The organism is Sulfitobacter sp. TMED3 (genome assembly GCF_002167505.1).
GTDB classification, from domain to species: Bacteria; Pseudomonadota; Alphaproteobacteria; order Rhodobacterales; family Rhodobacteraceae; genus Sulfitobacter; species Sulfitobacter pontiacus.
The window spans coordinates 1-41,989 of sequence record NZ_NHBI01000067.1 but is presented as its reverse complement, the minus strand read 5'-3'; the positions used below and the strand labels follow the sequence as shown (position 1 = coordinate 41,989).

At 61.4% G+C, this 41,989-nt stretch carries 40 protein-coding genes and 1 tRNA gene; 17 read left to right on the top strand and 24 right to left on the bottom strand.

What is annotated here, in order from left to right; genetic code table 11:
• Positions 1–1,190 (bottom strand): DEAD/DEAH box helicase (locus CBB63_RS15545; RefSeq protein ID WP_286699789.1); only part of this gene is annotated, 1,190 nt, incomplete at its 3' end.
• 317 nt (positions 1,191–1,507) lie between these two features.
• Positions 1,508–2,551, bottom strand: coding sequence for an AbrB family transcriptional regulator (locus CBB63_RS15540; protein ID WP_286699788.1), 1,044 nt, complete (start codon positions 2,549–2,551; stop codon positions 1,508–1,510).
• 134 nt (positions 2,552–2,685) lie between these two features.
• Here CBB63_RS15540 and CBB63_RS15535 point away from each other — a divergent pair, with 134 nt between their 5' ends.
• Together CBB63_RS15535 and eno are read left to right on the top strand one after the other, a co-directional pair.
• Positions 2,686–3,555 carry a DMT family transporter gene (locus CBB63_RS15535; protein WP_037944386.1) on the top strand — a complete coding sequence of 290 codons (870 nt, stop codon included), beginning with the start codon at positions 2,686–2,688 and terminating at the stop codon, positions 3,553–3,555.
• Between the two features lie 69 nt (positions 3,556–3,624).
• Positions 3,625–4,902: a phosphopyruvate hydratase gene (eno, locus tag CBB63_RS15530; protein ID WP_009824746.1), complete on the top strand. Its 1,278-nt coding sequence runs from the start codon at positions 3,625–3,627 to the stop codon at positions 4,900–4,902.
• An 89-nt stretch (positions 4,903–4,991) separates the two neighbouring features.
• On the opposite strand, the gene CBB63_RS15525 is transcribed toward eno, so the two are convergent.
• Both CBB63_RS15525 and CBB63_RS15520 read right to left on the bottom strand, forming a co-directional pair.
• On the bottom strand, positions 4,992–5,672 hold the full coding sequence (locus tag CBB63_RS15525) for a hypothetical protein (RefSeq protein ID WP_286699787.1): 681 nt from the start codon (positions 5,670–5,672) through the stop codon (positions 4,992–4,994).
• A gap of 333 nt (positions 5,673–6,005) precedes the next feature.
• Positions 6,006–7,151 carry an anhydro-N-acetylmuramic acid kinase gene (locus CBB63_RS15520; RefSeq protein ID WP_286699786.1) on the bottom strand — a complete coding sequence of 382 codons (1,146 nt, stop codon included), beginning with the start codon at positions 7,149–7,151 and terminating at the stop codon, positions 6,006–6,008.
• 65 nt (positions 7,152–7,216) lie between these two features.
• Between CBB63_RS15520 and tyrS the strand changes: the two genes are divergently transcribed.
• Positions 7,217–8,467: a tyrosine--tRNA ligase gene (gene tyrS, locus CBB63_RS15515; protein WP_286699785.1), complete on the top strand. Its 1,251-nt coding sequence runs from the start codon at positions 7,217–7,219 to the stop codon at positions 8,465–8,467.
• Positions 8,468–8,509: 42 nt separating this feature from the next.
• Here tyrS and CBB63_RS15510 read toward each other — a convergent pair whose 3' ends face one another.
• From CBB63_RS15510 to CBB63_RS15500, 3 genes are all read right to left on the bottom strand, one after another.
• Positions 8,510–10,321, bottom strand: a complete 1,812-nt coding sequence (locus tag CBB63_RS15510; RefSeq protein ID WP_286699784.1) for an ABC-F family ATP-binding cassette domain-containing protein — start codon at positions 10,319–10,321, stop codon at positions 8,510–8,512.
• Positions 10,322–10,405: 84 nt separating this feature from the next.
• Positions 10,406–11,149: a GNAT family N-acetyltransferase gene (locus CBB63_RS15505; RefSeq protein WP_502695956.1), complete on the bottom strand. Its 744-nt coding sequence runs from the start codon at positions 11,147–11,149 to the stop codon at positions 10,406–10,408.
• 15 nt (positions 11,150–11,164) lie between these two features.
• Positions 11,165–11,629: an outer membrane protein assembly factor BamE gene (locus CBB63_RS15500; protein ID WP_286699782.1), complete on the bottom strand. Its 465-nt coding sequence runs from the start codon at positions 11,627–11,629 to the stop codon at positions 11,165–11,167.
• Positions 11,630–11,720: 91 nt separating this feature from the next.
• Between CBB63_RS15500 and CBB63_RS15495 the strand changes: the two genes are divergently transcribed.
• The 8 genes from CBB63_RS15495 to CBB63_RS15460 all read left to right on the top strand — a co-directional run bounded on the left by CBB63_RS15495 (position 11,721) and on the right by CBB63_RS15460 (position 17,475).
• Positions 11,721–12,275 carry a YceD family protein gene (locus tag CBB63_RS15495; protein ID WP_286699781.1) on the top strand — a complete coding sequence of 185 codons (555 nt, stop codon included), beginning with the start codon at positions 11,721–11,723 and terminating at the stop codon, positions 12,273–12,275.
• Positions 12,276–12,470: 195 nt separating this feature from the next.
• The gene (rpmF, locus tag CBB63_RS15490; RefSeq protein ID WP_005853791.1) at positions 12,471–12,677 is read left to right on the top strand and encodes a 50S ribosomal protein L32; all 207 of its coding nucleotides are present in this window, start codon (positions 12,471–12,473) and stop codon (positions 12,675–12,677) included.
• Positions 12,678–12,719: 42 nt separating this feature from the next.
• Complete coding sequence (gene plsX, locus CBB63_RS15485; protein ID WP_286699780.1) at positions 12,720–13,796, top strand: phosphate acyltransferase PlsX; 1,077 nt, start codon at positions 12,720–12,722, stop codon at positions 13,794–13,796.
• Complete coding sequence (locus tag CBB63_RS15480) at positions 13,793–14,764, top strand: beta-ketoacyl-ACP synthase III (RefSeq protein ID WP_286699779.1); 972 nt, start codon at positions 13,793–13,795, stop codon at positions 14,762–14,764. Before plsX ends, CBB63_RS15480 begins: the two co-directional genes overlap by 4 nt.
• A 97-nt stretch (positions 14,765–14,861) precedes the next feature.
• A complete protein-coding gene (gene ihfA, locus CBB63_RS15475) occupies positions 14,862–15,164 on the top strand; it encodes an integration host factor subunit alpha (protein WP_005853794.1) in 303 nt (100 codons plus the stop codon).
• Positions 15,165–15,168: 4 nt separating this feature from the next.
• Positions 15,169–16,185 (top strand): MerR family transcriptional regulator, encoded by a 1,017-nt coding sequence (locus CBB63_RS15470; RefSeq protein WP_286699778.1) that lies wholly within the window; start codon positions 15,169–15,171, stop codon positions 16,183–16,185.
• A gap of 69 nt (positions 16,186–16,254) precedes the next feature.
• Positions 16,255–16,331: transfer RNA gene (locus tag CBB63_RS15465), tRNA-Pro, on the top strand.
• Between the two features lie 64 nt (positions 16,332–16,395).
• Entirely contained in the window at positions 16,396–17,475 is a 1,080-nt protein-coding gene (locus CBB63_RS15460; RefSeq protein ID WP_286699777.1) for a 2'-deoxycytidine 5'-triphosphate deaminase, read from the top strand.
• 351 nt (positions 17,476–17,826) lie between these two features.
• On the opposite strand, the gene scpB is transcribed toward CBB63_RS15460, so the two are convergent.
• The 6 genes from scpB to CBB63_RS15425 all read right to left on the bottom strand — a co-directional run bounded on the left by scpB (position 17,827) and on the right by CBB63_RS15425 (position 24,292).
• Positions 17,827–18,480 carry an SMC-Scp complex subunit ScpB gene (scpB, locus tag CBB63_RS15450; RefSeq protein WP_286699775.1) on the bottom strand — a complete coding sequence of 218 codons (654 nt, stop codon included), beginning with the start codon at positions 18,478–18,480 and terminating at the stop codon, positions 17,827–17,829.
• Position 18,481: 1 nt separating this feature from the next.
• The gene (locus tag CBB63_RS15445; protein ID WP_005853799.1) at positions 18,482–19,267 is read right to left on the bottom strand and encodes a segregation and condensation protein A; all 786 of its coding nucleotides are present in this window, start codon (positions 19,265–19,267) and stop codon (positions 18,482–18,484) included.
• The gene (gene nagZ, locus CBB63_RS15440; RefSeq protein WP_286699774.1) at positions 19,260–20,264 is read right to left on the bottom strand and encodes a beta-N-acetylhexosaminidase; all 1,005 of its coding nucleotides are present in this window, start codon (positions 20,262–20,264) and stop codon (positions 19,260–19,262) included. Before nagZ ends, CBB63_RS15445 begins: the two co-directional genes overlap by 8 nt.
• Positions 20,264–21,268 (bottom strand): SPOR domain-containing protein, encoded by a 1,005-nt coding sequence (locus tag CBB63_RS15435; protein WP_286699773.1) that lies wholly within the window; start codon positions 21,266–21,268, stop codon positions 20,264–20,266. Before CBB63_RS15435 ends, nagZ begins: the two co-directional genes overlap by 1 nt.
• Positions 21,269–21,343: 75 nt before the next feature.
• Positions 21,344–23,086 carry an arginine--tRNA ligase gene (gene argS / locus CBB63_RS15430; RefSeq protein ID WP_286699772.1) on the bottom strand — a complete coding sequence of 581 codons (1,743 nt, stop codon included), beginning with the start codon at positions 23,084–23,086 and terminating at the stop codon, positions 21,344–21,346.
• Between the two features lie 63 nt (positions 23,087–23,149).
• Complete coding sequence (locus tag CBB63_RS15425) at positions 23,150–24,292, bottom strand: deoxyguanosinetriphosphate triphosphohydrolase (protein ID WP_286699771.1); 1,143 nt, start codon at positions 24,290–24,292, stop codon at positions 23,150–23,152.
• Between the two features lie 84 nt (positions 24,293–24,376).
• On the opposite strand from CBB63_RS15425, the gene CBB63_RS15420 reads away from it, so the two are divergent.
• Entirely contained in the window at positions 24,377–24,700 is a 324-nt protein-coding gene (locus CBB63_RS15420; RefSeq protein WP_286699770.1) for a HesB/IscA family protein, read from the top strand.
• A gap of 49 nt (positions 24,701–24,749) precedes the next feature.
• Here the strand turns inward: CBB63_RS15420 and CBB63_RS16430 are convergent, their stop codons facing one another.
• Positions 24,750–25,862, bottom strand: a complete 1,113-nt coding sequence (locus CBB63_RS16430; protein WP_502695954.1) for a DUF6902 family protein — start codon at positions 25,860–25,862, stop codon at positions 24,750–24,752.
• Positions 25,863–25,918: 56 nt separating this feature from the next.
• Entirely contained in the window at positions 25,919–26,149 is a 231-nt protein-coding gene (locus CBB63_RS15415; protein WP_286699769.1) for a DUF6749 domain-containing protein, read from the bottom strand.
• Positions 26,150–26,498: 349 nt separating this feature from the next.
• On the opposite strand from CBB63_RS15415, the gene xth reads away from it, so the two are divergent.
• Positions 26,499–27,281, top strand: a complete 783-nt coding sequence (xth, locus tag CBB63_RS15410; RefSeq protein WP_286699768.1) for an exodeoxyribonuclease III — start codon at positions 26,499–26,501, stop codon at positions 27,279–27,281.
• A gap of 26 nt (positions 27,282–27,307) precedes the next feature.
• Here the strand turns inward: xth and CBB63_RS15405 are convergent, their stop codons facing one another.
• The 4 genes from CBB63_RS15405 to CBB63_RS15390 form a co-directional block, all read right to left on the bottom strand.
• Positions 27,308–27,892, bottom strand: a complete 585-nt coding sequence (locus CBB63_RS15405) for an HNH endonuclease (protein WP_005853809.1) — start codon at positions 27,890–27,892, stop codon at positions 27,308–27,310.
• 213 nt (positions 27,893–28,105) lie between these two features.
• Positions 28,106–28,771, bottom strand: a complete 666-nt coding sequence (locus tag CBB63_RS15400) for an alpha/beta hydrolase (protein WP_005853810.1) — start codon at positions 28,769–28,771, stop codon at positions 28,106–28,108.
• Positions 28,768–29,400, bottom strand: coding sequence for a DNA-3-methyladenine glycosylase family protein (locus tag CBB63_RS15395; RefSeq protein WP_286699767.1), 633 nt, complete (start codon positions 29,398–29,400; stop codon positions 28,768–28,770). Before CBB63_RS15395 ends, CBB63_RS15400 begins: the two co-directional genes overlap by 4 nt.
• A complete protein-coding gene (locus CBB63_RS15390; protein ID WP_286699766.1) occupies positions 29,397–30,155 on the bottom strand; it encodes a precorrin-6A/cobalt-precorrin-6A reductase in 759 nt (252 codons plus the stop codon). The genes CBB63_RS15395 and CBB63_RS15390 overlap by 4 nt, the downstream gene beginning before the upstream one ends.
• A gap of 75 nt (positions 30,156–30,230) precedes the next feature.
• On the opposite strand from CBB63_RS15390, the gene CBB63_RS15385 reads away from it, so the two are divergent.
• Complete coding sequence (locus CBB63_RS15385; RefSeq protein ID WP_037944406.1) at positions 30,231–31,454, top strand: MFS transporter; 1,224 nt, start codon at positions 30,231–30,233, stop codon at positions 31,452–31,454.
• A 2-nt stretch (positions 31,455–31,456) separates the two neighbouring features.
• On the opposite strand, the gene CBB63_RS15380 is transcribed toward CBB63_RS15385, so the two are convergent.
• From CBB63_RS15380 to cysS, 3 genes are all read right to left on the bottom strand, one after another.
• Positions 31,457–32,224, bottom strand: coding sequence for a squalene/phytoene synthase family protein (locus CBB63_RS15380; RefSeq protein WP_286699765.1), 768 nt, complete (start codon positions 32,222–32,224; stop codon positions 31,457–31,459).
• 5 nt (positions 32,225–32,229) lie between these two features.
• Positions 32,230–33,846 (bottom strand): citramalate synthase, encoded by a 1,617-nt coding sequence (gene cimA, locus CBB63_RS15375; protein ID WP_286699764.1) that lies wholly within the window; start codon positions 33,844–33,846, stop codon positions 32,230–32,232.
• A gap of 106 nt (positions 33,847–33,952) precedes the next feature.
• Positions 33,953–35,395, bottom strand: coding sequence for a cysteine--tRNA ligase (gene cysS / locus CBB63_RS15370; protein ID WP_286699763.1), 1,443 nt, complete (start codon positions 35,393–35,395; stop codon positions 33,953–33,955).
• Positions 35,396–35,620: 225 nt separating this feature from the next.
• On the opposite strand from cysS, the gene CBB63_RS15365 reads away from it, so the two are divergent.
• Positions 35,621–36,799 (top strand): pyridoxal phosphate-dependent aminotransferase, encoded by a 1,179-nt coding sequence (locus tag CBB63_RS15365; protein ID WP_286699762.1) that lies wholly within the window; start codon positions 35,621–35,623, stop codon positions 36,797–36,799.
• Positions 36,800–36,950: 151 nt separating this feature from the next.
• On the opposite strand, the gene CBB63_RS15360 is transcribed toward CBB63_RS15365, so the two are convergent.
• Positions 36,951–37,559, bottom strand: a complete 609-nt coding sequence (locus tag CBB63_RS15360) for an outer membrane protein (protein ID WP_037953726.1) — start codon at positions 37,557–37,559, stop codon at positions 36,951–36,953.
• Between the two features lie 371 nt (positions 37,560–37,930).
• Here CBB63_RS15360 and CBB63_RS15355 point away from each other — a divergent pair, with 371 nt between their 5' ends.
• Positions 37,931–39,295, top strand: a complete 1,365-nt coding sequence (locus CBB63_RS15355) for a phospholipase D-like domain-containing protein (protein ID WP_286699761.1) — start codon at positions 37,931–37,933, stop codon at positions 39,293–39,295.
• A gap of 32 nt (positions 39,296–39,327) precedes the next feature.
• Positions 39,328–39,999, top strand: a complete 672-nt coding sequence (locus CBB63_RS15350) for an endonuclease/exonuclease/phosphatase family protein (protein ID WP_502695955.1) — start codon at positions 39,328–39,330, stop codon at positions 39,997–39,999.
• Positions 40,000–40,098: 99 nt separating this feature from the next.
• Here the strand turns inward: CBB63_RS15350 and CBB63_RS15345 are convergent.
• The coding region (locus tag CBB63_RS15345) for an indolepyruvate ferredoxin oxidoreductase family protein (RefSeq protein WP_286699759.1) at positions 40,099–41,989 on the bottom strand (1,891 nt) is incomplete at its 5' end.

Sequence of the window (41,989 nt, the reverse complement as noted above, 5' to 3'; positions counted from 1 at the left end):
CCACCGCGACCACGACCGCGTCCGCCGCGACCCTTTGGCTTGGCGGGGTCGTCAATCGCTTCCCACGGACGGCCGGAGGCCACGGGGATCGAGATTTTCATCGTCTTCTGGATATCTTTCAGCTCGCCCATTTCATCCGGTGCGCAGAAAGCGATCGCCGCCCCGTCTTTGCCCGCGCGCGCGGTCCGGCCGATACGGTGGACATAATTGTCGGGCACATTGGGCAGCTCATAGTTGTAGACGTGCTTCACGTCGGGAATATCCAGACCGCGGGCGGCGACATCCGTTGCCACCAGCACGGTGACCTCGCCTTTCTTGAAGGATTCAATGGCGCGGTCCCGCTGGCCCTGGCTTTTGTTGCCATGGATCGAGGCGGCTTTGAACCCGGCCTTGACCAGATCTTTCATCAGCTTTTCACAGCCGTGTTTGGTCCGCCCGAACACCAGGGCGCGTTCCTCGGTGTGTTTGCCAAGCAGTTCGATCAGCAGGGATTTCTTTTCCGCCTTGGCGATGAAATGCACCTCTTGGGTGATCTTGTCCGCCGCCTTGCCCGGAGGCGAGACTTCGATGCGGATCGGGCTGTTGAGGTAGCTGTTGGCGATCTCGTTCATCAGTTTCGGCATGGTTGCCGAAAAGAGCATGGTCTGACGCTCTTTCGGCAGCACCGCCGCAATCTTGCGCAGATCGTGGATGAAGCCCATGTCGAGCATCTGATCCGCTTCATCCAGCACAAGGAAAGTGGTCTTGTGCAGCAGCACCGCGCGGCGGTCCATCAGGTCCAGCAAGCGCCCGGGTGTGGCCACCAGCAGGTCGACGCCGCGCTCCATCCGTTTGATCTGCGGGTTGATCGACTGGCCGCCGACAATCATCATGGTTTTCAGCTGGGTGCCTTCGCAGAACCCTTTGAGGTTCTCCATGATCTGGTTGGCCAGCTCGCGGGTCGGGGCCAGCACCAGCCCGCGCACGGTGCGCGGCTCGGGCCGGGCTTCGCGTTCCAGCATCTGGGCCACCAGCGGGATACCGAAGGCAGCGGTCTTGCCGGTGCCGGTCTGTGCCAGCCCCATCACGTCGCGGCCATTCATCCCGTGGGGGATCGCCTGTTTCTGGATCGGGGTCGGATCGGTCATGCCCATGTTGGTCAAGGCTTTGACCAGACGGCGCGGCAGGCCCATCATTTCAAAATCGCTCATCGTTTTGTCGTCTTTCCGCGGGATGCGGGGCAAGGCCCCTTCCCGCCATAGCAATCACGCGGGCCCTGTCGATGCAGGGAAACCGCGAGGGACGCAAAGCAGATCGCAGGGGGCAGCCTAGTGCCAACACCCTGTCTGTTGCGCTTGGCCCCACGCGTGATTTTGGGAACATCGGCGGCCTTTTGTTCAGCTATCATAAGACGCGACGATTTTAGGTCGACAGGTCAAGGGCTGGTCTGCTCACGCGGCAGAAGGCATCGCTTGCGCCCCAGATGGGCTGTTTGGGCGGCAAAGTCAACGGTGCTGTGAAAGATAGCCTAGCGCGCGGTGCTGCGCGCCAGCATCAGGGGCAGCACAGCGCTGAGGATGAACAGACGCATCATGTGGCAGGCGGCGACAAAACCCGGGCTGATCCCCAGCACGCTGCCCATGGCGATCATTGTCTCGAACCCACCGGGCGCAAAGGCCACGAGGATATGCGCCAGCGGCATGCCAAGCGCCATAGCGACCGGGATTGCCCCCAGCAGGGCCAACCCCACGGCAAGGCAGGTCACAGCCAGCCCCGCGGCAAGCCCCTTGGTCAGATCGTCAAGCCGCACGCCAGAGAACCGCGTGCCGATCAGGGCGCCGAGCACCACATAGGCGGGCATCACCAGCCACAGGGGCAGCACACCGGGGGCGAGCCCTGTCACATGCGCAAGCGATGACACCAGCATCGGCCCGATCAACATCGGCGCGGGTACCCGGATGCGCCCCAGCAGCACCCCTGCCCCAACGGAGAGCACCGCCATCACCAGCAATGTCACGCCGCCCATAACGGGGCCGTCGGGCACGATGGACCCGCCCAGATCAACCCCCATCGCCAGCGCGACAAAGGGCACCACCAGCGTGAGCGACAACAGCCGCACCGACTGCGTGGTCGAGATACGCACCACATTATCCCCGCCATCGGCCGCCATCGCCAGCACAAAGCTGAGGTGTCCGGGGGCCGAAGCCAGCAGTGCTGCACGACGGTCAAAGCCAAAGAACCGCGCCAGAAGCCAGCGGCTGAGCACCAGCATCGCCCAGACCAGCACGGCCATCACCACAAAAGCCAGCGGCCAGCGCAGCATGGCATCGACCGCATTCTGGTCAAACCCCGCCCCCACCGACAGGCCGATGACGACAAAGCAGATGTTGCGCAGGGGCAGCGACACCCCCATGCGCCCGCCCGCCAGACCGGCCAGCGACACCAGCACCGCAGGCCCCAGCAGCATGTAGATCGGCGCGTTCAGCAGCCAGCCGACAGCCGCCCCTACCGCGCCGATAAGGACGGTGAAAACGGTCGTAAGCGTATCAGACGGGGGGCGCGGCCATTTCATACGCTTGTGCTAGCAGTTGGTCCCTTCCGCCACCAGCCCCGTCACGGGATGCACCGCGAGGCTTGCACATCCCCCGACAAAGGGACATGCATCCTCTGACGGAATTTTAGAACGATTGTATGAAGGAATAGGATATGGACAATCTGCGCGGCGCTTTGATCATGGTGCTGTCGATGTTGGGCTTTGCCATTGAGGACATGTTCATCAAGCTGATCGGGACGGATATCCCGATCGGGCAGATTATCTTTATGCTCGGGACCGGTGGCGCGCTTTGCTATGGCGCGATGGTGGTGATGAAGGGCGAACCGTTGATGGATCGCGCGATGCTGACCCGCCCTATCCTGCTGCGCGCCTTGGGCGAGATTGTCGGCACCTTGGGGTTTGTATCGGCCATTGTGCTGACACCGATTTCTTCTGCCTCGGCCATTTTGCAGGCGACACCGCTGGTGGTGACCCTAGGCGCGGCGCTCTTTCTGGGCGATCCCGTCGGCTGGCGCCGGTGGAGCGCTATTCTGGTTGGTATGCTGGGCGTCTTGCTGGTGATCCGCCCCGGGATGGACAGCTTTCAAGCGCTGTCCCTGCTGGCGGTTCTTGGGGTGCTGGGGCTGTCCTTGCGCGATCTGGCGACGCGGCGGGTGCCGAAATCGACCTCTACGTTCCAGCTGTCGTTCCTTGCGTTTCTGGCGCTGGTCCCTGCGAGCCTGCTTTTCATGCTGGGCACGGGCACGGCTTTTGCGCCGATGTCGGGGGTGCAATGGCTGTTCATGGGGGCCGCGCTGACAACCGGCATGGTCGCCTATTACGGCATCGTCGCGGCCATGCGTATCGGCGAAATCAGCTTTGTCACACCGTTCCGCTATGCGCGCCTGCTGTTCGCGATGGTTGTGGGCATCACGATCTTTGGCGAACGCCCCGATCTGCTGACCTATGTTGGCGCAACCATCATTGTTGCCTCGGGCATCTATACGGTATGGCGTGAGCGAAAGGTCAAAGAACAGGCCTGAACACTTTCCATCCTCCCCCCGGCGCGCTAAACCGCTGCGCAATTGTCATCTGCAAAAGGATAGCCCCTTATGAGCACGATCATCGACATCCACGCCCGCGAAATCATTGACAGCCGGGGCAACCCCACGGTCGAAGTCGATGTGACGCTTGAAGACGGCACAATGGGCCGCGCGGCCGTTCCCTCTGGCGCATCCACCGGTGCCTATGAGGCGGTAGAGCGTCGCGATGGCGACCAAAAGCGCTATATGGGCAAGGGCGTTCTGGAAGCCTGCGCCTCGGTCAATGGCGAGATCGCGGATGCGCTGGTCGGCATCGACGCGACAGAGCAGGTCGAGATTGACGGCACGATGATCGAGCTGGACGGCACCGACAACAAGTCGCGTCTGGGGGCCAACGCCATTCTGGGCGTCTCCCTCGCGACGGCGAAGGCCGCGGCTGATTATTGCTCGCAGCCGCTCTACCGCTATGTGGGCGGCACCTCTGCGCGCATGCTACCCGTGCCGATGATGAACATCATCAACGGGGGCGAGCATGCGGATAACCCGATCGACATTCAGGAATTCATGATCATGCCCGTCGCGGCAGAGAATATCCGCGACGCGGTGCGCATGGGCTCCGAGGTGTTCCACACGCTGAAGAAAGAGCTTTCGGCCGCAGGTCTGTCCACCGGTATCGGCGACGAAGGCGGCTTCGCACCCAACATCAGCTCCACCCGAGATGCACTTGATTTCATTCTGAAATCCATCGAAAAAGCAGGCTATAAGCCGGGCGAGGAAATCTACCTCGCGCTGGATTGTGCGGCAACGGAATACTTCAAGGACGGCAGCTATGTCCTTTCTGGCGAAGGGAAAACCCTGACCAGCGCCGAGAATGTGGATTATCTGGCGGCCCTATGCGCCGATTACCCCATCATCTCTATCGAAGACGGCATGTCCGAAGACGATTGGGATGGCTGGAAACTGCTGACCGACCGTCTGGGTGACAAGATCCAGCTGGTGGGCGACGATCTGTTCGTGACCAACCCCGAACGTCTGGCCGAAGGCATCAAACGCGGTTCTGCCAACTCCATGCTGGTGAAGGTCAACCAGATCGGCACCCTGTCCGAGACGCTGCAAGCGGTCGACATGGCGCATCGTGCGGGCTTTACCAACGTGATGTCCCACCGCTCGGGCGAGACCGAGGACGCGACGATTGCGGATCTTGCTGTTGCGACGAACTGCGGTCAGATCAAGACCGGCTCGCTCGCGCGGTCCGACCGGTTGGCGAAATACAACCAGCTGATCCGGATCGAGGAATCGCTTGGCGTGACAGCGGAATACGCCGGCCGTTCGATCCTGAAAGGTTGATTACAGGGGGCGTCTTGCCTCGCCCGAAGATACGAAAGCGCGCCCGATCAAGGCGCGCTTTTTTTGTGCTTGCGGTGTCGCGTCCAGTGTCAGCTTTGGATCTGGCGCAACAGGCCCGACTTGGTAAAGCCCACACGGATCATATCCGTGTCACTTTTCAGCATCGGCATCTTGATCTGGATCGTCCGCGGCTGCGCGCCAAAGGCGACGTTCATCCGGATGGTGGCCACGAATTTGCCTTGCGTCGACGGGCGCACGTCTTCGATCATACCCACGACCTCGCGGTCGGTGGTCATGACCGTAGCGCCCAATGCCGCCGTGATCGGGACAGAGGCCGCGGCGCGGGTCACATCGCCGCTGACACTGCGCGATACCGCGGCAGTTGCGCTGTCGGTCGTTCCGCTGTTGTCGGTCGTCGTGTCGCCACCGCTGTTGGACCCGCCGGTGCTGCCGACACCCACGCCAACGCCCGCGACGGAACCCCCGCCAACCGAGGCCCCGACACCAGCGCCCACGCCGCCGACAGAGGCACCAGCGCCCGCATCAGCAACCGAGCCGCCACCGACAGAGGCTCCCGCCCCCGCGCCGACGCTGCCTGAACCCACACCAACACCGACATCCGCGGCGGACCCGTGGCCGACGCTGGCCCCTACGCCCGCGCCAATACCGCCCACGCTGGCACCGACGCCAACATCCAGCGCAAAGGCCGACGTGGCGATGAATACCGTTGCAACCGAAGTTGCGGCGTTTTTAAGAAACATACTCGTCATGGTCATTCTCCTTTTGAAAAGGAACGGCGCAAGCAAAGCCCCCACTTTCTGCGCCACCGTTCTGAGGTAGTACAATTCAAGGTAGAACCACCCAGATCCCAAGCAAGGAAACAGACTGTTTACGGAACGCCATTGTGCACGCGGGCAACAGCCCTTTGCCGCGCCAGAAACCCGTGGCGCGTAGCTAACCTATTCGGGAGAAACGAAGAATACGCACGACCATAGCGCGAAATTCTAACAGGCGACTCACGCCGCAACACGTCCTGTCCAGCGAAAAACGCAGGTCACAGCGGTGACGATACGCTGGCGCGAAACCCATCAAAGGGCCTTATTCTAAAAGCTGATCGCCTCTGTCGGCATGCTCACGATGCCGCCCCCGACCGCAGCCCGCACCCCCGTGGTGCCGGGGCAAGAGGTGGGCAGCCCGCGCGCCACCCGCACGGCAAGATATCCGAAGGCCTGCGCCTCCAGCATGTCTCCGTCCAGCCCGATCTCTTCTATCGGCATGACCGGACAATCCAGACTGACGCTGAGCATCTTCATCAACACAGGGTTGTGCCGCCCGCCCCCGGTGACCAGCACACGATCGGGCAAACGCGGACAATGCTGCATCGCTTCGGCCACGCCAGCGGCACACATGGCCGTCAGCGTCGCGGCGGCATCGGCGTCCGACAGTTCGGTCACCAGCGCGACCATCTCGTCAAAATCGTTCCGGTCCAACGACTTGGGGGGCATCCGTGCGAAATAGGGCTCGGCCAGAAACAGTTCAAGCGCGCCGGTCTCTACCTGCCCGCGCGACGCGGTCTTGCCGCCCTCGTCAAAGGGTAGCCCCAGACGCGCCTGCATCAGATCGTTGATGGGCGCATTGGCGGGCCCCGTGTCGAAAGCCAGCAGCGCCCCCTCCGTCTCGGGCAAGGGGATCGCTGGATCCACCCAGGTCAGGTTCCCCACCCCACCAAGGTTCAAAAAGGCCACCGGCCCCGTCAGCCCGGCATAGCGGGCACAGGCGTGGTGAAAGAACGGCGCGAGCGGTGCGCCCTCTCCGCCCAGATGCACATCGGCGCTTCGGAAGTCCCAAACCACGGGCAGCCCCAGATGATCCGCGAGCGCGGCACCGTCGCCCACTTGCAACGTCCCCTGCANGCGCGGCGCATGGGCCAGCGTCTGNCCGTGAAAGCCGATCAGATCCACATCGGTATACGCGCCAAGGGCATCNATATGCGCNGCCTCGACCACCTGCGTCGCCGCCGCCACCTCTGGCCCTGACCATTTGCCGAAACCGGCGGCGATGGTGCGGCGTTCCTCGGCNGAATAACTGCGGTAGCTCGACGTGCCGAAGCCCATGATATCGCGGCCGTCCGTCTCGATCACCGCGACGTCCACCCCGTCGAGCGAGGTGCCGCTCATCGCGCCTGCGGCNCGCAGCGGGCCTGTTTTCGCGATCCGTGTNGGGGTTCTTGCCCCTTGGGCCTTATTCATGGCCTTTTCCTTTGTCTGCTCAGCACCTATAGAGTGCACCACCACCCAAGCTGAGGGCAAGCACCATGACATACCACCCCAAATCCGATTTCATCCGCATCATGATGGAGCGCGGCTTTCTCGCCGATTGTACGGACTATCAGGGCCTTGATGACGCGCTGATCAACGGGGCTGTGCCTGCCTATATCGGCTATGACGCGACAGCGAAATCCCTTCATGTGGGGCATCTGATGAATATCATGGTGCTGCGCTGGTTGCAGAAATGCGGCGGCAAACCGATCACCCTGATGGGCGGCGGCACCACCAAAGTGGGCGACCCGTCCTTCCGGTCGGATGAACGCCCCCTGCTCGACAATGCCGCNATCGACGCCAATATCGCCGGCATGCAGCAGGTGTTCGAGAAATACCTNTCCTACGGTGACGGCGACAGNGANGCGATCATGCTGAACAACGCCGAATGGCTNGACAATCTGAACTACCTCGAATTCCTGCGCGACATCGGGCGGCATTTCAGCGTNAACCGGATGCTGTCGTTCGAAAGNGTNAAATCCCGCCTAGATCGGGAACAGTCGCTNTCCTTCCTCGAATTCAACTACATGATCCTGCAGGCCTATGACTTCCTTGAGCTCAACCGCCGCTATGGCTGNTTGNTGCAGATGGGCGGNTCGGATCAATGGGGTAACATCGTCAACGGNATCGACCTGACCCGCCGNGTGCTGGANCAAGAGATNTNNGGNNTNACCACGCCNNTGCTCACNACCAGCGACGGNCGCAAAATGGGCAAATCCCAGGGCGGCGCNATCTGGCTGAACGGGGACATGCTGTCGCCNTACGAGTTCTGGCAGTTCTGGCGNAANACCACCGATGCGGACACGGGCAAGTTCCTCAAGATCTTCACCGAACTACCGGTCGAGGAATGCGACCGTCTGGGCGCACTGGAAGGCTCCGACATCAACGCGGCCAAGATCATNCTNGCGAACGAGGTCACGACCCTGCTGCACGGTGCCGAAGCNGCAAAGAANGCCGAAGCCACGGCACGCGAAGTGTTCGAAAAAGGCGGCGTCGGNGATGANCTNCCNACNCTGACGCTNANCGCGGCNGATATCGGCGACGGCATNTCTATCGTGCAGTTGATCGTGAAATCCGGTCTGGCCGGTTCGGGCAAAGAGGCAAAACGTCTGATCACCGAAAACGGTGCCCGCTATAATGACGAACCGCTGACAGACGCAGGCCTGATGGTCGATGCCGNCACGCTGGCCACACCGATCAAGCTTAGCGCGGGCAAGAAACGCCACGCGCTGGTACAACTGGGCTAAGCCCCCNACAGTATGNGAGGGGGGCNGGTCGCCCTGCCCCCTTCAGCTTTCGGCTTTTTCTTCCAGCATCAGCCACTCGGCCTCTGCGTCCTGCAGCTTTTCATTCCGCTCGACCAAGGCATCGGTCGCTTTCTGGAATTTCACCGGATTGTCGGAATANAGNNTCGGATCGCTCATCAACTCTTCCAGTTTCGCGATTTCGGCTTCCAGTCGCGCAATCTCGGCGGGCAGCNCCTCAAGCCGNTGCTTTTCGGTAAAGCTCAGTCCCGACTGCTGCGCCGCTTTGGGCTTTTCGGATTTCGCCCCGGGCTTTGATTTGACNNCNACGCTTTGGTCAAAATCATCCTGCTGGCGCTGNGCCAGATAATCCGTCCAACCGCCCGCATAGACNGTCGCCTTGCCGTCACCNTCCATCGCNATGGTGGTCGCGGCAACACGGTCAAGGAAGTCACGNTCNTGGCTGACCAGCAGCACGGTGNCGTCATAGGTCGACAGCAACTCCTGCATCAGATCAAGGGTTTCGACATCCAGATCGTTGGTCGGTTCATCAAGCACCAAGAGGTTGCTGGAGCGCGCCATGATCTTGGCCAGCAGCAATCGCGCCTTTTCACCCCCCGACAAGGACCGCACGGGCGCACGGGCCTGCCCCTCGTCGAACAGGAATTCTTTCAGGTACCCAACCACATGTTTCGGCTGCCCACGCACCAGAATCTGGTCCGCCTTACCCGATACACGCATTTCCGGATCACCGGTCAGACTGTCCCACAGCGACATATCGCCATCAAGCTGCGCGCGCGCCTGGTCGAACAGCGCGATCTCAAGGTTGGTACCCTGTTTGATCTCGCCCCCGTCGGGCTGTTCTTTCCCGATCAGCATATTCAGCAACGTCGTCTTGCCCACACCATTCGGCCCGACCAAGGCGATCCGATCACCCCGCTGGATCGTGATGTCGAAGGGGCGCAGAATCGTCTTGTCGCCAAAGGCCTTGGTGATGCCCATAGCCTCGACCACCTTGCGGCCCGACTTCGGNCCCGCTTCCAGCGCCATGGCNGCGGTGCCCTGACGTTTGATCTGGCTGGCGCGTTCGGCNCGCAGGTCTTGCAGGGCGCGCACACGGCCCTGGTTNCGCTTGCGCCGCGCCGAAATGCCTTCGACAGCCCACCGTGCNTCCGCCTTGATCTTGCGGTTCAGCTTGTGGCGCTGCATGTCCTCTTCTTCCCACATCTGGTCGCGCCAGGCTTCAAACCCGCCAAAGCCGATGTCCTGCCGNCGCACAACACCGCGGTCGACCCANAGCGTCGCACGGGTCAATTCGCGCAGAAACGCCCTATCGTGAGAGATAATCACAAAAGCGGCCCGCGTCGCTTTCAGCTCGTCTTCAAGCCAGCGGATCGCTTCGATATCCAGGTGGTTCGTCGGCTCGTCCAGCAACATCAGCTCGGGCTCGGAGGCCATCAGACGCGCCAATGCCGCGCGGCGACGTTCCCCACCCGACGCGGTGCTGACAGGGCGCGCGGGGTCGAACTTCAACCCCTCTCCGGCNCGTTCGACCTTGTACATCTCNGACGGGTCCAGNCCATGGGCCGCGAAGTCGCCCAAAGTCTCGAATCCGGTCAGATCCGGGTCTTGCTCCATATAGCCCACCGAAACGCCGGGCCCGACGATCACGTCGCCGCTGTCGGCCTCGACCAATCCGGCCATGACCTTCATCAAAGTGGATTTACCTGACCCGTTCCGGCCCACCAGCGCCAGTCGGTCGCCGGATTGAACCACAAGGGACATGTCTTCGAATACNGGATCNCCGCCGAATGTCAGCGAGATCTCGTTAACTTGTAAAAGGGGTGCGCGTGCCATGACAGCCAGCTAGCGCCGCGCCGCGTCAGCGTCAATGACCCCTCTTCCAAATGGNCTAAAATCCTCGCCGAAGGCATGAAACTCTTAGGCGGCACCACGCAGCAGGCGCTTACGCCCCTCGGGGATCGCCGCGATTTCAAGGCCGGTAAANACATGCAGCGTGTTCATCTGGTGGTCGATCACCGCATGATCGCTCACCCAGCCCCCCATCATCAGATAGCTCCGCAGCAGCGGCGGCAGCATTTGTAGCGCGGCTTTNTCGGCCGGTTTATCCAACGTCCGTTCCACAAAGCCCACCGTATCGGGGGCCTTGACCNGCGGCTGCCATTGCANNGGCGCAAGGTGGCGGCTGTGCAAAAGCGCCATGACATCGCNATAGGGTGCCGGATCGGTACCCTTGAAGGAGGTGCAGCCAAAGAGCAACGCGACCNTATGGGCGTCCACAAACTGCGCCAGCGCGGCCCAGGCCATGCGCACGACATCCGGGTCTGTGACCCCCGGGGCCAGACAGAACCGCCCCAGNTCCATCNTCGCGCCGGGGAAATATGCAAGCTTGGTCAGATCGTAGAATTGCGCGGNATAGCTTTGATNCAGCGANNCGCCCTCCATCANCCCGATCCGGTAGCAGCACAGCAGGTCACCGCTGCCTTGATGCCGCACGAGGATATGATGCTTTTGCGCATCAAACCCGTCGATATCGCGCGACTGAACCAGCCCAAAGGCCCGCGCGCGCAAGGCTTGCGCGGCCTCGATATCCTCGGCTGTGGTGGCACAATAGGCNCGGTACGGACCGCGTAAAANCGGCTNNATCNCAGCNCCCTNNGGCACCGTCACGGGCCTGCCCTAGCCAGCCAGCGCCGCGGGGTTGAAGCGGCCAATNTTGCCCAGAAGCTGGCGGATAAAGGATTTATCCGAGATCGGCGAACTGGTGACGCGGCGGTCAAGGGTGACGACATTGCCACGCTCCAGCCCGAAACGTTCGACGTTCTGCACCACACCGTTGCTGTCAAAGCTGACAGCGACAACTTCGCGCTCTGTCTCGCGCGGGGCCATGAACCACATCGCCTGACGGCGCGACCGGACATAGTAATACCCCGAATTGGTCAGCAACCCTGCCGACGCGGGCACGCCCACGGTTNCGGCCACGGTGTCGCGTGTGTCCTGGCCCACGGTGATCTTCTCAAGATCCTCTTGCGGCGGGATATAGCCGTGGTTGGAGTATTGCGGGGAGCAGGCCCCAAGCGTCAGACCAGCAGCGAGAACTGTGGCGGTCAGCAGTGTCTTTTTGACATGGCGGTCGATACGCATTCTTGGTGCCCTCTTGCCCTTGGGGATCATGGCTTTTATCTCGCATACACTAAGCACGCCCCATGGTTCAAGAAACGAAAGTACCCCTAANATGTCTCGCACGCCCCCAAGCCCCACAGCATTGCGCGTCGCAGAGCTGTCGCAGAATGCGCAAACCCCTTTCTCCCTGCGTCCCGACGCCGACAGCTTGCGGATGATCGCAGAAGAACTTGATCTTTCAGCNTTACGTAAACTTTCATTCGAAGGGCACCTCAAGGCGCTTGGTCGCAGTGATTGGGANCTCAAGGCGCGTCTGGGGGCCACTGTGGTGCAGCCCTGCGTGGTGACGCTGGAGCCGGTCCAGACGCGGATNGACGTCGATGTNACACGGCTTTTCGTGCAGGATTACGAAGAACCCGAGGAAGCCGAGGTCGAGATGCCCGAGGATGATCGCACCGAACCGCTTGGNGCGTGGATTGATCCCGCGGCCATCATGATCGAAGCGCTGGCGCTTGAGATTCCCGAATATCCCCGCGCCGACGGGGCCGAACTGGGGCAAGCGGTCTATACCAAACCCGGCGACACCCCGATGACCGACGAAGACGCCCGCCCCTTTGCGGGGCTGGCCGGCCTCAAGAACCAGCTTAAGGACGATACCACCGAATAACCCNGCCGGTTTGGGTGAAAAAAGGGTTGCTTCGGCGGGTTTTCGCAGTATTTTGCGCCCTTCACCCCAATTAAGGTTGGACATCGGATAGGCTTCGGCCTAAACGCACGTCACGCCCAAACCGGGAGTTGATCTGAAACACGGTCGTCTTTGGCAGGAAGCCGATGAACGACCCCGAAGGCAAAGGCACCAGACATGGCTGTCCAACAGAATAAAGTTTCCAAATCGCGTCGCAACAACCGCCGCGCACACGATTCGCTGACTGCAGCGAACCCGAACGAATGCTCCAACTGTGGTGAGCTGAAGCGCCCGCACCACGTTTGCGCAGCATGCGGTCACTATGACGACAACGAAGTTGTTTCTCTGAACGAAGAGATCGACCTCGACGAAGACGCGGCGTAAGCTCGTCACGTCAACCGCAGTTCATAAGAGGCATCGCACCAGATGACGGCCACGTCCGATCAGCCTAGCGCGAGAACTCAGCGCACCCTTATCTCAGTTGATGCGATGGGGGGCGATCAGGGCCCGGCAATCGTTGTTGCCGGGTGCTCTGCGTCCGCGCTAAAGAATCCCGATATCAGCTTTATCCTGCACGGCCCTGCCGAAACGCTGGAACCGCTGGTGGCAAAGCGGCCCGAACTGAAAGGGCGCTGCACCATTCGGGATGCCCAAGGGGTTGTCACAATGGATGACAAGCCCAGTAACGTCGTGCGCAATGGCAAGGGCACATCGATGTGGTCCGCCATCGAATCCGTGCGCGATAACGAAGCCTCGGTCGCGGTCAGCTGCGGGAACACCGGCGCGCTGATGGCGCTGTCGATGATCCGCCTGAAAAAGCTGCCGGGTGTGAACCGCCCTGCCATCGCTGTGCTNTATCCCTCNACCAACCCTCAGGGCTTCAACGTTCTGCTGGATGTGGGTGCGGATGTGCGTGCGGATGCCGATGACCTGCTGCGCTATGCGCTGATGGGCAAATCCTACGNCCGCAACGGNATGGACATCGAACGCCCGCGCATCGGGTTGCTGAACGTCGGCACCGAAGAACACAAAGGCCGGACCGAGCTGAAAGAAGCCCACGAGTTGATTCGCGACGCCGCGGATGACGCGGGTTTTGAATTNGTCGGTTTCGTCGAAGGCGGCGATATCTCGGGNGATGTCGCAGATGTGATCGTCACCGATGGATTTACAGGTAATATTGCGATCAAGACCGGTGAAGGCACCGCGACGCTGATCGGCAATGGCCTGCGCCAAGCGTTCAAGAATTCGATCTGGTCCCGCGCGGCATCGCTGTTGGCCTATACCTCGCTGCGCCGCGTCAGCAAACGGTTTGACCCGCGCCGTGTGAACGGCGGTGTNTTTTTGGGGTTGAACGGCACGGTCGTTAAATCCCACGGTGCCGCTGACGCGACGGGGGTTTCCTCGGCGATCAAACTGGCCGCGCGATTAGCGGAAAGTGAATTTACAAATCGGTTGGCTGCGCGTGTTGCTGCAGCAAAGCCGACGAAAGAGACCGAAGAATGACAAAAAGAGCCGTCGTAATTGGTGCCGGACACTACCTTCCGGAACGCATTGTCGAAAACGCAGAGTTTGAAGGCAAGATCGACACCAGTGACGAATGGATCCGGTCACGCTCTGGCATTGAACGGCGTCACTTTGTCGGCGAAGGCGAAACCACGTCGACCATGGCCACCGCTGCCGCCAAGGCCGCATTGGCCGACGCGGGCAAGACAGCNGCCGATGTGGATGCGGTGATNNTCGCNNCCTCTACCCCCGATCTGACTTTCCCCTCTGCCGCAACGATGGTGCAGGCGCAGCTTGAGATGGAGCGCGGCTTTGCCTTTGATGTACAGGCTGTGTGCGCGGGCTTTGTCTATGCGCTGGCCAATGCCAATGCGCTGATCGTCTCGGGTCAGGCTGACCGCGTGCTGGTCATCGGCTCCGAGACATTCTCGAAAATCATGGACTGGACCGACCGGAGCACCAGCGTGTTGTTCGGTGACGGTGCCGGCGCGATCCTGCTTGAAGCGCAAGACGGCGACGGCACGGCAGCCGACCGCGGTATCCTTTCCACCGATCTGAATTCGGACGGGCGCTACAAAGACTTGCTGTATGTCGACGGTGGCATCAGCACGGGCACGACCGGCTATCTGCGCATGCAGGGGAATCAGGTCTTCCGTCACGCGGTCGAAAAGCTCGCCGCGTCGGCAAACACAGCGATGGACCGTGCCGGCGTCAGCGCCGAGGACGTCGACTGGATCGTCCCGCATCAGGCGAATATCCGTATTATTCAAGGCACTGCCAAAAAGCTGAACCTGTCGATGGATAACGTCGTCGTGACGGTTCAGGACCACGGCAACACCTCTGCCGCGTCGATTCCGCTGGCCCTTTCCGTCGGGCAAGAGCGCGGCCAGATCAAGAAAGGCGACCTGCTGGTCACCGAGGCGATCGGCGGCGGGCTGGCCTGGGGCGCGATCGTTCTGCGCTGGTAAGCGGCTTTTCTTCGCGCGAACAGCACGTTACGCCCCATAGTTGTTGACTTGCGGAAAAATCACAGCCTATGCTGCTTAAAACACATGGGGGGAAGATATGGCCGACAAAACGTTGACCCGGATGGATTTGAGCGAAGCAGTCTTTCGTGAAGTAGGTCTTTCCCGCAATGAAAGCGCACAGCTGGTCGAAGCGGTGCTTGAACATATGTCCGACGCGCTGGTCAAAGGCGAACAGGTCAAGATTTCATCTTTCGGCACTTTCTCGGTGCGCGACAAGTCGGCCCGCGTCGGCCGGAACCCCAAAACCGGCGAAGAGGTCCCGATTAACCCGCGCCGCGTGCTCACATTCCGCCCGTCCCATCTGATGAAGGACCGGGTTGCAGACGGGAACAAGCGATAACCTAATGCCCAAGTCTCCGGACGCATTCAGAACCATCTCCGAAGTTGCAGAATGGCTTGAAATTCAGGCGCATGTCCTGCGTTTCTGGGAAAGCAAGTTCACGCAAGTCAAACCGATCAAACGAGCAGGCGGGCGGCGATATTATCGCCCCAACGATATGCTGCTGCTTGGCGGTATCAAACGCTTGCTGCATGAAGACGGGCTGACGATCAAAGGCGTCCAGAAGGTATTGCGCGAAGAAGGCATGGGCCATGTCGCGGCCCTGTCCGCGCCTCTTGACGGGGTCACGCAGGATGATCTGGATGCCGGTGGCGACACCATCGACATGCCCCCCGCGCCGATGCAAGAAGACGCAGAACAGACCCACGAGGGTGTTGTTCTCCCGTTCGAGCAACGCGGGAGCAAAGCGGCCAAGCCAGCCCCTGTCGAAGCGCCCGAAACACCAGCCGAAGCCGCTTCCGCGCCCGAGGTGTCGGCAGAGGATACCCCCCCCCTGCCTGCCGACGAACCGACCCTCGACGCGACAGAGGCAGAGCCGGAGCCGGAGGAGACAACCGTCGCCCCCGCCGATACCTCTGCGGAGGACGGTGCCACCCTGCCCGGCTTCCTGCGCCACCCGATGACCGACGCACCGGTGCCGCCAAGCGATAACACGCCGGACGAAGCCCCTGCCGCTGCGCAAACTCGCGCCCCGGATCAGGACTCGCCCGCACTGCCCATCGACAGCGCGCCAGAGGCAGCGCCGGAAGACAGCACTGCCGAAACGCTGGAGGCCGAAGCGCCAGAGGTCAACGAGGCACCGGAAGACCCTGTTGTTGCAGGTCCCAAGCCGCGTATCATCGATCTGCCGCCTCTGACGGCAGAAGAAGACTTCCCCGCCAAACCCTCTGTGCTTTCTGCTGCATTGCTGTGCCGCGATCTGCCCGAGGATTCGGCCCGCGATATCGCGCCTTTGCTGAGCCGTTTGGGCGAACTGCGNGATTCCATTCGGGCCGATGTGGTCCGCNGCACAAAAGTCTAAGCCGCGCGTGCGATTTGCGACAATTCCCCCTTGCACGCACGGTTTTATCAGGTATGAAACGCCTCATGTCGGGCTATGGCGCAGCCTGGTAGCGCGTCCGTCTGGGGGACGGAAGGTCGCAGGTTCGAGTCCTGCTAGCCCGACCAACCGACATAAAACAAACGCCCGTACCCTGATGGGTGCGGGTGTTTGCATTTGAAAGGCCCGGATATGATCGGCGTAGTTCCCAACCAGCATATCACCGACATGATCGCTTCGGGTCAGATCATCGGCACACCGCCTGTCGACAGCGCCCAGATCCAGCCTGCGAGCCTAGATCTTCGTCTNGGAACAGTGGCTTACCGCGTGCGNGCGTCTTTTCTTGCNGGGCATGGGGCCAAGGTCGCCGACCGTCTGGAAGAGTTCGAGATGCACCGCGTCGACCTGACGAATGGGGCGGTGCTGGAAAAGGGCTGCGTCTACGTTGTCCCGCTGATGGAAAGCCTCGCNCTGCCCCAAGGCACCTCNGCGGCGGCGAATGCCAAAAGCTCCACNGGGCGGCTGGACCTGCTCACGCGCACCATCACCGANGGCGGGACCGANTTTGATCGCATCGCGCCGGGCTATACCGGCCCGCTTTACGCAGAGATTTGTCCGCGCTCTTTCTCGGTGCTCGTACGTCCGGGCATGCGGCTGAACCAGATCCGTTTTTCCACCGGTGCCGCCACGCTTGACGATGCCGCGCTGCGCGCATTGCACGCCGACAGCCCGCTGGTGGATGGCGAGGCCGTGATCGATGATGGTCTGGGATTCTCGGTCGATCTGCGCTTGCCTGACACCACGCTGGTCGGCTACCGCGCCAAGCCGCATACGGGTGTGATCGATCTGGACAAGATCGGCCATTATGACCCTGCGCAATACTGGGAAGAGGTCCACAGCGACAACGGTCAGATCATCCTCGACCCCGGTGCGTTCTACATTCTGGTCAGCCGCGAAGCCGTGACCATCCCGCCCGAATACGCCGCAGAAATGGCCCCTTATCTGGCGATGGTGGGCGAATTCCGGGTGCATTACGCGGGTTTCTTTGACCCCGGTTTCGGCCATGCCTCTGCAGGGGGTGCGGGATCACGGGGCGTACTTGAAGTGCGCTGCCACGAGGCCCCTTTTGTGCTGGANCATGGTCAGGTNGTCGGACGGTTGGTCTATGANAAAATGACCGACGTNCCGACCCANCTNTACGGGTCGGGCATCGCGTCGAACTATCAGGGTCAGGGTCTCAAGCTCAGCAAGCATTTCAGCGCGCCGCGCTAAGCTTCGCAGCGCCTGATCACGCGGGTTAGAAACGCGTCAGCTTGCGCATGTTCTTGACCATATTGCGCGCCTGTTTGCCNTGCTCGCGNCTNCTTNTGTCACGACGGGCCANTTCCTCGGCGCTTGGTTGGACAGGATTGCCGTCACGGTCCACCGACGCCCGACGCCCCTTGCCCAGCTTTGACGCCTGATCAAAGCCGATATCAACGCCTTTGTTGATCAAACGCCCCATCACGCGACGCATNATCATATTAATTATCTGGTTCATGTCCTGACCTCTTTACCGCGCGTTAAACTGTGTCTGAGGCNAATATANCACCTATTGCGGCGATTTTCAGGCCACCTGCGGGATTAATCCTCGAACAGCTCGCTCTGGCCCTCGGTCGCTTCTGGGTCTTCCTCGCTGTCGACACCGGGCATCTCGCCAAAGGCGGGGCGGCTTTCNAGCAATCCGGCAGAGCGNAGCTCTTTCAACCCCGGCAGGTCGCGGGGGCTTTCCAGACCGAAGTGGGCCAGAAANTCCTGTGTCACGACAAAGGTCACCGGACGACCGGGGGTCATCTTGCGGCGGCCAAAGCGAATCCAGTCCAGCTCAAGCAGCTGATCCAGCGTGCCGCGCGATACGGATACGCCGCGGATCTCTTCGATCTCGGCGCGGGTGGCGGGCTGGTGGTAGGCGATGATCGCCAAGGTCTCGATCGCGGCGCGCGACAGTTTGCGCGTCTCGACCGTTTCGTGNTGCATGAGATACCCCAGATCCGCCGCCGTNCGCATGGCGTANGCATCCCCGATGCGGCACAGCTCGACTCCGCGGCCGGTGTAGCGTTTGCGCAGATGCACCATCGCTTCGGCAGGGTCACAGCCNTGCGGCANACGNGCCGCGATCTCNCGCAGGGTCATCGGCTCTGCGGTGGCGAAAAGGATCGCTTCGATCATGCGCTCCTGTTCGGCCAANGGCGGGGCCTCGAACAGGCTTTCNTCTGTTTGTTCAACGGGTTCGGCCACGTCAGATATCCTTCTTGCGCAACTGGATCGGGGCAAACACGCCCTCTTGGCGAATTTCCAGATGCCCTTCCTTTACCAATTCAAGCGATGCCGCAAACGTCGATGCCGTGGCCGAGCGGCGCATTGCCGGTTCTTCGCCCCATCCGTCGGGCATGTAGCTGGTCAGGTCAGACCAGTCGCCAGAAAAGCCAATCAAGCCACGCATGCGCTCCAGCGCCTGCTCCATCGTAAAGACCTTGTCACGGTCCATCACGAAGGGGCGGAAATCGTCACGGGTGCGAATACGCGCGTAGCCCTGCATCAAATCCAGCAAGGTTGCGGTATAGGTCACGCGGCGGGTCTGGCGCATTTCCTGGGTCTGGCCGCGGGCAAAGAAGTCGCGCCCCAATTGGTCACGGGCCATCAGCTGGGCCGCCACGTCGCGCATCGCTTGCAGACGTTCCAGCTGGAACGCCAGATGCGCGGCCAGTTCCTCGCCCGAGGGGCCATCGTCCTGCGGATCAGGCGGCAGCAGCAGGCGGGATTTCAAAAACGCGAGCCACGCAGCCATGACCAGATAATCCGCCGCAAGCTCAAGCCGCAGCGCCTTGGCCTTGTCTACGAACATCAGATATTGGCGTGCCAGCTGCAGCACCGAGATTTTGCGCAGGTCGACCTTCTGGGTGCGGCTAAGGGTCAGCAACAGGTCCAACGGGCCCTCGAACCCGTCGACATCCACGATCAGCGCCTCGGCCGCGAGCCGTTCAGCAACTTTCGTTTGCCCGTCTTCCAACTGCGTTTCAGCCATATACCGTCCCGCCCAAAAGCCTGTCGAGCTTTGCAGTCAGGGCAGGAATGTCAACATTATCAGGCGTCCGGCGCATGCCAAGCGCACGCACGGCCCGTGTTTGCGCGGCCTCGGACATCTCTCCGGCAGCATCGGCAACGAGGGTGCGATCCTCAAGTGTGGCGTTGCAATACAGCACCACATCACAGCCTGCGGCCAACGCTCCGGCGGCGATGGCATCCACCTCGCCCGCCAGTGCTTTCATCGAGATATCATCCGTCATGATCAGGTTGTCAAAGCCGATATCCTCACGGATCAGCTGCATCATCACCGGCGACAGCGTGGCAGGGCGCGGATCAATTGCGTCATAGACCAGATGCGCCGTCATCCCCATCGGCAGGTCGTTCAACGCCTTGAACGGGGCGAAATCATGGGTGTCCAACGCGGCACGCGGCGCATCAACCTGCGGCAAGTCAAAATGACTATCCATCGTGGCGCGCCCATGTCCGGGCATATGTTTGACCACAGGCAAGACGCCCCCCGCCAACATGCCGTCAGCCGCCGCACGGCCCAAAGTCGCCACGGCATCGGGCGTCGTGCCATAACAGCGGTTGCGCAGGAATGTGTGGGTTTGCGCCCCGGCGACATCGACCATCGGCGCGCAATTGCTGTCGATGCCCACGCGGTGCAGCTCGTCCGCGATCAGTCGAAAGCGCAGATACATCGCCTCTGCCGCGTTGGGGCCGGCTGCCTGCACGAAGTCCAGCGGTGCCGTCCAGTCGCGCCAATGCGGTGCGCGCAAACGCTGCACCCGCCCGCCTTCTTGATCCACGGTGATAACAGCCTCGTGGCCCGCCGCCTCGCGCAGTTCATCACACAGCGCGCGGACCTGATCCGGCGTGTCTATATTGCGCGCAAAGAGAATGAACCCAAAGGGCTTTACGGCGTGAAACAACGCCTTTTCCTGCGCCGTCAGCCGAAGCCCCGACGCGTCCAGTATCGTCGCCCCGTATCGCATCAGCGTGTAACGACGGGAATGCAGTCGGTGTTTTCAGCAACCAGCGCCGAACAGAAGCGCCGCGCATCCGCGATGTCCGAGAACCCATGCGCGCGCAGACGGTAGAAGGTACGCCCACCACTGCTGGCCTCTTGGATGATGCGGTCCTTGCCTTCCATATAGGCCCCGAAACGCGCGTTCAGACGGACCCATTGCGCCCGTGCGATCTGCGGTGAATCGAAAGCGCCAAGCTGCACCAGACGCGTCCCGGTGGGCAGGCTATCGGGCGAAAGTTCTTTCACTTCGGCGGCGGCAACCGGTGCCGGTTCAAACGATGCTTTGGTCGCTACGGCACGGCCACCGGGGCGCGTTTGAGGGCGCAAGGAGGCGCGCACGCCCGGCTCTTCGCCCATGGCAACGGCCACCGCGTTCGACACCGCCATCTCAAGCGGGTCGACATCCATCGTGGCACTTGCGTTAATCGGCTCTGGCAGGGCGGTGCCGTCTTCTTCGTCTTCCAGTGGTTCCACCCCATCGGTGAGAGAGGCGACAAGATCGTCCACATCGCCGTTTTTCAACACCTCTGCCACGTCAGCCGCAGGCGAAGATTGCGTTGGTGCCTGTTGCGCAGGTGCAACCATCGCGACGGGAATGGGCTGGTCTTCTTCTTCCAGATCCAGTGGCTTCGGGGCCAAAATCAGCTGTTCCGCGAATTGGTTCGCCGTCCCTTCAGAGGCCACAGCATTGACCGACAGACCCTGATTGTCCGCCAGTTGGCCGCCCGGATTTTCGGGCCGCACGCGCATATCGCCTTGGGCCGCACGCACCACTGGAATGCCGGTAACATCGCGCACCAGCAGCTTGTAGCCCCAGACCCCGATGCCGACGATCAAGGTGATGGAAAGCGCCGCACCCGCGAAATTTGCAAACTTGGTCAAGGGCTTGGCCGCAACTTGCGGTGCCATCCCTGCGTCATGTTCAAAGGAGTACCCCCCACCCTGGGAGGAGGACGTGTAATCTGCCATTTCTGCCTCACTGCCCGCGTCAGATATCACCCGCGCGGGTCTGTTTTTTGAACCTGCCTGACCAGCAATGGTGCGTTATCGCATCTCTTCCGCTGGCTTGACCCCAAGAATACCAAGACCTGACGCAATTACAATCGCTGCGGCTTGGGCCAGCGCGATTTTTGACTGGGACAGGGCCGCATCATCCTGCAGGAAACGCAGTTCAGGCACGTCGTTGCCGCGGTTCCACAGGCCGTGGAAATCGCCCGCCAGCTCGTAGAGATAAAAGGCGATCCGGTGCGGTTCGTTGCTGCGCGCCGCGGTCTCTACCATCCGGGGCCATTCGGCCAGNTTTTGCGCCAGTTTCAGCTCTGCTTCGTGGTCAAGCTGGCTNAGGTCGGCACGCTGCAAGGTTTCCATATCNGTGTCGACACCCGCCTCTGCNGCCTTGCGCAGGACAGAATGCACACGCGCATGGGCATATTGCACGTAGAACACCGGATTCTCGCGCGACTGTTCCAGCACCTTGGCAAAGTCAAAGTCCAGCATCGCGTCATTCTTGCGGGTCAGCATGACAAAACGCGTCACATCAGGGCCCACCTGATCAACCACATCGCGCAGGGTGACGAATGTCCCTGCCCGTTTGGACATCTTGAATTCCTTGCCGTTCTTGAACAGCTTGACCAGCTGCGTCAGCTTGATATCGAGCGGCACCGCCCCCTCGGACAGCGCCGAAACAGCGGCTTTCATCCGTTTGACATAGCCGCCGTGATCCGCGCCAAAGACGTCGATCAGCATGTCAAAGCCACGCTGCACCTTGTCGTAGTGATACGCGATATCGGGCGCGAAATANGTCCAGCCGCCGTCGGACTTCATNACCGGACGGTCAACGTCATCNCCATGGGCGGTGGATTTGAACAGGGTCTGCTCGCGCGGCTCCCAGTCCTCGGGCTTCTTGCCTTTTGGCGGCTCAAGCACGCCCTCATAGATCAGCCCCTTGGCTTTNANGTCATCAATCGCGGATTCGATCCGGCCCGTGCCATAAAGCGACTTTTCGGAATAAAACACATCCATCTNCACCCCGAGAGAGGCNAGATCATCGCGGATCAGCTTCATCATCTCGTCGGTGGCAAAGTTGCGCACCTCTTCAAGCCAGACGGATTCATCGGCGTCGATATAGGCGTCGCCCACCTTGTCTTTCAGCGCGGCCCCCACATCGATCAGATAGTCGCCGGGGTATGTGCCTTCGGGAAAGGCGACCTCTTGGCCATGCGCCTCNAGATAGCGCAGATAGACAGAGCGCGCCAAAACATCGACCTGCGCGCCGCCGTCATTNATGTAATATTCACGCGTGACATCGAANCCCGCGAAATCCAGCAAGGACGCCAGCGCATCGCCAAAGACCGCACCGCGGGTGTGCCCCACATGCAGCGGCCCCGTCGGGTTGGCCGAGACATATTCGACGTTGACCCGCTTGCCCTGCCCCAGATCGCCNCGGCCAAAGTCTGTGCCCTGCCCCAGAACGGCACCGACAACGCCCTGCCAGACCGCAGCACTCAGCCGCAGGTTCAAGAACCCCGGGCCCGCCACATCCGCCGCNGTGATCCGTGGATCCTCNNCCAGCTTTTCCGCCAGTTTCTCGGCGATATCGCGCGGTTTCATACGGGCCGGTTTCGCCAGCACCATCGCGGCATTGGTCGCCATATCCCCATGCGCCGCATCGCGCGGCGGCTCTACGGTGATGGCGTCAAAGCTCAGCCCCTCGGGCAGAAACCCGTCGGCAACCAGCGTATCAAGGGTGGACAGCACGAGGCTGCGGATATCGGCAAATAGGTTCATAACGGGGTTCCTTCGACTTGGCCCCGTGTATCACCTGAATATGCGCCCATAATCAAGGGCGGTTCAGCCTTTAACGATCAACCGCTCATGTTCCTGCAAGGCAAAGCGATCTGTCATCCCCGAGATATAGTCGCTGACNATCCGCGCAAGCGCCGTATCGCCGTCCGCGTCCTCTACATCCTTGCGCCATTGCTTGGGCAATTGGTCCGTATGCGCGCAGAAATAGGGGAACAGATCCTCGACCACCTGCGTCACCTGCTTGCGCATGATCACCACGGATGGCGCGCGATACATGCGGTCGAANAGAAAGGCGCGNATGACCTTGAGATCCTGGAAAACCGGATCGGAGAACTGGATCAACGTGCGCCCGGCCATNCGAATATCGGTGGCGGTTTCGGGCTTCATCTCGGCCAGACGGTGCCGCGCGACGCTGATCACGTCCTCCACCAGCACCCCAAAGAAACGCCGCAGTGCCTCGTGACGGCGGCGATAGTAGTTCAGCCCGGGATACAGCCTGTCCACTTCGGCGAAATTCTGCTTCAGGATCGGCAGTTCGGCCAGCTCGTCCGTCGAGAATAGCTCGGCCCGCAGACCGTCATGCAGGTCGTGGTGGTTATAGGCCACATCATCGGCAATCGCCGCCACCTGCGCCTCGGCACTGGCGAATGTCTCCAGCTCAAGATCATGCTGACGCTCATAGGCCGCAAGCGCCCACGGCAGCTCTCCCGTCACCGGCCCGTTATGTTTGGCCAACCCCTCCAGCGTGTCCCAAGTCAGGTTCAGCCCGTCGAAATCCGCGTAGTGCCGCTCCAGATGGGTGACGATGCGGATGGCTTGGGCGTTGTGGTCNAACCCGCCATAGGGGGCCATCAAGGCTTCCAGCGCGTCCTCGCCCGTGTGACCAAAGGGCGGATGCCCCAGATCATGGGCCAGGGCGACCGCCTCTGTCAGCTCGGCATTCAGACCCAAGGCACCGGCGATCGTGCGTGCCACCTGCGCCACCTCGATCGAATGGGTCAGCCGCGTGCGATAGTAATCGCCCTCATGTTCGATAAAGACCTGCGTCTTGTGCTTGAGCCGCCGGAAGGCGCTGGCGTGGATGATCCGGTCNCGGTCCCGCTGAAAGCAGGAACGAAAGGTGCTTTCCTCTTCCGGTATCAACCGTCCCCGGGTCAANNCCGGATCAGAGGCAAAAGAAGCGCGCATAGTCGGTGGTCCTTGTGGCCTGTCCTGTGGGTTTCTATATTGTAAGACNACACAGATGGAAACCGATCACACCGGAGCCCGAAAATGAACCTGCCCCCCCAAGTTACCCCGCGCGCCTTTGACCGCCTTGCCGAAATCGGTGCCGCCGCAGAGGGCAAAGCCCTGCGCGTCGCAGTAGAGGGCGGCGGCTGCTCCGGNTTTCAGTACGACATCGCGCTGGATGATCCCAAAGACGATGACCTGATCCTTGAAGGGGCCGGCCAGAAAGTCGTGGTCGACAGCATCTCCCTGCCCTTTCTTGCCAATGCCGTCATCGACTTNTCNGANGANNTGATCGGCGCGCGNTTCGTGATCGAAAACCCCAATGCCACCAGCGCCTGCGGCTGCGGCACGTCTTTCTCGATGTAACAGACACCCGCTTCATTTTGCCAAAGTAAACTCCCGCCGGAGGCTGGCCTCATGCCCGCATGAGGCCATTNTAGTGCCGTCGCTGCACCATAGAAGCCACTGCCGGGATCGGNGCCCGCGCAAACCGCGCGAAAAACGCNTCAAATTGCGGGCAAGACGCCTCTGCCNCGGTCAGTATCTCTTGCGCCTCNGGGNNNAGCGCCCTCATGACCCNTCCACGCATAAGCGNCCANTGCGCTTGCCGCNTCTCTCCCATNTCAAAAAGCGCCGCCGATAGCGCCTGCAGCGCTCCGTTAGGCGGGGTATACCGGATGGCCACTGCCCCTGGTGGCACCGGTTGGCAAAATGCCGCCCCTCCNGACATNTGCGCNGCCCAGCCGGTCACCAGATAGGCGTGATACCCGTCCANCGCNCCGCNNCCNTGCTGCGGTACGATCCGGCAGGCACGCGCAGCGGACTGAACCGCATCCTCCCACAGTNNNGGTGCNGCAGCNCCTGNAAACCGNNGCGCGGCNCANANCTCNGCCAGCAAATCCATATCCTGATCCAGATAGGCGAGAATACCGGCAAAAGTCAGGCTCTCCACCGCTGTCGCCGGCAGTTCGGGGTCGCTTTGACCATACTCCGACAGGTAGAAAACAATATGCGCCAGCTCGTAAGACGCTTTCTTNTTGGGCAGCGCAAANGTTTCGGATCGCGTGAAAAACCGGCGCAAGCGTGACTGCAGNGCGTCATCGCGCGNCACGGNCATCCGACGCGCCAGCAGGCGCNNCGCTTCGGCGCGTTGCAGGTCGGACAGCTCCCCGTCAACCAACNTCATACGCGCGACCCACTGCACCAACCGCTCGCCCACCTCACCGGGCATACCAAGGTCTTCAAGGTCNAGCGCGAGGGACANGAAAAANCGGTAGTACTGCGGNAAGAAGCGGATCGTCTCTTCGATACGGTCATAGAAGGACGCATAGGGCACCAGAGCGTCTGGCGGGACAGGCATGTGCGCGCTTGCCAGAATCCCCAGCCATTCCGCGTTTTCCTTCAACCAGAACACATCCCCCGCACGGCGTCGCTGTACCGCAAACATACGGCTGATCGCGGCGGTATCGGCGTGTTTGCGACCGCTATTGCGCGCACGTACGGATGAAAGCGGTATAACATTCGACATAGGGCCCCCTTTGGCAAGAAACCCCTGCGCCGGTTCCAGCGCAGGGTGTGTCTGGATTAGCAGCCGGTGGTAAACAAACCGGTAAGCTCCCCAGTCGCCATGCCGCCTGCCTGCGGTCCCGACTGTGATCCTGTGGTGAACAGCCCGGTGCCGTGGCCACAATGGGGGTCTTGCCCTGCATTGATACAGCCGGTGGTATAAAGCGCGGTCCCCGCCCCCTGATGGAGCGATGCCGCCCCGGCGTGAACATTCGGGAAAGCAGTTTCGACGTAAGCAATAGCGGTCATGAGTTTTCCTTTTTGACGTGATTTTGAAATCGGCAACTAAACCTCAAGCTGCACTCCCTTCATCAATCACCACCTCAGGGCTTTGACCTAGGCGACAAAAAGATCGCATTTTAACGATGTAAATCATCCACATGCGCTGCGTCTTTGATCCGGTTGAAACCACGCGGCGCTGCCGTGTTCTCCACAATAGCGACAATTGTAACGGAACGCAGGCAAAGCACCCCGCGGCGGCGCACGCACTGTCGGCTCACCTTCGAATCGCGGGCGAAACCTGCCCAAACCGGTGCAGCCCCCTTGCCCCATATTGCGGTATGCGCGATAGCTGCGGGGACCAATGCAGGGGGCCGCCATGAAAATCGCCACGTTTAACATCAACGGGATCAAAGCGCGGATCGACGCCCTGCCTCAATGGCTCGACGACGCGCAGCCCGATGTCGCCATTCTGCAAGAGATCAAATCCGTCGACGAAGGCTTCCCGCGCGAGCTGTTCGAGGATCGCGGCTATAACGTCGAGACCCACGGGCAGAAATCCTTTAACGGCGTCGCGATCCTGTCAAAGCTCCCGCTTGAGGATGTGACCCGTGGACTGCCCGGGGACGACAGCTACGAACAGGCGCGCTATATCGAGGCAACGGTCGTGGGCGATCATTCTTCGGTTCGGCTTTGTGGGTTGTACCTTCCCAACGGCAACCCCGCGCCGGGCCCGAAGTACGATTACAAACTGGCGTGGATGCAGCGTCTTGAAGACCGTGCGCGCGCACTCTTGGCCGAGGAAACACCGTTTCTGCTGACGGGCGACTTCAACATCATTCCCCAGGCCGAAGACGCGGCAACGCCGGATGCCTGGCGGGAAGATGCGTTGTTTCGCCCTGAATCCCGCGCCGCCTGGCGACGTCTGCTGGCCCTTGGCCTGACAGAGGCGTTCCGCGCGCGGACCCAAGGGCCGGGGCATTACAGCTTTTGGGATTATCAGGCAGGCGCGTGGAACCGCAACAACGGCATCCGTATCGACCATTTCCTGCTGAGCCCTGCCATCGCCGACAGCCTGCGCGACTGCCAGGTCGACAAGGATGTGCGCGGACGCGAGAAACCCTCCGATCACGTGCCCGTCTGGGTGGAGCTTGACCTCTAACGCGGACGCACAAGTGCGGCCCTAGATCACGCCTGAAGCTCCGCGTCCCAATAAAGAAAATCCATCCAGCTATCATGCAGGTAGTTGGGCGGGAATTTCCGGCCCATATTGCGCAGATCCTCGGCTTGCGGCTGGCGTGGTGGTTTGCGCAGCTGAAACCCGGTCTGGTGCAGCGCCTTGGACCCTTTTTTCAGATTGCACGGGCTACACGCCGCAACAACGTTCTGCCAGCTTGTGATACCGCCCGCCGCACGGGGCACCACGTGGTCAAAGGTCAGATCCCCCCGTGCACCGCAGTACTGGCAGCAGAATTCGTCCCTCAGAAATAAATTAAAGCGCGTGAAGGCCACGCGCTTTTGAGGTTTGACATAATCTTTGAGAACGACCACCGACGGGATGCGAATTTGCATCGACGGGCTGTGAACATAGTCGTCATATTCAGCGACGATATCCACCCGATCCAGCCATTTGGCCTTCACCGCTTCCTGCCAGGGCCACAGCGACAACGGATAGTAGGACAAGGGCCTGTAATCCGCGTTCAGCACAAGGGCCGGTTTGTTTTTCAGCCCTGCCGGGCTTCGGGTGAATTCAGTTCTAAAGTCGCCGTCCATTGTTCGATAGCCCCTTGCCGTTCCGCGTCCGGTCCAGCGGGACAGCCCCGCTGATGCTTTCGACTATATCTCGTGGTTTGCGTCTGACAAGTCGCAAACGGATACAAGATGTCGCAGAATGCGTAAGCTGATTACGTAACAGGCATGTGACGGAAACAGCCAATCCGGCCGGGGCCTTCCTGCGGGTCGCGCATGCGCCCGCAGGGGATGGGATCAAAGACCCAGTTTGTCGCGCATAAAGGCCAGCGCCACGCTCAGCCCGTCGGGGGCGATTCCGTGGCCTGTGCCCTTCATGATATGGGCGAAAACGTCCGTCCATCCGGCCTCTTGCAAGGTTTCGGCGGCCTGCGGCAGGGATTGCGGCGGGACAACATCGTCGGCGTCGCCGTGCACCAGCAAGACCGGAGGGCGCACGACCGCTTCGTCTTTCAGGCTCTCGGGCGACAGCAAGCGGCCCGAAAACGCGACAACACCGGCCACGGCATCTTCGCGGCGCGGCGCGACATGCAGCGCCATCATCGTACCTTGGGAAAAGCCAAACAGCACGACCTGTTCGGGCAGCAGATCTTCGTCCACCATCAGCGCATCGAGAAAGGCGTTCAGGTCATCGACCGCCTGCATCATCCCGCGTTCGGCTTCTTCCTCAGAGGAATTATCGATCCAGGGGATCGGGAACCACTGGAACCCCATGGGCGCACCTGCACAGGCTTCGGGCGCATCGGGGGCCACGAACAGCGTGTCTGGCAGATGTTCCCCCAACGGGTCGGCAAGCCCCAGCAGATCGGCACCATTCGCGCCATAGCCATGCAGGAACACGACGGCAGACCGCGTTTCCCCCGAGACCGGTTCGCGGCGCTCTGCGTTTAGTACTCGTGTCATGAAATCCCTTCCCGTTGTTTTGCCACGCGGTAGTACGAAAACAGGATGCGGGCTGCAACCGATCGCCAGGGCGACCAGTCCTGCGCCATGTCCGCAAGCTGCTTCGGCTTTGGTCGCTGGGGCAGATCAAACAGGATTTTTGCGGCCTCTTGCAAGGCCAGATCGCCCTGCGGCAGGATATCGGCGCGGCCCAGCGAAAACATCGCATAGATCTGCGCCGTCCACAGCCCGACACCGGGCACCGCGGTCAGCGTCTCGATCACCACGGCATCAGGCGCGTGCCGCAAGGCGGTATAGTCGATCCCCGCCTCAGCCAACGCCAACACATAGCGGATTTTCTGGCGGCTCAGCCCCGCCGCGCGCAGGCCATCCTCGCCCGCGGCGAGTATCGCCGTCTCATGGGTCAGTCCCGCCGCATCCATCTTGGCACGCATGGCATTGGCCGACGCGACAGAGACTTGCTGGCTGATGATCGCCCCGATCAGCGCGTCAAACCCGTCCGCACGCAACCGCAGTGGCAAAGGGCCAGTCACGGACAAGGCGGTAGCAAACTGCGGCACATGGGCCGCGAGCCTATCAGCCCCTTCGGCGACATCCGCGTCGCCGGTGATTATGCGTCCGATGCTCATCCGGTTGTGCCCCCCGTTGTCAGCGTCTCGACCCAGCGGATCGCCCCATCCGGCGCGGCGACAACCTGCGCGCCGACGGGAGCCGCCGGACGGTCAATGGCAATCACCCGCAGACCCATCGCGCGCGCTGCGTCCAATTTGGGGCGGCTTGGCACGCCACCGACGTTGCGCAGGACCAGCGTATCGATCTGCAAGGCGCGAAACAACGCTTCCTCCGCCGCCCGAGTGAAGGGCGGCTGGCCATAGACGGCTTCGGCAAAGGCGGGCAGCTTGGTTCGGGCCTGCGCGTTGGTCTGCCGCAGATAAAGCCGCGCGCCTGCGAAGGGCGCGTAATCCTCCACCGTTCCGCGCCCCGTCGCGGCAAAGACCCGTGCTTGGGGTCGGATCATCCGTGCCGCTGCCGCGATCGACGCGGCCCGTTCAACCGGTGCCGAGATGTCCCACATGGGCCGCAGGACACGCAGATAAGGCAGCCCCAACCGCGCGGCGGCGTCAAAAGCGATCTGCGAAATATCCGCGTCAAACCCGTGCCCTGCGTCCAGCACAGCGGTAAACTCATGGGCGCGCAGGTAAGCTGCCATCTCATCCACGGTGCGCGGCGACCAGATCTCGGATGGTACGGCCAGCGGTCCAAAGCTGCGCTCTGCCCGCCTTAACACGGCGCGTGCAGAGACGTCGGACTCCGCCATAGCAGCGGCGATCTCATGCGCTTCGGCGCTGCCAGAGATCAGCAGAATATGGGGGCCCCGGTTCATGGCGCGACCATCGTTGACCCCGCCGCCGGACGCAAGGCCCTTGCAGCCCCCGAAAGCCCGGTCTACGCATTCACCATGACAGTGATTGATGACACTCGCGCCAAGCGCAACGTCGCCGTGCTGGTGACCGCGCAGGCCTTTCTTGGCAGCCAGATGCCGATGTATTTTGTGGTCGGCGGATTGGCGGGGCAACAGCTGTCGCCGAACGTCTGCCTCGCGACATTGCCGATCTCTATGATCGTCTTCGGGTCGATGACCACGGCCCCGTGGCTGTCGACGGTGATGCAACGCTTTGGCCGTCGCGCGGGCTTCGTGGCCGGCGCATTTGGCGGGATGACGGGGGCCGCGCTTTGCGCCTATGCCCTGACGATCCAGAGCTTCATGACCTTCCTGCTGGGCAGCTATCTGATCGGCATCTACATGTGCTCGCAAGGGTTTTTCCGCTTTGCAGCGACGGACACCGCATCTGACGCGTTCCGGCCCAAGGCGATTTCCTATGTCATGGCGGGCGGGCTGATCTCGGCCATCATCGGGCCGCAGCTGGTAGGGTTTCTGACCGGAGCAAACGGCGATGCGACGATGATGCGGTTTTTCCCGGTCTACCTCGCCGCGATTGCGCTGAACGCCGTGGGCATGGTGCTTTTCGCCTTCCTCAACATCCCCAAGCCGCCCGTGCCGGCCGTAGATGCCCCCAAGGGCCGCTCCCGGATGGAGCTTTTGAAGACCCCGCGCATCGCCGTCGCTGTGATCTGCGGCATGGTATCCTATGCGCTGATGAACCTTGTCATGACCTCGACCCCGCTGGCGGTTGTGGGCTGCGGCTATGACATCGTGGATGCGTCCCATGTGGTCACAGGCCACGTTCTGGCGATGTATGCGCCGTCGTTTTTCACCGGCCACCTGATCGCGAAATTCGGGGTCGAAAAGATCCTCGGCCTTGGCATCGCGATCCTTGCGGGGGCCGGTGTGGTCGCGCTGCAGGGGGTGGAGCTGAACAACTTCTACATCGCGCTGATCCTGCTGGGGATCGGCTGGAACTTCGGCTTTATCGGCGCGACATCCATGCTGGCCGGTGCCCATGAACCGCACGAGCGTGGCCGCATGCAAGGGCTGAACGATCTGTTGGTTTTTGGCGGGGTGACCTTTGCGTCGCTGTCAAGTGGCGGGCTGATGAACTGCTCCGGCGGCAATCCCGTCGAAGGCTGGGCCGCCGTCAATATCGCGATGATCCCGTTTCTGGTGCTGGCAGGCGGGTCGCTGATCTGGCTGATGCTGCGGCAACGTAGCGCGCGGGTCTAGGGCTACCAACGCCCCGACAAAGCCCGCCACGACAGGGCGAAATCATTCATCGGCGGCAGCTCTCCGGCGCTGACACGCCCGGGGGCGGCGATGGCCGCGCTCAGCACCTTGTCTGCCGCGCCGACGCTATACATCGCCGGTCGCGCCGCTTTCGAGATCTTGCCACGGTTGGCCCGCGCCTGTCGCAACCGCGCCCGCGCCTTTTGGGCCAGCGCCACAACGCCAGCGTCGGTGCCATCCAACAACGGCACACGCCCCTGCTCTACCAGCTGCGGGATCGCGTGCAGCCAAGCCGCCACCCCCGCCCCATAGGCCGCATCGCGCACCGTGGTCTCCTCCGCCGGTCCCAAAGACCGCGCGGCCACCCACATCAGATGGCCCGCGGTCTGGTCGATATAGGCGTCGAAATGGGCGGTATCCTCAAAGGCATCGCGGTAGATATCCCACCGACGCGCCGCGGCCAGCGTGTCCAGCAACACCGCGTCTTCGGGCGAGATGGCCAGTGCAAGGGGTGTCGCAACCTCGTGCCGCCGCACAACGCCACGGTTCGCGATCTCGTCACAGACATCGCGCCACCACTGCAAACGCATCTCGGCGATCATGGTTTCCTGCGTCACCCAGGGCGCGCGCGCCACCTCGATATTAAAGGCATAAAGCGGGAAGAACACACGGCGTGCGGGCACAGGGGCGGCCATGCTGGCGCGAAAGCGCAGCGGATCGGCACGCTCGATAATGGCCGCGCAGGCGCTTAGATCGGCATCAAATTCCATGGGTCCTATCCCTTGCGGTCGCGGATCAGCTTCCAGCGGATCGCGTCCAACAGTGCTTCGAAAGACGCATCGACGATGTTGGCCGACACACCCACAGTAGACCAGCGCCGCCCCTGCCCGTCTTCGCTGTCGATGATCACCCGCGTCACCGCCTCTGTGCCACCTTGCGTGATCCGCACCTTGAAATCCACCAGATGCATATCTTCGAGCAGTGCCGAGTACTGCCCCAGATCCTTGACCAGCGCCTTGCTGAGCGCGTTCACCGGCCCGCGGTCGCAGCCTTCGGCATCCATGCTTTCGCTCACCGACAGACGTTTCTCGCCATCAACTTTCACGACGACAACCGCTTCTGACAGGCTGACCATCTGGTCGTATTTGTTTTTGCGCCGCTCGACGGTCACACGGTAGCGTTTTACCTCGAAGAGATCCGGCATCTGTCCCAGAGCCTTCCGCGCCAGCAGCTCAAAGCTGGCCTGAGCGGTGTCATAGCTATAGCCTTCGGCCTCGCGCGCCTTCACCTCGTCAAGGATCTGCCCCAAGGCCGGATCCCCCTTGGCGATGGTCAAGCCCGCACTTTCCAGGCGCCGGCGCAGGTTCGACTGGCCCGCCTGGTTCGACATGGGAATGATGCGCGTGTTGCCGACCAGCGCGGGGTCGATATGTTCATAGGTGGACGGGTCTTTCAGGATCGCGCTGGCATGCAGCCCCGCCTTATGCGCAAAGGCCGACGACCCGACAAAGGCCGCCTGTTTGGTCGGCACGCGGTTCAAGATCTCGTCCAGCGCACGGCTGATCTGGGTGAGGTTCGCCAGACCGTCTAGCGGGATTCCCGTGTCGAACCGGCTGGCATAGGGCTCTTTCAGCAGCAAAATCGGGATCAGCGTGGTCAGGTTGGCATTGCCGCAGCGTTCGCCCAAGCCGTTCAACGTGCCCTGTATCTGCCGCGCGCCCGCGTCAATGGCGGCCAGCGAACAGGCGACCGCGTTTTCGGTGTCGTTATGGGTATGGATGCCCAAATGATCGCCGGGGATACCTGCGGCGATGACCTCGGCTGTGATGCGCCCGACCTCGGCGGGCATGGTGCCGCCATTGGTATCACAAAGCACGATCCACCGCGCGCCCGCCTCATAGGCCGCCTTGATCGCGGTCAGCGCATAATCGGGATTGGCGCGGTAGCCGTCAAAGAAATGCTCTGCATCGAACAGCGCCTCGCGGCCCTGCGCCACCAGATGCGCGATGGATTTCGCGATATTGTCCGTGTTCTCGTCCAGCGTAATGCCGAGCGCTGCCAAGACGTGAAAATCATGGGTCTTTCCCACCAAGCAGACCGTCCGCGTGCCCGCATTCATCACCGCCGCCAGCACATCATCGTTCTGCGCCGACATGCCGTTGCGCTTGGTCATGCCAAAGGCCGTCATCTTCGCCCGCGTGGTAGGTGCCGCGTCGAAAAAGGCACTGTCCGTCGGGTTCGCGCCGGGCCAGCCGCCCTCGATGTAGTCCACCCCCAACGTATCGAGCGCGCTGGCAATCGTTATCTTTTCGGCGGTCGAGAATTGCACCCCTTGGGTCTGCTGCCCGTCGCGCAGCGTGGTGTCATACAGATAAAGGCGTTCGCGGGTCATCGCAGCGATCCCTCCTTCATTTTGCCAGATAAACTCCGGGGAGCGTGAGGGGCTGGCCCCTCACTCCCGCATGTCGCGCAAGCACCAGCACTGAAAGCGGAGCACGTCACTTCAATGCATCCAGTTTGGCAGGGTCGAAATCTGGCCCTGGCATAACGTCCACACCTTGCTTGCTCATCCTCACCTCGATACCAGCATCAAGCAGTGCAGCTTTGAATGCATCAACTTGAGAGAAATCCTTGCTCTCCATGGCCTTCTGTCGCAGTTCTTCAAGACGACTGGCCAGAGCGGCAAATACGTCAGATACACCGCTTCCCATACTCGAAGTATAAGCAGATCGCGCTTTGTCGCTTAGGAACCCAAGCCAGCGCGCGTGATCAAGCAGCTTTTGTGGTTGCGAGGTCAGCGCATTCAGATAGGTCAACGAGAGATGCGTATTCAAGTCGTCGGCAAGGGCGTCGATCAGTTTCTGATCGGGCTCGAAGGTGGTAGGGTCGCAAGGTTCTAAATCTCGTGTCAGATCCATCCACTTCCTTAACGTCCTCTCCGCCTCGTCCCGTTTCTTCTCGGTCCAGTCCATCGGCTTGCGGNAATGCGTGCTGAGCATGACNAAACGGATCACCTCTCCGGGCACGCCTTGATCCAGCAGATCGCGTACGGTGAAGAAGTTNCCAAGCGANTTGGACATNTTCTTGCCCTCGACCTGCANCATCTCGTTNTGCAGCCAGTAGCGCGCCATCTCGTCGGTNCCATTGGCGCAGCAGCTTTGGGCAATCTCGTCCTCGTGGTGNGGGAATTGCAGGTCCAGACCGCCGCCGTGGATGTCAAAGACNTGAGNTGCGCTCTTCGCCTNNTCCGANAGACGATCCTGACGCAGNGGCTCTTTCCANANCAGCTCGTCCGCCATNGCGGAGCATTCGATGTGCCAGCCGGGGCGGCCACGGCCCCANGGGCTGTCCCACCCCGGCGTCGCGTCGTCCGANGGCTTCCACAGNACGAAATCCATCGGGTTACGCTTGTAGGGCGCAACCTCGACCCGCGCGCCGGCAATCATATCGTCGATCGACCGGCCCGACAGCGCGCCATAGGCTTTGTAGCTTTCGACAGAGAACAGCACATGCCCCTCGGCGGCNTAGGCGTGTCCNTTGGCGATCAGNTCTTCGATCATCGCGACCATCTGCGGAATATAGGCGGTGGCGCGTGGCATGTGGTCGGGCTCAAGCGCGCCGACNNCGGCCATNTCGTCCAGAAACCACTGGGTTGTCTCGGCGGTGATCTCNCCNATNGACCGNCCNCTTTNNGCTGCGCGCGCGTTGATCTTGTCATCCACATCCGTGAAGTTNCGCACATAGGTCACATGGGCGTCNCCATAGACATGGCGCAGCAACCGGTTGAGCACGTCAAACACGATNACGGGGCGCGCATTGCCCAGATGGGCGCGGTCGTACACCGTGGGCCCACAGACATACATCCGCACGTTNTTATCATCAATCGGGGTGAAATCCTCGCGTTTGCGGGTTTTCGTGTTGTGCAGCTTGATCGTGGTCATGGCGCGTCCTTACGCAAGGATTGCGCGGGCATGGCACAGAAATCTCGGGAAGAAAACGATGTGAGCAAGCCCGCCGGAAGGTCTTAGCAGGTAATACAGCAAATAATGAGTGGCATCATCTTCATGCCGTCTGCGTAGCCCGTCCCGCCACTGGCGGTCAAGCCTGATTGACAAATCAACCATGCTCTGCGCCCCTGCGTCTTCAAGTTACGAGGGAGAGACGGCATGCAACTATCATCGCGCATCACAGGGCTGCTTGGCGGCGGATCAGACGGCTGGGGCGTTTTCCTGCGCGCCCGCCAGATGATTGAACAGGGTACGCAGGTGACAGAGCTGACGATTGGCGAACATGACATCCGNACCGCTGCACCGATCCTGCAAGATATGCACCGCGCCGCTTTGGCCGGTCACACAGGGTATGCGGCCATCCCCGGCACCACGGGTCTGCGCGATGCCGTGGCCGCGCGGTTGCAGGAACGTACCGGTGTGCCGACGACGCGCGACAATGTGCTGATCACGCCGGGTGGTCAAAGCGCGCTGTTTGCCGCGCATATGGCGACCTGCAACCCCGGCGATACAGCGCTTTATATCGATCCCTATTACGCCACCTACCCCGGTACGATCCGCGGTGTCAGCGCCCTGCCCCATGCGATCGCCGCCCGTGCGGAGGATGCGTTCCAGCCCCGTGCGGACGTGATTGCCGCCGCTGCGAAACAGACCAACGCCGCGTCGCTGCTGGTGAACTCGCCCAACAACCCCACCGGNGTTGTCTATTCCCGCAAAACGCTTGAAGGCATCGCGCAGGTCTGCCGCGATCACGACATGTGGCTGATCTCGGACGAGGTTTACGACACACAAGTCTGGGAGGGCGNGCANCTCTCGCCGCGCGCGCTGGACGGGATGGCGGAGCATACTCTGGTCGTGGGGTCGATGTCGAAAAGCCACGCGATGACCGGNTCGCGCTGCGGCTGGATCGTCGGGCCNGTGGATGCGATCGAGCATCTGACCAATCTGGCGACCCACACGACCTATGGCGTGCCCGGNTANATNCAGGACGCGGCGTTGTTCGCGCTGAACCAAGGCACCGGTTTCGAGACAGAGATCGCCGCGCCCTTCCAGCGCCGCCGTCTGCTGGCGCAAGACATTCTAACGCGACAGAACGCCGTCAGCCTCGTACCCGCCCAAGGCGCGATGTATCTGATGTTGGATGTGCGCAGCACCGGTATGAGCGGCGAGGATTTCGCCTATGCGCTGCTGGAAAAACACCACATCGCGGTGATGCCCGGCGAAAGCTTCGGGACGGCAGCGGCCGGGCATATCCGCGTCGCGATGACCATCGAGGACACGCGCTTTGCCCAAGCGCTGGCGACAGTATGCGACTTCGCGGAAAGCCTCGCCGCCTGACGAAAGCGTCGCGCGACCGCAGCTACCAACATACGAAAAAGGCCGGAGGATAATCCTCCGGCCTTTTTGACTGGCACATTATTATTTCCTGCCGAGAGCGCCGTTATGCGACGCCCTCGGCAGATACACCGCCAGTTGTCAGCGTGTCAGCTTAGAAGCGGTAGGAACCACGGATGTTGAATGTGGTTACGTCTGCGTCGTTACCGGAAACACCGCTTACGTCGTTAAACTTGTGCTCAAGCAGTTCTGCACCAACGCTGTATTGCTCGGTGATTTTGTAGTCCATACCGACACCATAGAAGGCACCGTCTTCGTCACCCATGGTAGTATCGGCACGAGCGTAACCGCCGGTCGCGTAGATCAGAGTGCTACCCAAGTCGTAACCACCTTTGATTTTCGCACGAGCAACGGAGTCGATGGAACCCTGTGTTACGCCTGCAGCGTCGTTCAGATCGATGTCTGTTTTGTCGTAGTCCAGCTCACCGCCCAATACAAAGCGACCGAAGTCGTAGTTGTAACCAGCGTGGAAACCGTAGGACCCGTTGTCACCTTCCAGACCGTTGTCGACCTCAGCGTCGGAATAGCCCAGTTGCAGACCGGTGTAGAAGCCTGTCCAGTCGCCACCCAGGTCGGGTGCAGGAACGGGTGCGGTCATTACGGGCTCAACCACTGGCTCTGCCAGGCTACCGGCGTATGTTGCGCCAGCGAATGCTGTGGATGCCAGAACGGCTGCGGATGCAAGTTTCATAGTGCGTTTCATAATCGTAACTCCTCGATCAGTTTGTACCGGAGCGGGCGCTTCCCGCTTCATCGACACAACACGGCAGCTAAGATCTGGTTTCGGGATTTCCCAATCACGGGTTGGTGATCGGTAAATTGTTGCTCAAATGCACGGCGTCTCGGCGGCCCGTCGCCGCTATTAACCCTTTCCACCAAGGCTAAAACGCAGTTCCGCGGAGATGCGCCAAAATCACCCGAAATTAAATTTTCAAGAAGATGGAACAATCTGCGCGTAGGCTACAGCGGAAATCCCGCGAAAATGCCGCAAAAAGTGGCGTTTACCCCCCTATGTGCTAGGTAGCGATGCGGCCCGGATGACAGCATGTCCGGCATAATCGAGGCGAAACGAGTATGATCAATTTCTTCATTACCCATATAGAGGTCGTTGGCGTCATCCTTTTGACCCTCGGCGTGGCCTTCATCCTGCTTCAGCAGCGCCGCAGCCCACAATCAACTGCCGCCTGGATCCTGTTTCTGGTGGTGATGCCCTATGTCGCCGCGCCCTTGTTCTTGGCGCTTGGCTTTCGCAAACAGGGTAAACGCTACGAGCCTATTATATTTACCCAGAAAGAAGACCCGCAAACGCCCGTGCATGCGCTGGACGAGATGTTCCAGAGCTTCAACCTGCCCCCCGCGCTGGAAGCACAGCGACTGAACCTGCATGATACACCGCAAACCGCCTATGCCGCCGCGATGGAAGTGATCGAGAGCGCGACACAGACGATTGATGTGCTGTTCTATATCGTCTCGGACGATGACACCGGTAATCACGTGGTCGACGCCCTGACCGAAAAAGCCCGCAACGGCGTCAAGGTGCGCCTGCTGATGGACCGGCTTGGCACCTTGCGCGGGCCCTCCAAGGCGGTCAAGGCGCTGCGCAAGGCCGGCGGCGAGGTGCTGTTCTTTTCGCCGATCCTGCAACTGCCCAGCAGTGGCCATCTAAACCTGCGCAACCATCGCAAGATGATCATCGCCGATCATGCCCGTGTCTTTTCGGGCGGGATGAACATTGGCGAACACTATATGTCAGACCACCCGCACAGCGATCACTGGGTTGATCTGGCCTTCACCCTTGAAGGGCAATCGGTACAGACTTTCTGCGATGTCTTCCGCTCGGACTGGGAAGTCGCCTGTGGTGAAGACGTGGATCATATCACAACGCCTGCCCCCACCACCGCGGGCAATGCGACGGTGCAGTTGATCCCCTCGGGCCCTGATATTGTCGAAGACCCGCTGCACGACGGGATCATTCGCGCGCTGCATCTGGCGAAAACCCGTATCTGGATCGCCACCCCCTATTTCGTCCCGACCGAGCCGCTGGCCAATGCGCTGCGCATCGCGGCGCTGCGCGGCGTGGATGTGCGTATTCTGGTGCCGCAGAAGTCGAACCAGCATATCGCGGACTTCGCCCGTGGCGGCTATCTGCGCGATGCGCATACCGCAGGGGCCAAGGTCAAATACTTTGAACCTGCGATGATCCACGCGAAAGCCGCGCTGATTGACGATGTAGCGCTTGTGGGCACGGCGAATTTCGACGTGCGCAGTATGCTTTTGAACTTTGAGGCGATGTTGTTCGTTTATGATGCACGCAGCGTGTCAACCCTGTCGGACTGGTTCACGGCCCGCGAGGCAGACTGCCACGAGAATATGCCAAGCCCGCATTTGCCCCGCCGTCTGGCCGAGGGCGTCTTTCGCATAGGAGCACCGATCTTGTGACCCAAGCCCCCCTTCGCATCGCCAGCTACAACATGCGCAAGGCCATGGGCACCGACCGCAAACGGGATCCCGCCCGCATCCTGCGCGTGATCCAGACGCTCGCGGCGGATATCGTTGTGCTGCAAGAGGCCGACATGCGCCTTGGCCCCCGCCCCTCGGCGCTTCCCATGGATCAAGTGACGGCGCAGACCGGTTTGATCGCGGTGCCTGTCCCCAGTGAGGTCAGCATCGGATGGCATGGCAACGCCGTCTTGCTGCGCCCCGAGGCAGAGCTGATCGAGGTCAAACACCTGAACCTGCCGGGGATGGAGCCGCGCGGTGCGATGGTGGTGGATTTCGACCTGCGCGATGTCCCGCTGCGCATCATCGCCACCCATCTGGGGCTGATGCGCCGGTCGCGGCGCGCTCAGCTTTCCGCGCTCATTGCCCATCTNGATGCGCAGTCNAAACGNCCGACGTTGATCGCGGGCGATATGAATGAATGGTCGCTGAACGTCGGGCTTGGGCGTCTGGCGCATCACTTTGACATNTANGCACCGGGNAAAAGCTATCANGCGCGCNTGCCTTTGGCCGCACTGGATCGCATCGCGGTGGATGACGCGCTGCATGTGATTGACGGTGGCGTCTGCGAGACTGANGATGCGCGCCGCGCNTCGGACCACCTGCCCATCTGGCTGGATTTCGCGCGTTCTACNGNTCAGTAGAGCGCGCGAANTCAGCTAACTTATCAGNTGAGGNTTTTAANCNAAACNACTGATANCCAATACACAAANGCCACACTTAAACCANTTTATGAAGTNCCGTCAGAGCANTTTCCGCAGCCGCGCCTCCTCTGCGCGCGCCTGTTCGATAGCGGCGTGTTTCACCGGNCCNTAGCCCCGAATATCCATCGGCAGTGCCAGCAGCTCTTGTACCGTCTTAACCGTTGACTCGTCGGTCTTGGCGGGCAGCTCTGCCAGCAAGGCTTCGTACCAGCGGATCAGCGCCACTTCTTCGCGACGTTCCTGAGTGTAGGAAAACACATCCAGCGCCGTGCCCCGTAGCGGACGCAGCCTCGACAGTGCGGTCAANACCGGCGNGAACCATGCACCNAACGCGCGCTTGACGGGNCGNCCCCGCGCGTCCTTGCGCAAAGACACGATCGGCGGAGCCATATGGTAGTTGATCTTGAACCCCGGCTCGAACTCCTGCGCCAACATNTCGGCAAAGGCAGGATCGCGGTGCAGCCGCGCGACCTCGTATTCATCCTTGAACGCCATCAGTTTGAACAGGGCCTTGGCCGCGACCTCTGTCAGCGCTTCGGCATGGGCGGCGGGCACGGCGGCGCGGAACTGCGCAANCCTGTCGCGGTAGCGCTGCGCGTAGCTGTCGTTTTGATAGGCCCGCAACCGGTCGGCCCGNTCCGCGATCAACGCGGCGCTGTCCAAGNCTGGCTGTTCGCTCGACGGCANGGCCAGCGCGTCAGGCGTTTCCGCCATCACGCGGCCCAGATCAAAGGCGCGATGNTTCTTGTCGATNGCCACGCCGTTCANCACGANCGCCTGCCGCAGCGCNCCGTGGGACACNGGCACCAGCCCTTTCTGCCACGCGAANCCCAGCATGATCATATTGGCNAAAACCGTATCGCCCAGAAACCGTTCTGCCATCGCATTGGCATCGAAACCGGCAAGGTTTTCANCCCCCACGGTATCGCGGATCACGCTCTCGCGCTGGTCGGTGTGCAGCTGCGCGTCACGGTGCAACACCAGATCGCCCGTGGGCATTTCGGCGAGGTTCAACACCACCTTGGTCGCGGGCCCATAGTAGACCGACGCCTGCGCNGCAGAGGAAACGACGATNTCNCAGCCAATCACCGCATCCGCCGCCCCGTGATCAATGCGCACCTGATGGATCGCATCAGGGCGCGCGCCGATCCGGATAAAGCTAAGCACCGTGCCGAACTTCTGCGCGAANCCGGTGAAATCCAGCACGCTGGCCCCCTTGCCCTCCAGATGCGCGGCCATGGTGATCAGCGCGCCGACCGTGATCACGCCGGTGCCGCCNACGCCNGTGACCAACAGATCAAAGGGCGCATCAAGGCTGGGCAGTTCGGGACGCGAGATNCCCGCCAGCAGCGCGTCCACATCGACCTCTGCCCCGGTTTTCTTACGCCGCACCGCGCCTTCAAGGGTGACGAAGCTGGGGCAGAACCCGTTCAGACACGAGAAATCCTTGTTGCAGCTCGACAGGTTGATCTTGCGCTTGCGGCCNAGATCCGTCTCTAGCGGNTCGATGCTCAGACAGTTGCTTTCAAGCGAGCAATCGCCGCAGCCCTCGCATACAGCGGGGTTGATGAAGGCAAAGCGTTTGGGGTCCTCCATCTGCCCGCGCTTGCGGCGGCGGCGTTTCTCGGTNGCGCAGGTCTGTTCGTAGATCAGCACCGACACGCCTTTGACCTCGCGCAGTTCGCGCTGCACGNTGTCCATCTCTTCACGNGNGTGAAAGCTGGTNCCTTGGGGGAAATCGCCGCGNTCGAATTTGTCGATCACATCCGACACCAAGGCGATGCGCTGGACCCCTTCNGCACGACAGGCCTGCGCGATNCCGGTCACGCTGATCGGCCCGTCCACCGGNTGCCCCCCGGTCATGGCCACNGCNTCGTTNTANAGGATCTTATAGGTGATATTNGTCCCCGCTGCGACAGCCTGCCGAATG

Coding starts and splice junctions, on each gene's coding strand:
- CBB63_RS15540 (WP_286699788.1), bottom strand. CDS start 2,551: ATGAAATGGCCGCGCCCCCCGTCTGATACGCTTACGACCGTTTTCACC.
- CBB63_RS15535 (WP_037944386.1), top strand. CDS start 2,686: ATGGACAATCTGCGCGGCGCTTTGATCATGGTGCTGTCGATGTTGGGC.
- eno (WP_009824746.1), top strand. CDS start 3,625: ATGAGCACGATCATCGACATCCACGCCCGCGAAATCATTGACAGCCGG.
- CBB63_RS15525 (WP_286699787.1), bottom strand. CDS start 5,672: ATGACGAGTATGTTTCTTAAAAACGCCGCAACTTCGGTTGCAACGGTA.
- rpmF (WP_005853791.1), top strand. CDS start 12,471: ATGGCTGTCCAACAGAATAAAGTTTCCAAATCGCGTCGCAACAACCGC.
- ihfA (WP_005853794.1), top strand. CDS start 14,862: ATGGCCGACAAAACGTTGACCCGGATGGATTTGAGCGAAGCAGTCTTT.
- CBB63_RS15445 (WP_005853799.1), bottom strand. CDS start 19,267: ATGGCTGAAACGCAGTTGGAAGACGGGCAAACGAAAGTTGCTGAACGG.
- nagZ (WP_286699774.1), bottom strand. CDS start 20,264: ATGCGATACGGGGCGACGATACTGGACGCGTCGGGGCTTCGGCTGACG.
- CBB63_RS15435 (WP_286699773.1), bottom strand. CDS start 21,268: ATGGCAGATTACACGTCCTCCTCCCAGGGTGGGGGGTACTCCTTTGAA.
- CBB63_RS15415 (WP_286699769.1), bottom strand. CDS start 26,149: ATGACCGCTATTGCTTACGTCGAAACTGCTTTCCCGAATGTTCACGCC.
- xth (WP_286699768.1), top strand. CDS start 26,499: ATGAAAATCGCCACGTTTAACATCAACGGGATCAAAGCGCGGATCGAC.
- CBB63_RS15405 (WP_005853809.1), bottom strand. CDS start 27,892: ATGGACGGCGACTTTAGAACTGAATTCACCCGAAGCCCGGCAGGGCTG.
- CBB63_RS15400 (WP_005853810.1), bottom strand. CDS start 28,771: ATGACACGAGTACTAAACGCAGAGCGCCGCGAACCGGTCTCGGGGGAA.
- CBB63_RS15395 (WP_286699767.1), bottom strand. CDS start 29,400: ATGAGCATCGGACGCATAATCACCGGCGACGCGGATGTCGCCGAAGGG.
- CBB63_RS15390 (WP_286699766.1), bottom strand. CDS start 30,155: ATGAACCGGGGCCCCCATATTCTGCTGATCTCTGGCAGCGCCGAAGCG.
- CBB63_RS15385 (WP_037944406.1), top strand. CDS start 30,231: ATGACAGTGATTGATGACACTCGCGCCAAGCGCAACGTCGCCGTGCTG.
- CBB63_RS15380 (WP_286699765.1), bottom strand. CDS start 32,224: ATGGAATTTGATGCCGATCTAAGCGCCTGCGCGGCCATTATCGAGCGT.
- cimA (WP_286699764.1), bottom strand. CDS start 33,846: ATGACCCGCGAACGCCTTTATCTGTATGACACCACGCTGCGCGACGGG.
- CBB63_RS15360 (WP_037953726.1), bottom strand. CDS start 37,559: ATGAAACGCACTATGAAACTTGCATCCGCAGCCGTTCTGGCATCCACA.
- CBB63_RS15355 (WP_286699761.1), top strand. CDS start 37,931: ATGATCAATTTCTTCATTACCCATATAGAGGTCGTTGGCGTCATCCTT.